Source organism: Streptomyces sp. NPDC050448, from assembly GCF_040655295.1.
Classification (GTDB): Bacteria; Actinomycetota; Actinomycetes; order Streptomycetales; family Streptomycetaceae; genus Streptomyces.
Map to the genome: position 1 here is coordinate 192,656 of NZ_JBFAJR010000001.1, position 51,247 is coordinate 243,902.

The following is a 51,247-nucleotide window of genomic DNA, read 5'->3' on the forward strand; positions in this document are numbered from 1 at the left end:
GAGAACCTCCAGCTCGGCGCCTTCCTGCGCACCGACAAGGACGGCATCGAGAAGGACATCCAGCGCGCCTACGAGATGTTCCCCATCCTGGGCGAGCGCCGCAAGCAGGCCGCCGGAACCCTCTCGGGCGGTGAGCAGCAGATGCTCGCCATGGGCCGGGCCCTCATGTCCCAGCCCAAGCTGCTCATGCTGGACGAGCCCTCCATGGGCCTCTCCCCGCTGATGATGCAGAAGATCATGGCGACCATCGCCGAGCTCAAGGCCACGGGCACCACCATCCTGCTCGTCGAGCAGAACGCCCAGGCCGCCCTCTCGCTGGCCGACCAGGCCCACGTGATGGAGATCGGCAAGATCGTGCTCTCCGGCTCCGGCCAGGAGCTCCTCCACAACGAGGACGTCCGCAAGGCGTACCTCGGCGAGGACTGATCAGATCCGCACACGTGTGAGGCCCGCCACCGTCCCCGGTGGCGGGCCTCACGCGTACGCGCTAGTTCGCGGCGTTCTTCTTCTCCTCGGCGTCCTCGATGACCGCCTCGGCGACCTGCTGCATGGACATGCGACGGTCCATGGAGGTCTTCTGGATCCACCGGAACGCGGCGGGCTCGGACAGCCCGTACTGCGTCTGCAGAATGCTCTTCGCGCGGTCCACGAGCTTGCGGGTCTCCAGCCGCAGGGAGAGGTCCGCGACCTCCTTCTCCAGCGCCCGCAGCTCCGCGAAGCGCGACACCGCCATCTCGATGGCCGGCACGACATCGCTCTTGCTGAACGGCTTCACCAGGTACGCCATGGCCCCGGCGTCCCGCGCCCGCTCGACCAGGTCGCGCTGCGAGAACGCGGTCAGCATCAGGACCGGCGCGATGGACTCCTCCGCGATCTTCTCGGCCGCGGAGATCCCGTCCAGGACGGGCATCTTCACATCGAGGATCACCAGGTCGGGCCGGTGCTCCCGGGCCAGCTCCACGGCGGTCTGGCCGTCCCCGGCTTCGCCGACCACGGCGTAGCCCTCCTCCTCGAGCATCTCTTTCAGGTCGAGACGGATGAGCGCCTCGTCCTCGGCGATGACGACGCGGGTCGTCAGCGGCGGAACGTGCGACTGGTCGGCGTCGGGCGTGGGCGTCGACTCGTGCTCGGCGGTCACGATGGCTCCTCGGTGCGGGGCGGTGCTGCTTGGATGAGCCTACCTAGCGGCGCTTCCCCATGGTCACCCGGTACACTCCGACATGCGACCTAGCCGGGTTGGCGGAATGGCAGACGCTGATGTCTCAAACACATCTGTCCGAAAGGACGTGCGGGTTCGAATCCCGCACCCGGTACTTGTCCGAAAAGCGGACGTTCACCTTCGCCTGAACGTCCGCTTTTCGCTGCTCGCGACCATCGGCGCTCACGCACAGTTGCCTCATGGAGTTCCACAGCCTCGAAACACGGCAAACGGCCCTCTCCCTGCTGCGCGGCGGCGCAAGGAACGCTGAAGTCGCCCGTCGGCTTGACGTCCCACTGGGCACCGTCGGCTACTGGAAGCACATGGACCGCGCCAAGCGCGGCGAGTGCCCTGGCTCACATGATCCGGACTGCCCGCGATGCGATGGCAGCCCCCTCGACGAAGTGGCGTACTCCTACCTCCTGGGCCTCTATCTCGGCGATGGTCATATCAGCCACTACTCGGGCCATCGTGTGCCCAACCTGATGATCACTTGTGGAGACACCTGGCCCGGCCTGATGGACTGCGCCGATCAAGCCATGCGCCGCGTCTTCCCGTACAACCAGGTGTGCCGCGTGCGCAGAGTCGGTTGCCACAACGTCAAGGTGTACTCGAAGCACTTGGAGTGCTTGTTCCCGCAGCACGGGCCCGGCAGGAAGCACGAGCGGCGGATCGTCCTCGAAGGGTGGCAGCAGGAGATCGTCGATGCCCACCCCTGGGAGTTCGTGCGAGGGCTGATCCATTCCGACGGGTGCCGGATCACCAACTGGACCGTGCGGAACGGCAAGCGGTACGAGTACCCGCGGTACCCCTTCACCAACAAGTCCGACGACATCCGGAAGCTGTGTACGGACACCCTGACCAGGGTCGGGGTCCAGTGGACGATCCTGGCCCGTGGCAGCGACCCGTTCAACGTCTCCATCGCCCGCAAGGCCTCCGTGGCCCTCATGGACGCCCACATCGGGCCGAAGTACTAGGTCGGGTCGCGACTATTCCGGTGCCGCGCCGGGCGGGGAGATGACACCGAGCTGTTGGAGGAAGCCGAGCTCGTCCTTGTTCGACCACTTCTCGGCGAGCTTGCCGTCCTCGATGCGGTGAATCACCGTCCCGGTCATCGTGAGCGGCCTGCCGGTGGCGGGGATGCCCGGGAGGTCTCCCTCGTGTACTCCACGGGCCGTCAGCCGGGTCACGACCCTGTCGCCCTCCGCGATCTGGTCTTCGATGTCGTGCGTTCCGGGTGTGGCGTCCCAGAACAGCCGGAACGCCTGCTTGAGTCCCTCGCGACCGGGTGCGAAGCCCGGGAACGGTGGCGGCGAGTGGTCCTTGTAGTCCTCGGCGACGAGATCGTCCATGGCATCCACGTTGCCCTCGTCGATCTCCCGGTAGAAGCGGCGGACCAGCCTCTTGTTCTCCTCGGTGGACATGGGGACCTCTCTGCACGTTCATTCACATCGCCGAGCGGCACGTACGACCCGAATCGTCACCCGCCAACTCCCTTGGCTGCCTCGTCGGCACGCCGGAACCAGGTGGGCGTTCACCCAGGAGCAGCCATCCGGGTGGCTCGGGCCGGCGATGGCGGGGCCGCGTCTTCCTGATGCGGCACCGGCCGGCGAGCGCGGCGCGTAGGGCGCCGATGACCAGGTTGGCGGTTTCGCGGCTCCAGTAGCCGATGGGCTGGGCGACGAGTTGGTCGTGGGGGTAGGTCTTGATCGTCGTCGTGCGCATCACGGTAGGACCTCTAGTTAAGTTGAGGTCGAAGCGTCGTGCCGCGTGGCCGCGTCGGGCGGGACGGGGCCCGACGCGGTGGGTGGTGCGGGCGTTCAGCGTACGGGGTCGCCGATGTGGTGGACGCGGACCAGGTTGGTGGATCCGGTGACTCCGGGGGGCGAGCCGGCGGTGATGACGACGACGTCGCCGGGTACGCAGCGGCCGATGCGCAGGAGTTCTTCTTCGACCTGGGCGACCATGGCGTCGGTGGAGTCGACGTGGGGGCCGAGGAAGGTTTCGACGCCCCAGGTGAGGTTGAGCTGGGAGCGGGTGGCGGGGTCGGGGGTGAAGGCGAGGAGGGGGATGGGTGAGCGGTAGCGGGAGAGCCGGCGGACGGTGTCTCCGCTCTGGGTGAAGGCGACGAGGAATTTGGCGCCGAGGAAGTCACCCATTTCGGCGGCTGCGCGGGCGACGGCTCCGCCTTGGGTGCGGGGCTTGCTGTGTTCGGTGAGCGGGGGGAGGCCCTTGGCGAGGATGTCTTCTTCGGCGGCTTCGACGATGCGGGACATGGTCTTGACGGTTTCGACGGGGTATTTGCCGACGCTGGTTTCGCCGCTGAGCATGACGGCGTCGGTGCCGTCGATGACGGCGTTGGCGACGTCGGAGGCTTCGGCGCGGGTGGGCCGGGAGTTGTCGATCATCGAGTCGAGCATCTGGGTGGCGACGATGACGGGCTTGGCGTTGCGCTTGGCGAGTTTGACGGCGCGCTTTTGGACGATGGGGACTTGTTCGAGGGGCATTTCGACGCCGAGGTCGCCGCGGGCGACCATGATGCCGTCGAAGGCGGCGACGATGTCGTCGATGTTCTCGACGGCCTGGGGCTTTTCGATCTTGGCGATGACGGGGAGGCGGCGGTCTTCTTCGTCCATGATGCGGTGGACGTCTTCGATGTCGCGGCCGCTGCGGACGAAGGAGAGGGCGATGACGTCGGCGCCGGTGCGCAGGGCCCAGCGGAGGTCGTCGATGTCCTTGTCGGAGAGGGCGGGGACGGAGACGGCGACGCCGGGGAGGTTGAGCCCCTTGTGGTCGGAGACCATGCCGCCTTCGATGACGGTGGTGCGGACGTGGGGTCCGTCCACTGCGGTGACCTGGAGGGTGACGCGGCCGTCGTCGACGAGGATGCGTTCGCCGGTGGTGACGTCGGCGGCGAGGCCCTTGTAGGTGGTTCCGCAGGTGTGGCGGTCGCCTTGGATGGTGTCGACGGTGATGGTGAATTCGTCGCCGCGTTCAAGGAGTACGGGGCCTTCGGCGAATCGGCCGAGGCGGATCTTCGGGCCTTGAAGGTCTGCGAGGATGCCGACGCTGCGGCCTGTTTCGTCGGCGGCCTTGCGTACGCGCTGGTAGCGCTCCTCGTGTTCGGCGTAGGTGCCGTGGCTGAGGTTGAGGCGGGCGATGTCCATTCCGGCTTCGACCAGTGCTTTGATCTGGTCGTATGAGTCGGTGGCGGGGCCCAGGGTACATACGATTTTTGCTCGGCGCATGGGGCGAGCGTATGCCCCTACCAGACAGTAGGAAATTGGTTCCGGGTGTCCACTCAACGACCTTTGGGCAAAAGGTTGTTGACAATTATTGAATGTGCGTGGGGGTGCTCTGATGAGCACCCCCGGGGCGGGATTGGTGTGGTCTTCAGAGCTGTGGCGGGGTCATCGTGAAGCGGGCGTTGACCTGGGCGTAGACGGTCTGGCGCTGGGGCTCGAGGTCGAGGGGCGGGGCGGCGGTCTCCTCGTCGGCGCCGTAGCTCATGGAGCGCAGCATTCCGGCGGGGGCGGCGGTGAAGGGGGCGGCGTTTTCGGCGCCGAGGTCGGCGAGTTCGACGAGGGCGCAGAGGTCGGCGCCGAGGGCGCAGGCGTATTCGCGGGCGCGCTGGACGGCTTCGAGTGCGGCTTGGCGGCGGGCTTCGCCGTGGGCGGGTGAGGTGGGGCGCAGGGCCCACCAGGGGCCGTCGACGCTGGTGAGTTCGAGGTCGGCGAGGCGGGTGGTGAGTTCGCCGAGGGCGGTGAAGTCGGCGAGTTCGGCGGTGATGTGGACGCGGCCGCGGTAAGCGCGGATGCGTTCGGCGCGGCCGTGGCGGGTGAGTTCGGGGTTGATGGAGAAGGCGCCGGTTTCGAGTTTTTCGACGGCGTCGCCGTAGCTCTTGACGAGGTCGAGGATGGTGCTGTTGCGGCGGGTGAGGTCTTGGAGGGCGGTGCGTCGGTCGGTGCCGCGGGCGCTGACGGTGATGCCGATGCGGGCGATTTCGGGGTCGACTTCGAGGCGGGCTTCGCCGCGGACGGCGACGCGGGGTACTTCGGGGGTTCCGTAGGGCTGGTGCGCTGCGTCCTGAGTCATGGTTTCACTGTCGCACTTCGTGCTGTCGTGAGAGGTGCGGCGGCGGGGACGGTCCGTGTCCGGTCGGGGGGTCGGAGGCAGGTCCGGACCTGGAGGCGGGTTCCGTCGGCGGAGGCGAGTGCGTGGGGACGCTCGCCCAAGTGTCCTGGTTCACCACTTGCTTGATGGCTGATCAGGGGGCGGTGCGCCGAGACGCCCGCACCCGGCCGTGCGTCTTGGTGGTCATCGGATCGAAACCTGGCGGGGGTGTTGCCGCTTGTTACCGATCGGTCAGAATCTACGCGCGTTGTTCGCGTTTCGAGAGTGGTTCACGCCTCACAAGGGGAGATGGCATGGCGTTCGACCGTAGGACGTTTCTGGGCACTTCGGCCGCCACGGGTGCGGCTGTCGCGTTGACGGGGGCCGCGGGCACCCCGGCCGCCGCGGCCGAGGAGGCCCCCGGGGCCGCCGGGGCCGCCGCGGCGGCGAAGTCGCGGACGTACTCGTTCACGGTGATGGGCACGACCGACCTGCACGGAAATGTCTTCAACTGGGACTACTTCACGGACAAGGAGTTCGACGACAAGGCGCACAACGACGTCGGCCTGGCGAAGATCTCGACGCTCGTGAACCAGGTGCGGGCGGAGAAGGGCCGCTGCAATACGCTGATGATCGACGCGGGTGACACGATCCAGGGCACGCAGCTGTCGTACTACTACGCGAAGGTGGATCCGATCACCGCGCGGCGCGGTCCGGTGCACCCGATGGCGCAAGCGATGAACGCGATCGGCTACGACGCGGCGGCGCTGGGGAACCACGAGTTCAACTACGGCATCCCGGTGCTGCGCAAGTTCGAGGAGCAGTGTCACTTCCCGCTGCTGGGGGCGAACGCGCTGGATGCGAAGACGCTGCGGCCGGCGTTCCCGCCGTACAGCATGCACCGGCTGCGGACTCCGCACGGGCGGGATGTGAAGGTGGCGGTGCTGGGGCTGACGAACCCGGGGATCGCGATCTGGGACAAGGCGAACGTGCAGGGGAAGATGACGTTCCCGGGGCTGGAGGAGCAGGCGGCGAAGTACGTGCCGAAGCTGCGCTCGATGGGTGCGGACGTGGTGATCGTGTCCGCGCACTCCGGTTCGAGCGGTACGTCCTCGTACGGTGACCAGCTGCCGTACATCGAGAACGCGGCGGGCCTGGTGGCCGAGCAGGTGCCGGGGATCGACGCGATCCTGGTGGGCCACGCGCACACGGAGATCCCGGAGTACCGGGTGAAGAACAAGGCGACCGGCAAGGACGTGGTGCTGTCGGAGCCGCTGAAGTGGGGGCAGCGCCTGACGCTGTTCGACTTCGAGCTGACGTGGTCGAAGGGCTGCTGGTCTGTGGCGAAGGTGTCGGCGAAGGTGCTGAACTCGAACACGGCCGTCGAGGACCCGAAGATCGTGCGGCTGCTGTCGGACGAGCACCGCAAGGTCGTGGCGTACGTGAACCAGGTGATCGGTACGTCGGCGCAGGCGATGTCGTCGGCGGAGGGGCCGGTCAAGGACGTCGCGATCATCGATCTGATCAACCATGTGCAGGCGGAGACGGTGAAGGGGGCGCTGGCCGGTACGGAGTGGGCGGCGCTGCCGGTGCTGTCGCAGGCGTCGTGCTTCTCGCGGACGGCGTCGATTCCGGCCGGGCAGGTGACGATCAAGGATGCGGCGGGTCTGTACCCGTTCGAGAACACGATGGAGGCGCGCCTGCTGACGGGTGCGCAGCTGAAGGACTATCTGGAGTACTCGGCGCGGTACTTCGTGCGGACGGCGCCGGGCGATGTGGTGGATCCGGCGAAGCTGACGAACGCCGAGAGCATCCCGGACTACAACTACGACGCCGTGTACGGGCTGGCGTACGACATCGACATCGCGCAGCCGGTGGGTTCGCGGATCTCGGGGCTGTCCTTCCAGGGGAAGGCGGTGGATCCGGCGGCGCAGTTCGTGCTGGCGGTGAACAACTACCGGGCGTCGGGCGGCGGGAACTTCCCGCACGTGCCGCAGGCCAAGCAGCTGTGGGCGAATTCGGACGAAATCCGTAACACGATCATCCAGTGGGTGAAGGCGAAGGGGACGATCGACCCGGCGCAGTTCGCGTCCGTGGACTGGCGGCTGACCCGGGCCGGGGTTCCGGTGTTCTAGTCCGTTCGGTGCTGTCCGGCCGGGTCCTGCTGTGGCGGGTCCCGGCCGTTTGCGTCGCGGGCGCGGGGCGGTCCGGCCCGGGGCGCACGAGCTAGGGGTGGTCGACGAGGGGGCGGAGTTCGACCGTGGGGGCGGGGCGGGTGTGCTCCCGCTGTTCGAGGCCGAAGGTGGTGAAGGCGGTGCGGGTGGGCTGGGGGTAGGGCTCTTCGCCGGTGAGGGTGTTCAGGATGGCGGCGCTGCGCCAGGCGGCGAGGCCGAGGTCGGGGGCTCCGACGCCGTGGGTGTGGCGTTCGCCGTTCTGGACGAAGATGCTGCCGGTGACGGAGGGGTCGAGGATCATGCGGTGGTGTTCGTCGATGCGGGGGCGGTCGGAGGCGTCCTTGCGCAGGTAGGGGTCGAGGCCTGCGAGGAGGCTGGTGAGGGGGCGTTCGCGGTAGCCGGTGGCGAGGACGACGGCGTTGGTGGTGAGGCGGGAGCGGGCGCCTTGCTGGATGTGTTCGAGGTGGAGTTCGACCTTGGTGGTGGCGACGCGGCCGGCGGTGCGGACGCTGACTCCGGGGGTGAGGACGGCGTCGGGCCAGCCTCCCTGGAGGGTGCGGCGGTAGAGCTCGTCGTGGATGGCGGTGATGGTGGCGGCGTCGATGCCTTTGTGGAGTTGCCACTGTGCGGGGACGAGCTGGTCGCGGACGGGTTCGGGGAGGGCGTGGAAGTAGCGGGTGTAGTCGGGGGTGAAGTGTTCGAGGCCGAGCTTGGAGTACTCCATGGGGGCGAAGGACGGGGTACGGGCGAGCCAGGTGAGGCGTTCGCGGCCGGCGGGGCGGGAGCGCAGCAGGTCGAGGAAGACCTCGGCTCCGGACTGGCCTGATCCGATGACGGTGACGTGGTCGGCGCCGAGGATGCGCTGCCGGTTGTCGAGGTAGTCGGCGGAGTGGATGACGGGGACGGTGGGGGCCTCGGCGAGGGGGCGCAGGGGCTCGGGGATGTAGGGGGCGGTGCCGATGCCGAGGGCGAGGTTGCGGGTGTGGGTGCGGCCGAGGGCTTCGGCTTCGCCGCCGGCGTCGAGTTGGGTGTAGTCGACTTCGAAGAGGTCGCGTTCGGGGTTCCAGCGGACGGCGTCGACCTGGTGGCCGAAGTGGAGTCCGGGGAGGCGGCCGGCGACCCAGCGGCAGTAGGCGTCGTACTCGGCGCGCTGGATGTGGAACTGCTCGGCGAAGTAGAAGGGGAAGAGCCGTTCCTTGTGCCTGAGGTAGTTGAGGAAGCTCCAGGGGCTGGTGGGGTCGGCGAGGGTGACGAGGTCGGCGAGGAAGGGGACCTGGAGGGTGGTGCCGTCGATGAGGAGTCCGGGGTGCCAGCGGAAGTCGTCGCGCTGGTCGTAGAAGGCGGTGGCGAGTTCGCCCGCTCCTTGGCGGGGGAGGCCGTGGGCGAGGGCGGCGAGGGACAGGTTGAAGGGGCCGATGCCGATTCCGACGAGGTCGTGGGGTGCATCGAGCTGGGCGGTCATCGGTGGGTGCTGCCTTCCAGGAGGGTGATGAGGGTGTCCAGGTCCCGCGCGGTGGTGTGGGGGTTGAGCAGGGTGGCTTTGAGCCAGAGGCGGCCGTCGGCGGTGGCGCGGCCGAGTACGGCGTGACCGCCGAGGAGGAGGGTGCGGCGCAGGGCGGCGATGTGGGCGTCGTCGGTGTGGGTGGGGCGGAAGAGGACGGTGCTGATGGTGGGCGGCGCGTGGAGTTCGAAGCCGGGGTGTGCTGCGAGGAGGCGGGCGAGGTCGTGGGCGAGCTCGCAGCTCCGGTCGATGAGGTGGGCGAGGCCGTCGCGGCCGAGGGAGCGCAGGGTGGCGGCGATCTTGAGGGCGTCGGGGCGTCGGGTGGTGCGCAGGGAGCGGCCGAGGAGGTCGGGGAGGCCCGCTTCGGTGTCGTCGGTGGCGTTGAGGTAGTCGGCCTGGTGGGCGAGGGGGGCCAGCAGGGCGGTGTCGGGGACGGCGAGGAGCCCTGCGGCGACGGGTTGCCAGCCGAGTTTGTGCAGGTCGATGGTGAGGGAGTGGGCGCGGCCGAGGCCTGCGAGTCGGGCGCGGTGGCGGGGGCTGAGGGCGAGGAGGCCTCCGTACGCGGCGTCGATGTGGAGGTCGGCGCCGTACCGGTCGCAGAGGTCGGCGATGGGGTCGAGGGGGTCGATGAGGCCGGCGTCGGTGGTGCCCGCGGTGGCGGTGACGAGGGTGGGGCCGGGGGTGGCGGCGAGGGCTTCGGCGAGGCGGGCGGGGTCGAGGGTGCCGTCGGGGGTGGGGAGAGAGGTGGCCGGGGGCAGGCCGAGGAGCCAGGCGGCGCGCGGGACGGAGTGGTGGGCGCCCGCTCCGTGGAGGACGGTCAGGCCGGGTCCGTGGCGTTCGCGGGCGAGGAGCAGGGCGAGTTGGTTCGCTTCGGTGCCGCCGGTGGTGACGAGGGCGTCGGGGGCGGGGGTGTCGTAGAACTCTGCGGCGAGGGTGCGGGTGAGGAGGGCTTCGATCGCGGAGGCGGCGGGGGCCTGGTCCCAGGAGTCGAGGGAGGGGTTGAGGGCGGCGGCGGCGAGGTCGGCGGCGGCTGCGACGGCGAGGGGCGGGCCGTGGAGGTGTGCCGCGCACAGGGGGTCGGCGGGGTCGGCGGCGCCTGCGGCGAGGGTGTGGACGAGGGTCCGGAGTGCTTCGTGGTCGCCGGTCCCGTGGTCGGGGAGTACCTCGCCGAGGGCGGCGGCGACGTAGGCGGTGACGGCGTCGGGGCCGCCGGCGGGGAGGGGGCCGCCGCGTTCCCGGGCTCCGGTGTGCAGGGCGTCGAGGACGGTGTCGAGCAGGGGGCGCAGGGCGTCGGCGCCTGCGCGGCCGCCGGCGAGCGGGGGCGGCGAGGGCAGAGGCGGGGTGCCGGGCGGCGCTGTCATGCGGTGTCCTCACGGGAACGGGTCTGCGGCAGGGGCCGGCCCTGTCGTGGGGTGCCTGGCGGCGGGCGCTGCTGCGGTGACAGCCTGGGGGCCCGACCAGTACAACGATCAGACCCGAACGGGGTAACCACCGGGGTTTACCGGTGGTTGTTCTCCCCGGCGGCCGCGGACCCGGGGGCAGGGCCGGGAGCCTGGGGGCCAGTGGCAGGGGGCAGGGCCAGGGACAGCTCGGGGAGGTCACGGGGGCCGGGGACAGCCCGGGGGCCAGGGAGCCGGGGACAACCGGGGCCGGACACGAGACAGGGACAACCGGGGCCGGACACGAGCCGGGGACAACCGGGGCGGGCCAGGAGCCGGGGACAACCGGGGGCGGGCAGGAGCCGGGGGGCCAGGCCCGGGCCGGGCCGGGGAGCCGGGGACAACCGGGGCGGGCCGGGAGCCGGGGACATCCGGGGGCGGGCAGGAGCCGGGGGGCCAGGGCCCGGGCCGGGCAGGAGCCAGGGGGGCCAGGGCCCGGGCCGGGCAGGAGCCAGGGGGGCCAGGGCCCGGGCAGGGCAGGAGCCAGGGGCCAGCCCGGGGGGCGGGGTACGGCCGGCAGAGGGCTGGAGCGGGGGCGGCCGCCGCCCCCGGCCGGTGGTGGCGGGGGCGGCGGCCGGGGGTGGCGTTCGGGCCGGTGGTGGTGTCAGGGGGTGCGGATGCGCAGGGCGCGCGCGAGGTCGTCGAGCTGGTCGACGAGCTTGCGGCGCAGGCCGGGGACGATGGCCGGGTCGGCGAGGCCGCTGTGCCCGGCCTGGAGGTTGTCCTCGTCCACGGCGTGGCCGGGGAAGGCCCAGCGGCCTGCGGCTTCGGCGATGGCGGGGCCGCGGCGGGCGCCGAGGGCGATGGCGTCGGCGTAGTAGCGCGGTACGTAGTCCCGTACGAGGTCGGCCTGTTCGGGCTGCCAGAAGCCCTGGGCGGTGGCGCTGAAGAGGTAGTTGGAGAGGGAGTCGTCGTGGAAGAGGCGTTCCCAGGCTGTGGCCTTGGCCTCGGCGGTCGGGAGTGCGGCGCGGCAGCGGGCGGCGCCTTCCTCGCCGGTGGCGCTGGGGTCGGCGGCGAGGGCGGCGTCGATCTCCCTCTCCCCGGCGGCGCCGAGTACGCAGAGCCGCGCGAGGATGCGCCAGCGCAGCTCGGGGTCGAGTTCGGGGCCGCCGGGCACGGTGTCGTCCTCGAGCCAGGCGGCGAGGGTGTCGGGCTGGGTGGCGGCGTCGATGAGGGCGCGTACGGCGGCGAGCCGCAGCCCGGGGTCGGAGCCGTCCTCGGTGCGCCGCAGCAGGGCGCGGGCGATGGAGGTGAGGGTGGCGAGGGCCTCGGTGCGGTGTTCGGGGGCGAGGTAGCGGTCGGCGATGTGCTGGCGGGCGAAGGCCAGGACCCCTTGGACGATGGCCAGGTCCGCTTCCCCGGGCAGGTGTGCGTCGGCGGTGGACAGGTAGGCGGCGGGTTCCAGTTCGCCGTCGCGGACCATGTCGCGCAGGGAGTTCCAGACGACGGTCCGGGTGAGGGGGTCGGGGATGGCGGACAGGTCGCGCAGGGCGGTCTCGACGGAGGTGTCGTCGAGGCGGACCTTGGCGTAGCTGAGGTCGCCGTCGTTGAGGACGAGGAGGGCCGGGCGGGGGCCGCTGACGGAGACGACCTCGTCGGAGGGGACGTCGACGGTGAGGAGTTCGCGCGGTTCCAGGGTGTTGTCGGAGTCGCGGTCGTAGAGGCCGACGGCGATGTGGTGGGGGCGGGTGCCCTGGTGGTCGACGGTGAGGGTCCAGCCGCCGTGGCTCTCCTCGACGCGGGGGGTGAGGATGTCGATGCCGGTGGTGCGCAGCCAGATGTCGGCCCAGGCGTGGACGTCGCGGTCGGTGTGGGCGGCGAGGGAGTCGACGAAGTCGGCGAGTGAGGCGTTGGCGAACTTGTGGCGGGTGAAGTGGGTGTTGATGCCGGCGAGGAAGTCCTTCTCGCCGAGCCAGGCGACGAGTTGGCGCAGGGCGGAGGCGCCCTTGGCGTAGGAGATGCCGTCGAAGTTGAGGAGGGCGCTCGCGGTGTCGGGGACGGCGTCGGGGTCGGGGGCGACGGGGTGGGTGGTGGGCCGCTGGTCGGCGTCGTAGCCCCAGGACTTGCGGGTGACGCCGAATTCGGTCCAGGTGCCGGTGAAGCGGGTGGCTTCGGTGAGGGTCTGGTAGCCCATGTACTCGGCGAAGGACTCGTTCAGCCAGATGTCGTCCCACCAGCGCAGGGTGACGAGGTCGCCGAACCACATGTGGGCCATCTCGTGCGCGATGACCATGGCGCGGATCTGGCGTTCGGTGTCGGTGACGGCGGAGCGGTAGATGAACTCGTCGCGGAAGGTGACCAGGCCCGGGTTCTCCATGGCGCCGGCGTTGAACTCGGGGACGAAGGCCTGGTCGTAGGAGTCGAAGGGGTAGGGCTCGGAGAACTTCTGGTGGTAGCGGTCGTAGCAGTCGGTGGTGATGGAGAGGATTTCCTCGGCGTCGGCGTCGAGGTGGGGGGCGAGGGACTGCCGGCAGTGGATGCCGAAGGGGAGTCCGGCGTGCTCGGTGCGGATGCTGTGCCAGGGTCCGGCGGCGACGGCGGCGAGGTAGGTGGAGATGACGGGGGTGGGGGCGGACTTCCAGATGCCGGCGCCGTCCGTGTCGCGGTCGCCGACGCGCTCGGTGATGCCGTTGGCGAGGACGGTCCAGGGGGCGGGGGCGGTGACGGTGAACTCGAAGACGGCCTTGAGGTCGGGCTGGTCGAAGGCCGGGAAGACGCGCTGGATGTCGTCCATGAACATCTGGGTGTAGACGTACGCCTCGCCGTCCGCGGGGTCGGTGAAGCGGTGCAGGCCTTCGCCGGTGCGGGAGTAGCGCATGCGGGTGGCGATGCGCAGCTCGTGGGGGCCTTCGCCGAGGCCGGTGAGCGGGAGGCGGTTGTCGGCGAGGGCGGCCGGGTCGAGGGGGCTGCCGTCGAGTTCGGCGGAGTGCAGCTCGTCCGGTTTCAGCTCCACGAAGGTGTCTGCGGCGGTGCGGGTGGTGAACCGGATGACGGTCGTGGACTCGAAGGTCTCGTCGCCGCCGGTGAGGTCGAGGGTGACGGCGTAGTGGTGGACGTCGAGGAGCTGGGCTCGGAGCTGCGCTTCGTTGCGCGTCAGTGCGGACATGGGGCCCATGCTGCCCGAAGGGTGGGCCCCGGCCGTCTACTCTTCGCCTACTCTTCGCCCGCAGCGATCGTCTCGTGGTGGCGGATGACCTCGGCGATGATGAAGTTGAGGAGCTTCTCGGCGAAGGCGGGGTCGAGTTTGGCGTTCTCGGCGAGCTCGCGGAGCCGGGCGATCTGGCTGGCCTCGCGGGTCGGGTCGGCCGGGGGCAGCTGGTGCTTGGCCTTGAGGTGGCCGACTTGCTGGGTGCACTTGAAGCGCTCGGCGAGCATGTGGACCACGGCCGCGTCGATGTTGTCGATGCTGTCGCGCAGGCGGGCCAGCTCGGCGGTGACGTTCTCGTCGATGGCGCCGGTGGTGGCGGTGGCGGCTTCGTCGGGGGCGCTGTTGTTCATGGTTCCCGAGAATACGTGGCGGTCGCGGGTGGTTCCTCGGCCAGTCGGTCCGTGAGACGGGCGCCCGTGCCCGGAGCGGGAGGACTGCGGTGACCAGCCGGCCTCGCTCGGGGGCGGGGCGACGGTGAGGGGGCCGCCGAGGGCTTCGGCGCGTTCGGCGGGGCGTCGGGCCGCCCCGGTGGCGGTGGCCCGGGGGGGCCGTGTCGCGCAGCAGTCGTACGGTGATGGCGGGCGGGTCGGGGGAGTCGCCGGCTGCCGCCGCGCGGAGCGCCTCAACCGGCACGGCCGGGCTGGCGTCTTTGAGGAGGAAGCCGGATGCTCCTCCGTGGAGCGCGGTGGGGACGTACTCGTCGAGGTCGAAGGTCGAAGGTGGTGACGATCACGATGCGTGGGCCGTCCCGGCCGGCGAGTCGCCGGGTGACCTCAGGGCCGTCGGGCCCGGGCCCGCGGATGTCGAGGAAGTCGTCCGGGCGGTGTGCGGCGACGGTCGCGAGGGCGGCTTCGCCGTCGGCGATGTCGGCGATGTCGGCGACGGCCTCGGTGTCCGGCCGGCGTTCGAGGATCATCCGGAATCCGATCCTGCCCGTGTCCTGGTCGTCGGCGATGACCACTCTGATCGCCGTGTGCTGCCCGCCCCGCTGTCGCCCGCTGCCCGTGCGTTCGCAGGGGAGCGGCGGGCGCGTGGGCCCGCCGCCGGGCGGGGCCGGGGCAGCGGTGTTCCGGCGTGGTGCCGCTCCGGCCGGCCTTGGGTGCGTACGGGGCACGGTGCCTCGTCCTTCCGGCCCGGGTGTACCGGGCCGGAAGGACGAGGCGAGGGGGGCGCAGGAGTCGGGGGGGTCAGAGGCCGGCCGCCGCCGTCTTGATCGCGTCGGCGAAGGTGGAGACCTCGGTGTAGACGCCGGGGTAGCCGGCGCGGGCGCAGCCTTCGCCCCAGCTGACTATGCCGACCTGGATCCAGGCATTGGCGTCGTCGCGGCGGAACATGGGGCCGCCGGAGTCGCCCTGGCAGGTGTCGACGCCGCCTTCGTCGAAGCCGGCGCAGATCTCGTCGCCCGGGACGAGGGAGCTGCCGTACGCGCTCTGGCAGTCGGCGTCGGAGACGAAGGGGACGGTGGCCTTGCGCAGGTAGCGCTGCTGGCCGCCGCCTTCGCTGGTGGCGCCCCAGCCGGCGACGGTGAAGGTGCCGTTGTCGAAGTCCTTGGTCCCGGCGATTTTGAGGGTGGGCAGGTTGATGGGCTTGGCGAGCTTGATGAGGGCCCAGTCCTTGCCGGAGCCGTTGTAGCCGGGGGCCTGGAGGACCTTGGTGGACTTGACCTTGACGGCGCCGGAGCTGTTGAGGTCGACGGCTCCGGCGGTGGCGGTGATGGAGGTGTTGTTGCCGGAGCCGTTCACGCAGTGGGCTGCGGTGAGGACGATCTGCTGGGTGTAGAGGGCGCCGCCGCAGCCCATGGAGAGGCGGACCATGAAGGGGAACTCGCCCTGGGCGGCGCGGGTGCCGCCGACGACGGGGGCCTGGGCGGCGCCCGCGACGCCGGGCTGGAGGCTGACGGCGGCGAGGGCCACCGCGCCGACGGCGAGGGTGCGCTTGATGAGTGCGGCAAGGGTGGACACAGTCGACACACTGCCTTTCGTGGGGGGTTGGGCCGTGCGCGTCACCGGGTGAATGACACGTACATGTCACACCCGTGGTCCGCCGGGCATCAAGGACGCGTTTTCGGACACGGTGCGGCGCGGGGGGCGGCATGACGCAGAACGGCAGGCGCGACAGCCCGATCGAGCACGGATTTCCCCATCTCGACACCGTCCGCGCCGCGATCACGGCACTGTTCCGGCGGCTCTCGTACGACGGGATCCGGGCCTACGACACGAGCTTCGCGCCCGCCGACGCCGCCTTCACCTCCAACGACGACCTCCACCTCGGCGCGCACCGCGTGGCCTCGGCGATCGTGCACGCGCTGCGGCTGCCCGATGCCCGGATGGTGGTCTGCTTCCGGACGATGGAACAGGCGGCCACCGTGGAACTGGCCGCGGGACCCGAGTACTTCATCGAGGTCAACGACCGCTTCCGCACCCACCGCCGCGATCTGGCGGCCGCCCTGGCCCACGAGGTCACCCACGTCCTGCTGCACCGGCTGGACCTGCGCTTCCCCACCACCGCCGACAACGAGATCCTCACCGACACCGCCGCCGCCTACCTCGGGACCGGCTGGCTGCTCCTCGACGCCTACCGCGAGGACGCGCTCACCCACCAGAAGCTCGGCTACCTCACCCCCGAGGAGTTCGGCTACGTCCTCGCCCGGCGCGCCCTCCTGCTCGGCGAGGACCTCTCCGCCTGGTTCACCAGCCCCCAGGCGTACGAGGCGTACGTGCGCGGCCGCGCGCTCGCCGGCCGGGAGCTGCGCCGGGCCCCCCTGGCGGCCGCGGACCGGGCGCAGCGCCGCCGCTACGCCCGGGACAGGCGGGCGGGCACCGCCGCGCCGGGGTCCTCGTACCGGTTCGAGCAGCACCCGGCCGGGACGCGGGTGAGCTTCCCGTGCCCGGTGTGCGGGCAGCGGCTGCGGCTGCCGGTCCGCGGGCCGGTGCGCGCCCGCTGCGGGCTGTGCCGGACGGTGCTGGACTGCGACACCTGACCGGGCCGGGGCCCCGCCCGCCCGACCACCCGACCGCCCGCCCGCCCGACCACCCGACCGACCGACCGCCCGCGCAGCCGCCGCGCCCTCGGAGAACATGTTGGGGTCGCTGCGGTTCGGCGCGTGGAACTAGTGGGTAGTGATATCCCATCGCACGAGTGAAGGATCCGGTCCCGACCCCTCGCCAGGGGGCCGGGGCCGTTTTCCTGTGCCGGGCCCGTCCGGGGCCCCGTAGCGCCCCGGTGCCCGCGTACGGAGCGGCGGGGCCGGGGGCTCTGCCGCCCCCGGCCCCGCCGCTCCCCCGGCATCGCTCACGCCGCCACCGGCTCGGCGTCCGAGGGCGCCGGTTCGGGGGACACCGCCGTGCGCGGCAGGGCCAGGCAGAGCACCGCGCTGAGCAGGAATCCGGCGGCCACCCAGGGCATGGCGGTGGTCAGTGCGTGCGTGGGGCTGCCGTCGGCGAGGGCGCCGAAGAAGACACTGCCGATGACGGCCGCGCCCAGGGCGCCGCCGAACTGCTGGGCGGTGGAGAAGATGCCGGAGGCTCCGCCCGCGATGTCGGCGGGGACGGCGGACAGGACGACGTTCACCAGCGGCACGACCAGGAAGCCGAGTCCGGCGCCCGCGACGAGCAGGCCGGGGGCGAGCGGCCAGGCGCCGGTGTGCGCGGCGGTGGATGCGCAGACGGCGTACCAGACCCCGGCGAAGCCGCCCGCCATCAGCAGCGCGCCGGCGGCGAGCACGAGGCGGCCGAAGCGGGCGGCGAGGGAGTCGGCGGCGGGGGCGGTCAGGAAGCTGCCGACGGAGAAGGCGACGGTGAGCACGCCGGCCTGCATCGGGGTGTAGCCCTCGCCGCCCTGGAGCCAGATCGCGAAGATGAGGAAGAAGCCCTGTATGCCGACGGAGAAGAGCAGTTGGACGGCGAGGCCGACGGAGAAGGCGGGGAGCCGGAAGGCGCGGGCGGGCAGCAGCGGTACGGTCGTTCCGCGCCGGCGGGCTTCGAGGACGCCGAGGCCGATGACGGCGAGGACCCCCGCGGCCAGGCACAGCCAGCCCCACAGCGGCCAGCCGCCCGCCTCGCCCTGGACGAGCGGCAGCACGATGGCGATCAGGGCGCCGGCGAGGACGAGGCTGCCGGCCAGGTCGGGGCGGCCGGCGCCGCGCTCGCGGGTGGCGGGGACCAGGACGGCTCCGGCCAGGCAGGCGGCCAGGGCGACCGGTACGTTGACGAGGAAGACGGACCGCCAGCCCCAGCCGAACAGGTCGGCGTCGGTGAGCAGGCCGCCGAGGAGCAGTCCGACGGCGGAGGCGAAGCCGGCGACGGCCCCGTACATCCCGAAGGCGGCGCCGCGCTCCTTGCCCTGGAACAGGGTCCGGAAGGAGCCGAGCACCTGGGGCATCAGCAGGGCGGCCATGACGCCCTGCACGGCGCGGGCGGCGATCAGCTGGCCGGGGGTCTGGGCGATGCCGCAGCCGAGGCTGGCGAGCCCGAAGCAGGCGGTCCCGGCGAGGAAGAGGGTCTTGCGCCCGTACCGGTCGCCGAGGTGCCCGGAGACGATGAGGGTGGCGGCGAAGCCGAGGAGGTAGGCGGAGACGAGCCACTGCAGGGCGCTCTGTGAGGCGTGCAGGTCCCGGCCGATGGAGGGGATGGCGACGTTGACGATGGTCACGTCGAGCAGGTCCATGAGCGCGGCGGCCATCATGACGGCGGCGGCGGCCCAGCGGCGCGGATAGGGGGTCGGGGGCAGGGGCGCGGGCGTGGTCATGGCGGCCTCCAAAGTCTTTCGTTCGGACGAACGAAAGACTGACGCGGAGGCCGCTGCGACCGCAACCCTTTCGTTCGCTCGAACTAAATACTTGGTACGGTGGACGCCATGAGCGACGAGACGGACCCCCGCAGGGACGCGGTACTGGCCGAGCTGAACCGCACGGGCCGGGAGACGAGCGCGGCGACCGTGATGTTCCACGAGGCCGCGGCCGCGAAGCAGGGGCTCAGCGCGACCGAGACGAAGACCCTGGACCTGCTCCAGCGGCGCGGCCCGCTGACGGCGAAGGAGCTGTCCCAGCACTCGGGACTCGCCCCGGCCTCGGTGACGGGCCTGGTCGACCGGCTGGAGCTCAAGGGCTACGTCCGCCGGCTCAAACACCCGACGGACAAGCGGCGGATCCTGGTGGAGGCGCTGCCGGAGCGGCTGTCGGAGCTCCGGCCGGTGTTCGAGGACTGGGCCCGCGAGGTGGCGGAGCTGTGCGACGAGTTCACGACGGCCGAACTGGAAACGGTGATCCGCTTCCTCCAGGGCTCCAACGCCCGCCAACTGCGCGCGGCGGCCCGCCTGTCGGAGTCCTGACCCCGGCCGCCCGCGCCGCCGGGATCCTCGAACGCCACCCGCGGGGCGGGGCGCCCCGGATCCGGACCCCGGCCCGCAGCACCCGGCCTCCGGCCCCTACCCGCAGCCCGCGCAGGCGCGGGAAGGCCCGGCCTACTCGGCTCCGTAGACCGGGTGCGGGGGTTCGGACTCCGCGAGGAGCTTCGTCGCCGCCTCGCCCGCCTCGGCCGGGGTCCAGCGGGCTCCGCGGTCCGCGGTCGGGCCCGGGCGCCAGCCCTCCATCACCGTGATCCGGCCGCCCTCCGCCTCGAAGACCCGGCCCGTGACGCCCGCCGAGGCGTCCGAGCCGAGCCACACCACCAGCGGCGACACGTTCTCCGGGGCCATCGCGTCGAACGCGCCCTCCCCCGGGTCCGCCATCGTCTCCGCGAAGGTCTGCTCCGTCATCCGCGTCCGCGCCGCCGGGGCGATCGCGTTGACCTGGACCCCGTACCGGCCCATCTCCGCCGCCGCGACCAGCGTCATGCCGAGGATGCCGGCCTTGGCCGCGCTGTAGTTGCCCTGCCCGACCGAGCCCAGCAGGCCCGCCCCCGAGGAGGTGTTGACCACCCGTGCCGCCACCGGGCGGCCCGCCTTCGCCTCGGCCCGCCAGTGCGCCGCGGCGTACTTCAGCGGCAGGAAGTGCCCCTTCAGATGCACCCGCATCACCGCGTCCCAGTCCGCCTCCTCCAGGTTCACCAGCATCCGGTCCCGCAGGAACCCGGCGTTGTTGACCAGCGTGTCCAGCCGGCCGAACGCTGTCAGCGCCGCCCTGACCAGGGAGGACGCACCTTCCGGCGAAGCGATGTCCTCGCCGTGCGCCACCGCCTCACCGCCCAGCGCCCGGATTTCCGCGACCACCTGCCCGGCCGGGCTGTCCTCCCCCGGCTGCCCGTCGAGGCCCACGCCCAGGTCGTTGACCACGACCTTCGCCCCCTCCGCCGCGAAGGCCAGCGCGTGGGCCCGGCCCAGCCCCCGCCCCGCGCCCGTCACGATGACCACACGACCCTCGGCAAGTCCCATCTCAGCTCTCCTTGTTGACAGTTGCCGCATCCAGAAATGCCGGGCGCTCCCCGCCCCCGTGAACGAGCAGGCTCGCCCCGCTGACATACCCCGCCCGGCCGGAGGCCAGAAACACCGCCGCCGCCCCGACGTCCGCGGGCTCCGCCAGCCTCCCCAGCGGAACCGTCGCGCCCACGGCCGCGATCCCCGCCTCGTCCCCGTAGTGCAGGTGCGCCAGCTCGGTCCGCACCATGCCCAGCACCAGCGAGTTCACCCGTACCTCGGGGGCCCATTCCACGGCCATGGACCGGGCCAGGTTCTCCAGCCCCGCCTTCGCCGCCCCGTACGCCGCCGTCCCGGGCGAGGGCCGGGTCCCGCTGACGCTGCCGATCATCACCACCGAGCCGTGCGCCTCCCGCAGCCACGGATACGCCGCCAGCGAGGCCGTCATCGGCGCCACCAGGTTCAGCTCGACGACCCGCGCGTGCCGCTGCGCCTCGCCCTCCCCCAGCAGCCGGTACGGGGTCCCGCCCGCGTTGTTCACCAGGCAGTCGAGCCGCCCGTACCGGCGCCCGACCGCCTCGAAGAACTCCTGTACGGCGGCCGGATCGCGCAGGTCCAGCGCGGCGAACGAGGCCGTGCGCCCGTCCGCGCACACCGGTTCCCGCGGCGGGCGGCGGGCGCAGACGACGACCTCCGCGCCCGCCCCGAGGAACGACCGGGCGATGCCGGCGCCGACGCCGCGGGTTCCGCCGGTGACGACGGCAACCCTCCCGTCGAGCTCCATAGGCTGCTACCTTCCTCACCTAACAAATGTTTGGTGGAAAGGTAGCTGATCCTCTGATGGGTGTCTCCACCTCAAGCACCGGCAAGGGCGTCGCACTGGTCACCGTCGACTTCCCGCCCGTCAACGCCCTTCCCGTGCAGGGCTGGTACGACCTCGCCGACGCCCTGCGCGCGGCCGGCCGCGACCCCGGGACCCGGTGTGTCGTCCTGGCTGCCGAGGGCCGCGGCTTCAACGCCGGCGTCGACATCAAGGAGATGCAGCGCGACACCGGCCACGCCTCCCTCATCGGCGCCAACCGCGGCTGCTACGAGGCCTTCGCCGCCGTGTACGAGTGCGAGGTGCCGGTCGTCGCGGCCGTGCACGGATTCTGCCTGGGCGGCGGCATCGGCCTCGTCGGCAACGCCGACGCGATCGTGGCGAGCGAGGACGCGTCCTTCGGGCTCCCCGAGCTCGACCGGGGTGCGCTCGGCGCCGCCACCCACCTGGCCCGCCTGGTCCCGCAGCACCTGATGCGCGTCCTCTACTACACCTCCCGCACCGCCACCGCCGCCGAACTGCACGCGCACGGCTCGGTCTGGAAGGTGGTCCCGCGCGCGGAGCTGCGGGCGGCGGCCCTCGGGCTCGCCGCCGAGATCGCCGAGAAGGACGGCTACCTGATCCGGCTGGCCAAGGCGGCCATCAACGGCATCGACCCCGTCGACGTGCGGCGCAGCTACCGCTTCGAGCAGGGGTTCACCTTCGAGGCCAACCTCAGCGGGGTCGCCGACCGGGTCCGCGACACCTTCGGAGAGCCAGGAGAGAAGGAGCGCTCATGACCGACAAGTCCATGACCCCGGAAGAGGTGGTCGGGCAGCTGCGCAGCGGGATGACCCTCGGCATCGGCGGGTGGGGATCACGGCGCAAGCCCATGGCCCTGGTACGGGCACTGCTCCGTTCCGAGATCACCGATCTCACCGTGATCTCGTACGGCGGCCCCGACGTCGGCCTGCTCGCGGCCGCCGGCCGGATCCGCAGGCTCGTCGCGCCCTTCGCCACCCTCGACTCCATCCCGCTGGAGCCGCATTTCCGGGCCGCCCGCGAGAGCGGCGCCTTCACCCTCACGGAGCTCGACGAGGCCATGTTCATGTGGGGCCTGCATGCCGCCGCGAACCGGCTCCCCTTCCTCCCCGTCCGCGCCGGCCTCGGCTCCGATGTCATGCGGGTCAACCCGGAGCTGCGGACCGTCACCTCCCCCTACGCCGACGGCGAGGAGCTCGTCGCCGTCCCCGCCCTGCGCATGGACGCCGCGCTGGTCCACCTGGGCCGGGCCGACCGCCTCGGCAACGGCCAGTACCTGGGCCCGGACCCGTACTTCGACGACCTGTTCTGCGAGGCCGCCGACGCCGCGTACGTCTCCTGCGAGCAGCTCGTGGAGACCGCCGAGCTCTCCAAGGCCGGGCCCCCGCAGTCCCTGCTGGTCAGCCGGCACTCCGTCACCGGCGTCGTCGAGACCCCGAACGGGGCGCACTTCACTTCCTGCGTCCCCGACCACGGGCGCGACGAGGCCTTCCAGAAGCTGTACGCGACCACCCCCTGGCCCGAGTTCTCCGCCCGCTTCCTCTCCGGCGGCAGCGAGCACGCCTACCAGTCGGCCGTCCGGGCCTGGCACGAGGAGCAGCAGTGAGCACAGCGACGGCCGCGTCCCGCGCGGAGTACTGCGTGATCGCCTGCGCCGAGGCCTGGCGCGACAACGGCGAGGTGCTCGCCAGCCCGATGGGCCTGATCCCGTCCTTCGGGGCCCGGCTGGCGAAGCGGACCTTCTCCCCCGACCTCCTCCTGACCGACGGCGAGGCCATGCTCGTCGGCCCGGGCGGCGAGGCCGAGGGCTGGCTCCCGTACCGGCGCCACCTCACGATGGTCACCGGCGGGCGCCGGCACGTGATGATGGGCGCCAGCCAGATCGACCGGTTCGGCAACCAGAACATCTCCTGCATCGGCGACTGGGCCCGGCCGGCCCGCCAGCTCCTCGGGGTGCGCGGCGCGCCCGTCAACACCCTGAACAACCCGGTGAGTTATTGGGTTCCGAGGCATTCCCCGCGGGTGTTCGTCGAGCGGGTCGACATGGTGAGCGGGGTCGGCTACGACCGGGCCGAGGCGGCCGGGGTGACCCGCTTCCACCGGCTCCCGCGGGTGGTCAGCGATCTCGGCGTCTTCGATTTCACCGGCCCGGACCACTCGATGCGCCTGGCCTCCCGCCACCCCGGCGTCACCGTCGAACAGGTCCGGGCGGCCACCGGGTTCGCCCTGGCGGCCGCCGACGAGGTCCCGTACACGCGGGAGCCGACCGCCGAGGAGCTGCGGCTGATCCGCGAGGTGATCGACCCGAAGGGGCTGCGCGACCGGGAAGTGCGGGTCTGACGCGATGGAGACGGCATTCACCAGGCTGGTCGGTGTCGAGCACCCGATCGTGCAGACGGGCATGGGCTGGGTGGCCGGCCCCCGGCTGGTCTCGGGCGCCGCCAACGCGGGCGCCCTGGGCATCCTGGCCTCGGCGACGATGACGGTGGACCAGCTGCGGGCGGCGGTCCGCGAGGTCAGGTCCCGTACGGACGCCCCGTTCGGGGTCAATCTGCGCGCGGACGCGGGGGACGCAGGCGAGCGCGTCCGGCTGATCATCGACGAGGGTGTACGGGTCGCCTCGTTCGCGCTGGCGCCCTCCCGGGAGCTGATCGCCCGGCTGAGGGACGCGGGTGTGGTGGTGATCCCGTCGATCGGGGCCCGGCGGCACGCCGAGAAGGTCGCGGCCTGGGGGGCCGACGCGGTGATCGTGCAGGGGGGCGAGGGCGGCGGGCACACCGGGGACGTGGCCACGACGGTGCTGCTGCCGCAGGTGGTCGACGCGGTGGACATCCCGGTGGTCGCGGCGGGCGGCTTCCACGACGGGCGCGGTCTGGTCGCCGCGCTGGCGTACGGGGCGGCGGGCATCGCCATGGGCACCCGCTTCCTGCTGACCTCCGACTCCACCGTGCCGGACGCGGTCAAGGCCCGGTACCTGGCGGCCGGCGTCAAGGACGTCACCGTCACGACGGCCGTGGACGGGATGGCGCACCGGATGCTCCGTACCGAGCTCGTCGCGTCCCTGGAGCGGGCGGGCCGCACCCGGGCCCTGGCCCGGGCGGTCCGGCACGCGGCCGCCTTCCGCAGGCTCTCCGGGCTGTCCTGGCCGCAGATGGTGCGCGACGGCCTCGCGATGAGACACGGCAAGGACCTGTCCTGGAGCCAGGTCCTGCTCGCCGCGAACACCCCGATGCTCCTCAAGGCGTCCATGGTCGAGGGCCGTACGGACCTCGGCGTCATGGCATCGGGCCAGGTCGCGGGGGTGATCGAGGATCTGCCGTCCTGTGCGGAGCTCGTCGCCCGCGTCATGGCCGAGGCACACACCGTGCTGGCACGACTGGAACGCCTGCACTCGCTCGACGCCCTGCCACCACCAGGGTGATCCCCCTTCTCCTCCACAGGAGTCGCCACCGATGAGCCGTGCACGAATCCGCCTGGTGACCGCGGTGCTCGCTTCCGCTCTCGTCATCGCCGCCCTGCCCGCAGCCGCCGCGCACGCCGCGCCGGCGGCGGGCGCCACCGCCTCCCGCCGGTACCACCCACTGACAGAAACGATTCGTCAGATCCCCCTCCAAGGCGCGGTCAACGTCCGCGACCTGGGCGGCTACCGGACCTGGACCGGCGGGCAGGTCCGCCAGGGGCTGGTCTACCGCTCCGACGCACTGAGCAAGCTGACCCAGGCGGACATCACCGCCGTCTCCGGTCTCGGCCTCACGAAGGTCGTCGATTTCCGCATCCCGACGGAGCTCCGGTACGACGGCGCCGACCGGCTGCCCGCGGGGCTCACCTCCACCTCCCGTCCGGTCAGCGACCTCGGCCTGTACGGGACCCTCCTCGGCGCGATCTCCAGCGGCGACCCCGCCACGCAGGAGCAGATGCTCGGAGGCGGCCGCGCCGAGGCCTACATGCGCGACATCTACCGCACCTTCGTGACCGGTCCCGAGAACCGGGCGCAGTTCGCGGCGACCCTGCGGGAGATCGCGGACGGCGGCCAGGGCCCTCTCCTGTACCACTGCACCTCGGGCAAGGACCGGACGGGCTGGATGAGCTATGTCCTGCTGCGCGCCCTTGCCGTCCCCGAGGACACGGCCACGCGCGACTACCTCGCGTCGAACACGTTCCGCGCCGCGTACGACGCCCAGGTGCGGGCGGGCCTGAAGCAGTCGGGGCGGATGCAGAATCCGGACCTGCTGATCCCGCTCCAGGAGGTCCGGCAGGACTACCTGAACGCGGCGACCGCGCAACTCGCCGCGGACTACGGCGGCTTCTACGCCTACCTCACGGACGGCCTCGGCCTGGACGTGCGGACGCTCGCGAAGCTCCAGACCAAACTGGTCCGGTAGCAGAACGCCGGGCAGCGCACTCGCGCTGCCCGGCGTACCGGAATGCCTGTCAGAACCTCAGGGCCTCAGAGCCTCAGGGCCTCAGGGCCTCAGGAGCTCGTACGCCCCGCCGCGGGACGCCCGCCACCCGAGCGGCGGCGCGCACCGGCCGGAGCACCGCCGGAGCGGGAACCGCCCTGGCCGCCGCCCTGGCCGCGGGTGCCGCCCTGGGCGCCGCCCTGGCCGCGGGCGCCGGTCTGGCCGCCGCCCTGGCCTGCGCCGGAGCGGGCCCGACGCGGACGGCCCTCGCCCGCACCGGTCGGCGTACCGCCGCCCTGCGCGGCGGAGGAGCCGCCGGAGCGACGGCGCGGGTTCGCGGAACGGCCACTGCCGCCGCCCTGGCCGCCGGAACGCCGGGCCGCCGGGGCCGGCTGCGGCACCTCCAGCACCACGGGGATGCCCGAGGGCTCCTTGGCGCCGGTGAGCCGGGACAGCTCCTCGTCGGAGGACTTGATCTGCGCGGTGCGCGGGGAGATCCCGGCGTCCGACATCAGGCGGGACATCTCCCGCCTCTGGTCGGGCAGCACCAGGGTGACCACGCTGCCGGACTCGCCGGCGCGGGCGGTACGGCCGCCGCGGTGCAGGTAGTCCTTGTGGTCGGTCGGCGGGTCGATGTTGACGACCAGGTCGAGGTCGTCGATGTGGATGCCTCGCGCGGCCACGTTGGTGGCGATCAGCGCGGTGACCTCGCCCGTCTTGAACCAGTCCAGGGTCCGGTTGCGCTGCGGCTGGGAACGGCCGCCGTGCAGGCCGGAGGCGCGGACGCCGTCCGCGAGGAGCTTCTTGACCATGCGGTCGACACCGCGCTTGGTGTCCACGAACATGATCACCCGGCCGTCGCGTGCGGCTATGCGCGTCGCCACGGCCTTCTTGTCGGTCTCGTCCATGACGTACAGGACGTGGTGCTCCATGGTGGTGACCGCACCGGCCGACGGGTCGACGGAGTGGCCGACCGGGTCGTGCAGGAACATCTTGACGAGCTTGTCGATGTTCTTGTCGAGGGTCGCCGAGAACAGCATGGTCTGACCCTCGGGCTCGACCTGCTTGAGCAGGGCGGTGACCTGCGGCATGAAGCCCATGTCGGTCATCTGGTCGGCCTCGTCGAGGACGGTGATGGCGACCTGCGAGAGGTCGGCGTCACCGCGGTCGATGAGGTCCTTCAGACGGCCGGGGGTGGCGACGAGCACCTCGGCGCCGCGGCGCAGGGCGCCCGACTGCCGGTTGATCGACATGCCGCCGACGACGGTCGCGATGCGCAGGTTGACGGCCGTGGCGTACGGGGCCAGGGCGTCGGTCACCTGCTGCGCGAGCTCACGCGTCGGTACGAGCACCAGCGCGAGCGGCTGCTTCGGCTGTGCGCGGCGGCCGGCGGTGCGGGCCAGCAGCGCCAGGCCGAAGGCCAGCGTCTTGCCGGAGCCGGTGCGGCCGCGGCCGAGCAGGTCACGGCCGGCGAGCGAGTTCGGCAGCGTCGCGGCCTGGATCGGGAACGGCTCGGTGACGCCCTGGGCGGCGAGGGTCTTCAGCAGCGCCTCGGGCATGCCCATGTCCTCGAACGCGGCCACCGGCGGCAGGGCCGGGGTCAGCGGTTCGGGCATGGTGAATTCTTGGGGCCTGGCGACGGGGGCGGACTTCTGCCGTCCCGCGCCAGCCTTCGGACGCCCCTGGGCCGCACCTCGACCCCGGGTGGGGCGGCGGCTGGGTCGTGCGGAGCTGGAGCTGGTCATGCGAGAAAGCCCTCCTGAAACCGACAGGTAAAACAAAGTGCGAGACAGCAGACAAGCCGGGGCCCGCACCTCGCGGTGCGGACCCCGGCATGCTGAAGTACTTAGTTGGCGGGGAGGATGTTCTCCGCCTGCGGGCCCTTCTGGCCCTGGGTCACGTCGAAGGACACGCGCTGGCCCTCCTGGAGCTCACGGAAGCCCTGGGTGGCGATGTTCGAGTAGTGGGCGAACACGTCCGGACCGCCACCGTCCTGCTCGATGAAGCCGAAGCCCTTTTCCGAGTTGAACCACTTCACGGTGCCAAGTGCCATTTTAAATCTCCTGAATAGGCGGCAAAGGGCCCCATCCGGAGATTCCGGCAAAACAATAAAAGCGCCTGCGGAGCATTCCCGTCAGGCGCACATAAAGTTCATGGGTACCACAACTGCAACGCTCCTAAAGCTAGCACACCTCGGCCGGGGAGTGTCACGGGTGGCGCGCGATCTCCTTCCCGCGTGGTACGCGGATACCCCTCCGGGGTGATTCGCTCGTCCGCTGGCAGCCGGGTACGGCTCGGGGCGGTGATCCACATCGAGGACGCCGACCCCGAGTCGATGCGCGGCCACGGCCCCGGCCGGCGCCCACGGCACTAGGGGGTGTCCGGCGGATCATGGCCGGGCCCGGGCCGCCGGACACCCCCTAGAGGCGCTCGATGATCGTCACGTTGGCCTGGCCGCCGCCCTCGCACATGGTCTGGAGACCGAACCGGCCGCCCGTTCGCTCCAGTTCGTGGAGCAGCGTGGTCATCAGCTTCACCCCGGTGGCACCCAGCGGATGGCCCAGCGCGATGGCCCCGCCGTTGACGTTCACCCGTTCGGGGTCGGCGCCGGTCTCCTTCAGCCAGGCCAGGACGACCGGGGCGAACGCCTCGTTGATCTCCACCAGGTCGATGTCGTCCAGCGACATGCCCGTCTTCTTCAGGGCGTACGCCGTCGCCGGGATCGGCGCCGACAGCATCCGGATCGGGTCTTCGCCCCGCACGGACAGATGGTGGATGCGGGCCCGCGGCCGCAGGCCGTGTTCCGCCACCGCCCGCTCGGAGGCGATCAGCATCGCCGCCGCGCCGTCCGAGACCTGCGAGGAGACGGCCGCGGTGATGGTGCCGCCCTCGACCACCGGCCGCAGGCCCGCCATCTTCTCCAGGGTGGTGTCGCGGCGGGGGCCCTCGTCGACGCGGACGTCCCCGTACGCGACGGTCTCGCGGCCGAAGCGGCCCTCGTCGATCGCGCACAGGGCCCGCTGATGGGACCGCAGGGCGAACTCCTCCATGTCGCGGCGCGAGATCCCCCACTTCTGTGCGATCAGCTGCGCGCCGTGGAACTGGTTCACCGGCGCGTCGCCGTACCGGGCCCGCCAGCCCTCGCTGCCCGCGTACGGGCCCTCGGTGAGGCCCAGCGGTTCCGCCGCCCGCCGGGACGCGAAGGCGATCGGGATCATCGACATGTTCTGGGTCCCGCCCGCGACGACCAGGTCCTGGGTCCCGGAGAGCACGCCCTGCGCCGCGAAGTGGACGGCCTGCTGCGAGGAGCCGCACTGGCGGTCCACCGTGACCCCCGGCACCTCCTCCGGCAGCCCCGCCGCCAGCCACGCCGTGCGCGCGATGTCCCCGGCCTGCGGGCCCACCGCGTCCAGGCAGCCGAAGACCACGTCCTCCACGGCGGCCGGGTCCACCCCGGAACGTTCGACCAGCGCCTTCAGGACGTGCGCGCCCAGGTCGGCCGGGTGGACCGCGGACAGGCCGCCGCCCCGCCGCCCCACGGGGGTGCGTACCGCTTCGACTATGTAGGCCTCGGGCATCGGGACTCCTCGGATCGGGTTACGTACGCAGGGCGATCCCGTCCAGGACCATGGACAGGTACTGGCGGGCGATCTCCTCGGGACTGTGCTGTCCTCCCGGCCGGTACCAGGAGGCCGCCACCCACACCGTGTCGCGGACGAAGCGGTAGGTGAGGCGGACGTCGAGGTCGGCGCGGAAGACCTGGGCGGCGACCCCGCGTTCCAGCGTCCCCAGCCAGGCCTTCTCGAACTTCTGCTGCGAGTCGGACAGGTAGTGGAAGCGGGGCTGCGCGGACAGGTGCCGCGATTCCTTCTGGTAGATCGCGACGGCGGCGCGGTGCCGGTCGATCTCCCGGAAGGACTCGGTGACGAGGGCCTCGATGGTCTCCCGGGGGCCGAGGCCGGCGGCGAGGACGGTGTCGTAGCCGTCCCACAGCTCGGTGAGGAAGGCGGAGAGGATCTCGTCGAGCATCGATTCCTTGGAATCGAAGTGGTAGTAGAGGCTGCCGGCGAGCATGCCGGCGGCGTCGGCGATCTTGCGGACGGTGGTGGCGTTGTAGCCCTGGGCGGCGAAGACCTCGGCGGCGGTGTCGAGGAGCTCTTTGCGCCGCTCGGGAGACGCGGTCACCTGCGGCTTCTTCTTGTTCGTTGGCACGCGCCCATTCTCGGCCTAGGCGCGCTGGCTGCTGACCGGGACGGTCTCGCCGGTCATGTACGACGCGTAGCCGCTGGCCAGGAACACGATGACGTTGGCGATCTCCCACGGTTCGGCGTACCGGCCGAAGGCCTCGCGGGCCGTCAGTTCGCGCAGCAGTTCCTCGCTGGTGACCTTCGCCAGGTGCGGGTGCATGGCCAGGCTCGGGGCGACCGCGTTGACGCGTACGCCGAACTCGGCCGCCTCCAGTGCCGCGCAGCGGGTCAGCGCCATCACCCCGGCCTTGGCGGCGGCGTAGTGGGCCTGGCCGCTCTGGGCGCGCCAGCCGACGACGGAGGCGTTGTTGACGATGACCCCGCGCCCGGTGCCGGCCGCCTTGAAGGAGCGCAGGGCGGCGCGGGTGCAGCGGAAGGTGCCGTTCAGGGTGACGTCGAGGACCTTGCCCCACTGTTCGTCGGTCATGTCGACGAGGGCGGCGGTGCCGCCGAGGCCGGCGTTGTTGACGACGACGTCCAGGCCGCCGTGGGTCTGCTCGGCGAGCGCGAAGAGGGCCCGGACCTGGTCCTCGTCGGTGACGTCGCACGGCAGGGAGGCGACGCGGCCGGCGCCGAACTCGGCGGCGAGGGCCTCCTCGGTCTCCTTCAGGCGGCGGGCGTGCGCGTCGCCGATGACGATGCGGGCGCCCTCCTCCAGGAAGCGGCGGGCGGTGGCTCCGCCGATCCCGGCCCCGGCGGCGGCGGTGACGACGGCGGTGCGGCCGTCCAGCAGGTGGTGGCCGGCCACGTAGCGGGGCTCGTTCATGCGCACTCCTCGACGCTGCTCATGGCCGTACGGTAACCTACCAAACACTTGTTAGGGAAGCGTGAACGGGGGCGGGCACCTGATGGATCTGACCCAGACGGCGGAGGTGGCGGCCTTCCGGGCCGAGGCCCGGGCCTGGCTGGCCCGGCACGTGCCCGCCTCCCCCCTCCCCTCCCTGGAGACGGCGCGGGGCTTCGCGGCGCACCGGGAGTGGGAGGCGCGGCTGCACGCGGACCGCTGGTCGGCCGTGTCCTGGCCCGAGGAGTACGGGGGCCGGGGCGTGGACATCGAGCGGTGGCTGGTCTTCGAGGAGGAGTACTGGGCGGCGGGCGCGCCCGGCCGGGTCTCCCAGAACGGCATCAGCCTCCTCGCGCCGACCCTCTTCGACCACGGCACCCCCGAGCAGCGGGCCCGGGTACTGCCGCCGATGGCGAGCGGCGAGGTGATCTGGGCGCAGGCCTGGTCGGAGCCGGAGTCGGGCTCCGACCTGGCCTCGCTGACGTCGCGGGCGGTGCGCGCCGAGGGCGGCTGGCTGCTGTCCGGGCAGAAGACCTGGTCCTCGCGGGCGGCGTTCGCGGACCGGGCGTTCGGCATCTTCCGTACGGACCCCGGGGCCGCGAGGCCGCACCAGGGGCTGACGTACCTGATGTTCGACCTGCGGGCGCCGGGGGTGACGGTGCGGCCCATCGGGCGGCTGGACGGCAAGCCCGCCTTCGCGGAGCTCTTCCTCGACGAGGTCTTCGTACCGGACGCGGACGTGATCGGGGAGCCGGGGCAGGGCTGGCGGATCGCCATGTCGACGACGGGCAACGAGCGCGGGCTGACGCTGCGCTCGCCGGGGCGCTTCCTGGCGGCGGCCGACCGGCTGGTCGCGCTGTGGCGGGCGGCCGGGGATCCGGGGGACACGGCGCTGCGGGACCGGGTGGCGGACGCGGTGGTCGGGGCGCGGGCGTACGAGCTGTTCACCTGGGCGGGCGCCTCGCGGTTCGCGGCGGGCGAGCGCATCGGCGCCGAGTCCAGCCTGAACAAGGTGTTCTGGTCGGAGTACGACATCGCCCTGCACGAGACGGCACTGGACCTGCTGGGCGCGGACGCGGAGCTGGCGGAGGGCGCGTGGGCGGAGCCCTGGGTCTTCTCGCTGGCCGGGCCGATCTACGCGGGCACCAACGAGATCCAGCGCGACATCATCGCCGAGCGCCTGCTCGGCCTGCCGAAGGGCCGCCGCTGATGCGCTTCCTGCCGACCGCTCAGCAGTCGGACTTCGCCCGTACGCTCCGCGGCCTGCTCGGCGCCTCGGACGTCCCGGCGGCCGTACGGGCCTGGGGCGCCGGGGACCAGGGACCGGGGCGGGCGGTGTGGTCCCGGCTCGCGGGGACGGGTCTGTTCGCGCTGGCGGCGGACGAGGCGTACGGCGACCTGGGAGGGCTGGGGCTGCTGCCGGTGGAACTGGCCGTCGGCTTCGTGGAGCTGGGTCGGGCCGGGATGCCGGGTCCGGTGGTGGAGACGGCCGCGGCGGCCGTGCTCCTGTCGGCGCTCGGGGAGGAGGAGCCGGCGAAGCGCTTCCTGCCGGGGCTGGTGGCGGGCGAGGCCCTGGCCACGCTGACGCTGCCGGGCGGGAGTCCGTACGCCCTGGACGCGGACGCGGCGGCGTACTGCTTCACGGTGTCGGCGGCCGGCGAGCTCCGCCTGGCGGGTGGCCCCGCCGGCGGCGAGGGCGGGCTGCTGCGGTCCACGGACCCGGCCCGCCGGCTGCTGCGGCCCGCGGCGGAGGGCGAACTGCTGGCCTCCGGTCCCCCGGTCCTGGCGGCGGCGGGGACGGCCCTGGGCTGGGCGCGGCTGCTGACGGCGGCCCAGTGCCTGGGCGTGGGCGAGGCCCTGCTGGCCCGCACGGTGGAGTACGCGAAGCAGCGCACGCAGTTCGGCACGCCGATCGGCGGCTTCCAGGCGGTGAAGCACCGGCTGGCGGACACGCTGCTGGCCCTCGAGTTCGCGCGCCCGCTGGTGTGGGCGGCGGCGCTGGGCCTGGCGCCGTGGGAGGTCGCGGCGGCGAAGCTGGCCGCGGGCGAGGCGGCGTACGCGGCGGCCATGACGGCGCTGCAGATCCACGGGGCGGTCGGCTACACGGAGGAGCTCGACCTCTCCCTGTGGCTGCGCAAGGCGCGGCCACTGCGCGACGCGTGGGGGGCGCCGTCGGCGTGCCGGGCGGTGGTGCTTCAGGAACGAGAGCGGTAGTACGTCGCGAGAGCGGTGTTCACGAGGACGATCCCGGCGAACCAGAGGCCGACGGCCCGGTGCCCGAGCGCGAGGAGCGCGAGGGCGGCGGCGCCGAACACCAGCACCTTCACCGCGAGCTGCGCGGCGAGCGGGACGGCGAACCGGGCCTTGGGCGCGGCGAACGCCCCCCACAGGACGGCGGCGGCGAGCGGAGCGGCCACGGCGAGCCAGAGGCCGACGGTGGAGCCCCACCAGGCGAGGACGCCGAGGGCCACGACCTCCAGCACGAAGGCGAGGCCCTCGTTGGCGAGGAAGAAGGGCCGCGCTCCAGGACGTCTCGCAGGACTGGTACGGCTCATGCGACGGCCACGCTGAGGGTGACGACGTAGCGCTCCTCGACCGTCCCGTCGGGGAACAGGGCGGTCAGCCGCGCCCGCTCCGCGTCGAGGAACTCCCGCGTGCCGTCCGGGCCGAGCATCAGGAAGGCCGAGTGGCTGGCGTGGTTGGCGAGGTGGACGTCGAGCGGGATCCGGCGCGACCAGCGCACTTCGCGGGTGGTGAACGCCAACTCGGCCGGCAGGCCGCGGAAGGTGCTCCCGTCGGCGTCGAACAGGCCCCGGATCCGCTCGTCCTGCTCGGCGATCCAGGGGACGGCGGAGTCCATGTCGTTCCACCAGAGCGCGAGCGCGCCGCCGGGGCGCAGTACGCGGCGGGCCTCGGGGACGGACCGGGCGGGGTCGGTCCAGTGCCAGGCCTGGGCGTACGTGAGGAAGTCGAACCCGGCGGTGGCGAGCGGCAGCCGGTCGCCGTCCCCGCGCACGAGCGGGATCCCGGGGTTCGCGCGCCGGAACTCGGCGGCCATGCCCTCGCCCGGCTCGACGGCGACGACGTCCGCACCGCGGGCTTGCAGGAGCCTGGTGGCGATCCCGGTCCCGGCCCCCACGTCGGCCACCCTGGCCCCTCGCAGCCCCCGCCCGGCCAGCACCTCGAGGGCGTCGAACAGCTCCTCGGGATACCCGGGCCGGTTGGCCGAGTACAGCGGGGCGGCGGCATCGAAGGACCGGCCGCGGATGCGGTGCGTTGTGGCCATGCGGCCATTGTTTTCGATCCCCGCCCCCAGCGCCAGGCCTTTGCACTCGGCCGCAGGTTTCGGTTCAGCCGCGGCGGCGCAGGGAGTAGCGGACCAGGGTCAGCGTCTGGACGGCCAGCAGGATCGCGGCCCCGGTTCCGGCCGTCGGGAGGGCGTCCGGCGAGGCCCAGGCCCGGCCGCCCAGTTCAGCGACGCCGACCGCGGCCAGCGCGACCAGGAAGCGGGGCACGAACTCGGCCTCGGTGCCGTGCAGTACGCCCGAGCCGACGACGAAGACGGCCAGCAGGACCGGGATCCAGGGGGCGTCGGGCTCGCGCAGCAGCAGCGCGGCGCCGAACTCCACGGCCAGGACAAGGAAGTTGCGGAGCAACATCGACATGAGCACATCATGCCGGGGATATCCGCGCGCACCCCCGCCGGACCTCCGGCTGAGACCCACCGCAAGGACGGGGCCGCACACAGAGGCAGTGCGCCTCCACGACATGGAGGAGGACGCCGGTTCGAATCCGGCCGCCCCGCCCCCTACCTCGCTTCGTGCCCCGTGGTCCCGAGCCAGGCCGCGGCGGCCGCCAGGGCCGCCCCTCCGGCCGGCAGCGGCAGGCCCAGGAACCCGTGGAAGACTCCCGGGTACAGGTGGACCGTGCAGTCCACCCCCGCCGCGCCCAGCCGGCGCGCGTACGCCAGGCCCTCGTCCCGCAGCAGATCGCAGTCCGCCAGCACCAGCAGCGTGCGCGGGAGTCCCGACAGGTCGCGGGCCCGCAGCGGCGAGACGTGCGGGTGCGCGGGGTCGCCGCCGTACTGTTCCCAGTACCAGGCCATGTGGGCCGCGGTGTGGAAGTGGCCCTGCCCGTACGGCGACACCGACGCGGATTCCATCGCCGCATCCAGCGGCGGATAGACCAGCAGCTGGCCCGCCACCAGCTCGGGCGCCCGCAGCGCGGTCACCGCCGCCAGGTTGCCCCCGCTGGAGTCCCCCGCCACCACCACCCGGCCCGGATCGCAGCCCAGCGCGACCGCCCGGGACCTCGCCCACAGCAGTACCGTCAGCGCGTCGTCCGGCGCCGCCGGCCAGGGGTGTTCGGGGGCGAGCCGGTAGCCGGCGGAGACCACCACCGCGCCCGAGCCCGCGGCCAGCGACCGGCACACCGCGTCGTGCGTGTCGAGGCCGCACATCACCCAGCCCCCGCCGTGGAAGTAGACCACCAGAGGGCGGCCCGCCGAGCCCGGCGCGGGGTCGTGGATCCGGACCGGGACACCCGAGGCGTCGCCGTCCCGGACCGCGGCCACCTCCGGGCCCGCCGACCGGCCGCCCACGGCCGCCGCCCGCAGGGCCGTCACGTCCCCCGGCCCCGGGAACGCCGCCGTCATCGCCTCGCACAGCCCCCGGGCCGCGGGAGAAAGGGAGTCGCCCGTCGCGCCGCCGCTCATCGCGCCGTCATCCCCCCGTCCACCGCGAACTCCGCGCCCGTCACGTACGAGGACGCGTCCGAGCAGAGGAAGAGCACCAGCTCCCCCACCTCCTCCGGCCGCCCCATCCGCCCCAGCGGCACGTGCGTCCAGTCCTGCCCGGAGACCGCGGAGATCATCGGCGTGTCGATCGCCCCCGGATGCACCGAGTTGACCCGGATCCGGTCCCCCGCCAGGTCCAGCGCCGCCGACCGGGTCAGCCCGCGCAGCCCGAACTTGGTGGACCCGTACGCCGCGTGGCCCGGGATGCCGACCAGCCCGGCCGTGGAGGAGATGTTCACGATCGAGCCGCCCCCGCCCGCCCGCAGCACCGGAGCCACCGCCCGGATCCCCAGGAACGGCCCCAGCAGGTTCACCCGCAGCAGCGCCTCGAACTCCTCGGGCCGCTGCCGCTCCACGTGGGCCGTGCGCCACACCGCCGCATTGTTGACCAGCGCCGAGACCGTGCCGAAGGCGCGCACGGCCTCCCGTACGACCTCCGCCCAGCTGTCCGCCTCGGCCACGTCGTGCCGTACGTACAGCCCCTGGTCCCCCAGCGAGGACGCGACCGCCCGGCCCTCCTCCTCCCGTACGTCCGTGACGACCACCCGCGCGCCGGCCTCCGCGCACAGCCGGGCCTCCGCCGCGCCCTGCCCGCGTCCGGCGCCCGTGACGACGACGACCTTCCCGTCCAGCGAGACCACCCGTCAGCCCTCCAGTTCGCCTAGTTATTTCTCATAGGCATACTCCTAACAGGCATATCGTGAGGGAGGAAGGGTTGCCGCGGAGACCGGTCGTAGACTGCGGTGCGTGGCAGACGAGACGACCAAGCGCACCCTCCCGGCGACCAGCTGGGCGGTGCTCGGGCTGCTCTCCTTCGGAGAGGAACTCTCCGGCTACGACCTGAAGAAGTGGTCGGACCGGTCGCTGCGCTTCTTCTACTGGAGCCCGTCCTTCAGCCAGATCTACAGCGAGCTCAAGCGCCTGGAGAAGGCCGGCTACGCATCGTCCCGACTCGTCGCGCAGGAGACCGGAACCCGCGAGAAGCGGGTGTACCGGATCACCGACGAGGGCACGGCAGCCGTACGGGCATGGGCCCGCGAGACCCCGGTCGACCCGCCCGTCCTCAAGCACGGGCCGATGCTGCGGCTGTGGCTGGGCCACCTCCTGGAGCCCGGACAGATGCGTGAAGTCCTGCTCCGGCACCAGGAGTTCGCGGAGAAGATGCGCCTGCGGGCGATGGCCGACGCGGAGAGCGCGAAGGACGAGGCCGCCTGGGCGTACCCGGCGCTCACTCTCAAGTGGGCCGAGCGGTACTACGCCTCCGAGCGCGACCTCGCGGCCGCCACGCTCGACGACGTCGCGGCGCTGGAGGGCAGGCGCCCGTAGGTGCGCCCGTCGGTGCGCCGGAAGCGGAGCAGCGGCGCGCACTCCGCGCACCGGGAGCGCCTTGGCGCACGCCCGGGGTTCACCGCCTCAGGCTGACGTACCCTCGGGCCATGACGGGCAGCGCGATCGACCTCCGTAAGATGGAAGCGACCGCTCCGGCGCTCGTGAGCCTCTACAAGAGCGCCGGGCTCTCGCTCCGCAAGCACGGCCTGGAGGGCGGGCGCGCCTCGGTGTACCTGGTCCTGGACTACTCGGGGTCGATGCGCCCGTACTACCAGGACGGCACCGTGCAGGCGCTCGCCGACCGGGTGCTGGGCCTGTCCGCGCACCTCGACGACGACGGCCGCGTGCCGGTGGTGTTCTTCTCCACCGAGGTCGACGCGGTGGAGGAGATCCCGCTCGCCGGACACCAGGGGCGGATCGCGGAAATCGCCTCCCGCCTGGGCCACATGGGCAAGACGGCGTACCACGCGGCGATGGACGCGGTGATCGACCACTATCTTGATTCGGGATCGGCGAAACCCGCTCTCGTCGTCTTCCAGACGGACGGCGGCCCGGTCAACAAGCTGGCGGCGGAGAAGTACCTGTGCAAGGCGGCCCGGCTCCCGCTGTTCTGGCAGTTCGTCGGCTTCGGGCAGACGCGCAGCACCCAGTTCGACTTCCTGCGCCGGCTGGACGAACTGCCCGTGCCGGCCCGGCGGGTGGTGGACAACGCAGGGTATTTCCACGCGGGGCCGGATCCGCGCGAGATGCCGGACTCGGTGCTGTTCGACCGGCTGGTCATGGAGTTCCCGTCCTGGCTGGCGGCGGCCCGCGCGGCGGGCATCGTGCGCACCTGAGCGGCGGGCATCGTGCGCGCCTGAACGGCGACGGCCGGTGCCAGGCGCTTTGATGGGCGTATGACGACGAACAACTGGGCAGCGTTCGAGAAACAGGAACCGGAATTCGCGGCGGCCGTCCAGGCCCGCTTCGCGCAGTACCCGCACCACGTCCTCGGCACCCTCCGCAAGGACGGCTCCCCGCGGCTGGCCGGACTCAATGTCGACATCCGCGGCGGCGAGCTGTGGCTCGGCATGATGCCGGGCTCGATGAAGGCCAAGGACCTGCAGCGCGACCCGCGCTTCGCGCTGCACACCAATCCCGGCGCGGGCGAGACGATGCCGGACGGGGACGTACGGATCTCCGGGCGCGCGATCGAGCTCGTGGACCCGCCCGAGCTGCACCGGTACGCGGAGGAGACGGACACCCCGCACCCCTTCCACCTCTTCCACGCGGACCTGACGGAGGTGGTGCACATCGGCGTCGAGGGCGAGGACCTGGTGGTGCGCTCGTGGACCCCGGCGCACGGGCTGCGCACCATCCGCCGGGGCACCGACGACGAGCCGCCGCGCGAGGAGCCCCACGAGGAGCCGGCCGGCTGACTGCCTGACTGACTGACGAGCCGACTAGCCGACTAGCCGACTAGCCGAAGGCCGGCTCGGCCCGCGCGGGACTGAGAAGAACGGCGGGGTCGATGTCGATCCAGCTGCGGTCGATGTTGATCGTGACCCCGCCGTACGTGTCGTCGTGGCCGCCTCGGTACTGGTGGGCGCGGCGCCGGCCGGCCCACTGGTGCGTACCGGCGGGCAGGCCCATGTCGGCGTCGGAGACCGAGGCCTCGGCGTTCCAGGAGGCGGCCCACAGCACGTCGGGCATGGCCCACGGGGCCTGGTCGTGGTGGGCGCTGAGCGCCTTGGCCCCGGAGCTCGCCGCGACGTAGGCGGCCGCTCGGTAGCCGAGCTCGTGCAGCCGGACCGTCCAGGCGGTGAGGTAGGCGACGACCGGGGGGTCCCAGGTGGTGCGGTCCGTGTAGTTCTCGAGGTCGTTGTAGAGCACCGTGCCCTCGGCCAGACCCAGCGCCCCGGCCGCCTGGGCGGCGCCGTCGGCGGCTTCCTTGCCCTGCTCGTTGGCCTCGGAGGGGTCGGTGGACAGGCCGGTGACGGCGTTGTGCCAGGGCTGCGGGCCGACCCAGAGCGGCATCAGGTGCCAGCCCGCCTCGGCCTGCTGCCGGACCCAGCCGGCGGTGAGCTGCGGCTGGGCGCAGGCCCGGGCCCGGCCGCCGATGTAGATGCCGACGGCGCCGAAGGGGGATGCGGCCCGCCAGCTGTCCATGGCGCCCTGGGCCGGGGCGGTGCAGGCGTCGAAGCCGGCTCCGGTGAAGGGCTCCTGGCCGGCGACGGGCTTCGGGCCGGCGACGGCCGACGCGGGGTCGGCGGGGGCGCCGCCCGCCCCCGCCGCGGCGCCGCCCGCGGTTCGGGCCCGCGCCAGGAGGTCGCGTACGGCGTCGGGCGCGGTCCCGTACGAGACGGTGGCCATCACCCCGGACCGGCGCAGGGCGTACCGGACCTCGTTGCTGTGGCCCTGCGGCTCCGGGATCCCGCCGGGGCCCTCGGCCCGCAGGGTCGGGATGTCGGCGCGCGGCGGGGCCCCGTCGAGCGGCTCCAGGTGCAGGGTGTCGGCGCGGGTGCGGACGGCCCGGCCGGTGCATTCGGCCTGTGTGCCGGCGTGCCCGAGGTACAGGGTGGGCAGGTCCAGGCGCAGGCAGGTGTCGGGGTTTCGCTCGAGGTCGACGACCCGCCAGTGGCCGGGGACGGTGAGGCGCAGCCCGTGGTAGTCGATGGTTGCCGGGGCCGGCCCGTCGGCGACGGCGGGCAAGGCGGGCGCGAGCAGAGCGGCGCCGAGCAGGCAGGACAACATCGATTTGGAGGGCATGCGCCCCACAGTTACCAGACGCAGCCGCCCCGAACTGCCGCGCTTCCACTGCCCACTTGGCCCGTCCGGCCTACACGCCGCCGGCCTCGCTCCGCCCAGCCGGGGCCCGAAGTCCCCGGTACCGCCGGGCCGGCCGGCGCCGCAGCACGGCGGCGCTCCCGGCAGCACCCTGCCGGGGGTCACCCGCACGAGCGACCGGTGTCGGCCCCGTCACGTGACGCCCCGGAAGGCGTACCCGCACACCACTCTTCTTCTGGCTCGCGAGTTGGTGACGCAGGCGGCTTGGTGCGCGCGCGAGAGCCGTGCATATGATCGAACTCTTGCCGACGGGGAGGCCGAACATGGCGGGAAATTTCGATCAGGAGTGGGGTTCGGGCGCAGGCGTCGCGGACCAGCACGTGGGCATGCGGCTGAACCATGTGCCGACGGAGCCCTCGGGTCCGGGGCCGTCGGCTCCGCCCGTGTACGGGCCGTTCGCTCCGGGCAAGGGGCCTGGCGACTTCGCCTCGACGCCGGCGGACAAGCAGGCGGCGGCGGGCACGATCGAGAACGAGCTGCAGCCGAACACGAAGAAGGCCGCGGAGCACGCGGACGACGCCACCAACGCCGCCCACAAGGGCTTCGACGGGTGGGACACCGCCGCCGGTCTGAAGAAGGTGTCGGACACCTGGGACCAGCAGGTGAAGAACCTGATGGCCCGTCTGGACGCGGAGAAGACCGCACTGCGCGGGGCCTCGGGTCTCTTCGTACGCAATGACACCGCTGTGTACAACCAGTTCGGCACGCAGTCGAAGCTGAACGGTTTCTAGGGGGCTGCGGTGCTGAACTACCACGAGGTCATGACCACGGATCTGGGCCTGCTGACGACGGCCGCAGGCAAGTGGGAGGCGATGGCGGGCGAACTGCAGAAGGTCGAGACCCGCTACGGCGACTCCGTCCAGAAGATCACCATGGGCGACAGCTGGGCCGGTGTCAGCGCCGGTTCCGCCAAGTCGGGTTTCGCGGGGACCCGCTACGAATACTCGGCCGCGCAGATCCAGGCCAAGGCGATCGGAAGCCTGCTGCGGGACGCGCACGAGAAGTTCACCGACCTCAAGCAGAAGCTCGAAAGCGCGCGCGACGACGCGATAGCCGCCGGCATGACCGTCTCGGAGCAGGGATACGTCGCCTTCGACTGGAGCAGGCTCACTGCCTCCGAGCGCAGCGCCTACCACCACGACCCCGACGGCGAGGCCTCCATACGCACGGCCGTCACCAAGTGGCAGCAGCACGTCGACGACCGGGTGAAGGCCGTCGCCGAGCTCGACCAGAACGTCAAGCTGGCCCTCGACGCCGTCGTCGTGGACAGCAACAAGGACGCTCTGGGCAAGGGCGCCGACATGTCGCTCAGCGGGTTCAACGCGGGCGCCGAGGGCGACCTGACGAAGGCCGTGAAGGCCGCACAGGCCGCGAAGGCCGACGCGTCCGACGTCAAGCCGCGCGAAGACCCCCTCAAGGTGACCGGACCCGATGTGGGCTTCTCGATCAGCGGCGTCAAGAACGGCAAGGAGGGCGGGGTCAAGGCCTACGCCGACCTCTTCCACCTGAACGCGGAGGGGAAGTCGACCAAGGGCGGGATCGACTTCTCCGGGGTCTACGACGTCTACGGCGGAGCCAGGTCCACCGCGAACTACGGTTTCACCAACAAGGGCCTCACCGGCAAGGCCGAGGTGTCTGCGGGAATCCGGGAATTGGTGGGGGGCAAGGCCGAGTACGGGTACCTCGGCGCCTACGAGCGGACCGAGGTCTTCGCCGGTGGCGAGGCAGCGGTCAGTGCCGGGGCGGGCCAGGACGGCCTCAACGCCGGCGCGAAGGCGTTCGCCGGCGCGAAGGCCAGCGTCGCCGGAGGCGGCGAGCTCGCCGGCATCGGCGCCGGCGGCACGGCCGAGGGCTGGGCCGGCGCGGGAGCGGAGGCCAAGGTGACCTTCGGCAAGGAAGACGACGGCAAGTGGCACGTCGGCGGCAAGGTGGGTCTCGCCCTCGGGCTGGGCGGCTCCGTGGGAGGGGAGTTCACGATCGACCCCCACAAGGTGAGCGATGCCTTCGGCGATGCCGCCGACGCGGTCGGCAGTTGGTTCGACTGATGTACGTTTCCCGTCTCCACGGAAGGAAGGCCCCAGATGCCCACGACACTGCCCGTGCCGATCGAATTCAGCCTGCCGGAGGGCTGGCAGGCGGCGCCGCCGGACGAGGTCGGCGCTCCGGAAGTGGCCTTCATCGCCCTGCATCCCCAGCCGGATGACGGGTTCACCGCCAACATCACCGTCGACGGCGACTTCCTGCCGGACGAGACGACGCTGGAGGAGCTCGCCGACGCTTCGGTGGCGCGTGTGCGCGGGGCCGCCGAGTCCGTGACGGTGGTCGCCCGCCGCGAGATCGGCTCCGCGGCCTCGCCGGGCCTGACGCAGCGCCTGGCCCTGACGGCCGTCGTCGCCGGCGTGCGCCGCGACCTCGTCCAGTCCCAGGTCTACATGGCCATCACGGATCTCACGGACCCGCACAAGCGCGCGCTGATCCGGTTGATCCTGACCGCCACCGCCGCACAGCACGACAGCGTCCTGGCGGACTTCCAGGGGTTCCTGCGCACCGTACGCCCGGACACCGGAACGGAGACCTGACGATGGGTCTGTTGGACAGGTTCACCGGCACCCAGTACCCGGACGGCGGCGCCGCACCGCTGTCCGCCCCGGAGGTCCGGGAGGCGCTGCTCGCGATCAACAGCCCGGACAAACCGTACGTCGTGCGCACCGCCCGGCCCGCGGAGAAGGCCGACCTGGTGGCGGAGTGGCGGGTCCTGGAGCCCGCCTGGCGCACCTTCTTCCTCACGTCCCGGCTGGACCGGACCCTCAAGACCAGGATGCGCCTGGTCCCCGGCAAGCACGAGGTGCGGGCCCTCGACGAGCAGCTGGAGGTCACCTGGGTCGGGGACACCCCCAGGCTGGCCACGTCGGCCGAGTACAGCAGAGGGCAGGTGACCACGGTGTCCAAGCGGTGGACGATCGAGCGGGGACCCGACGGCCGCCGGCACATGGTCGAGGATTTCAGCTTCGACACGCAGGAGATGAAGGTCCCCCTGCAGAAGGCGGTCCTCGGCGCGGGATGGACCTGGCGCGGAGTGCTGTTCAGGCTGTGAACCGGCGCGGCCCGGGCCCGCAGGGCCGCCCGGCACCGGGAGCCGGACCCGTCGGCGGCCGAGCGTCTCACCCCGCCGCCGTGCGCGACCCCGGCCCGCAACACGCCACAGCGCCCGTCATCCCTGGTCGGGGACATGACGGGCGCCGTGTCAGAGTTCCGCACGCCGTTGTACGGACCGTATGAGGGGTCCTCCCCGAGGGGAGGGGCCTTGCTGGGGCGCCGGCCACGCACCGCCGGCCGGAGGGCGGCGCAGCCGGGCGATGCCCGGGAGGCCGCCTGCGGCCGAGCGGTGCGAGCGTGGCGTGGGGGTCAGACCATCAGGGAGCGGTCCGTCGGCTTGACCGGGTACGGGAGGGTGCTGCTGCCGGTCAGGAAGCGGTCCACGCCGCGGGCGGCCGAGCGGCCCTCCGCGATCGCCCAGACGATCAGGGACTGGCCGCGGCCCGCGTCGCCGGCGACGAAGACGCCGTCCACGTTGGTCGCGTACGACGCGTCGCGGGCGACGTTGCCGCGCTCGTCGAGGTCCAGGCCGAACTGCTCGACCAGGCCGTTGGACCGGTCGGTGCCCGTGAAGCCCATGGCCAGGGTGACGAGCTGGGCCGGGAGGACCCGCTCGGTGCCGGGCTTCTGGGTCAGCTTGCCGTCCACGAACTCGACCTCGACCAGGTGCAGGGCCTGGACGTTGCCGTCCTCGTCGCCCTCGAAGTGGGTGGTGGAGACGGAGTAGACCCGCTCGCCGCCCTCCTCGTGCGCCGAGGTGACCTTGTACAGCATCGGGAACGTCGGCCAGGGCTGGTTCGCGTTCCGCTCCTCGCCGGGCTTCGGCATGATCTCCAGCTGCGTGACCGAGGCCGCGCCCTGGCGGTGGGCGGTGCCCACGCAGTCCGCGCCCGTGTCGCCGCCGCCGATGACGACCACGTGCTTGCCCTCGGCCGTGATGGGGGGCGCCACGAAGTCGCCCTCCTGGACCTTGTTGGCCAGCGGCAGGTACTCCATCGCGAAGTGGATCCCGCGCAGGTCGCGGCCCGGGACCGGCAGGTCGCGGGAGACCGTGGCGCCGGCCGCGATGACGACCGCGTCGAACCGCTTGCGCAGGTCGGTCGCGGACAGGTCGCGGCCGATCTCGATGCCGGTGCGGAACTTGGTGCCCTCCGCGCGCATCTGCTCGATGCGGCGGTTGATGTGCACCTTCTCCATCTTGAACTCGGGGATGCCGTAGCGGAGCAGGCCGCCGATGCGGTCCGCGCGCTCGTACACCACCACGGTGTGGCCGGCCCGGGTCAGCTGCTGGGCCGCGGCCAGACCCGCGGGGCCCGAGCCGATGACGGCCGCCGTCTTGCCGGACAGCCGCTCGGGCGCCTGCGGGGTGACGCTGCCGTTGTCCCACGCCGTGTCGATGATCGAGACTTCGACGTTCTTGATCGTGACGGCCGGCTGGTTGATGCCGAGCACACACGCCGACTCGCACGGGGCGGGGCACAGGCGGCCCGTGAACTCCGGGAAGTTGTTCGTGGCGTGCAGGCGCTCGGAAGCCGCCGACCAGTCCTCGCGGTACGCGAAGTCGTTCCACTCCGGGATCAGGTTCCCGAGCGGGCACCCGTTGTGGCAGAACGGGATGCCGCAGTCCATGCAGCGCCCGGCCTGCTTGCTGATGATCGGGAGCAGCGAGCCCGGGACGTAGACCTCGTTCCAGTCCTTCAGCCGGTCGGCGACCGGACGGGTACAGGCGGTCTCGCGCTGGGTGGTGAGGAAGCCCTTCGGGTCAGCCATGGGTCGCCGCCTCCATCATCTTCTCCGTGGTCTCGGACTCCGAGAGTCCGGCCAGCTCAGCGGCGTCCTTGGCGGCGAGCACTGCCTTGTACGTGGTCGGGATGATCTTGCTGAAGCGTTCCGCCGAGACGGACCAGTCAGCCAGGAGCTTCGCGGCCACGGTCGAGCCGGTCTCCTGCTCGTGGCGGCGCACCACATCGTGCAGCCACTGCTTGTCGGCGTCGGACAGGGCCTCTATGGCGCCCACGTTGCCGACGTTGACGTTGTTGACGTCGAGGTCGACGACGTACGCGACGCCGCCCGACATGCCGGCCGCGAAGTTGCGGCCCGTCTCGCCGAGTACGACGGCGCTGCCGCCGGTCATGTACTCGCAGCCGTGGTCGCCCACGCCCTCCGAGACGACCAGGGCACCGGAGTTGCGGACGCAGAAGCGCTCGCCGGTGCGGCCGCGCAGGAACATCTCGCCGCCGGTGGCGCCGTAGCCGATGGTGTTGCCGGCGATGGTCGAGTACTCGGCGAGGTGGTCGGCGCCGCGGTCCGGGCGGACCACGAGCCGGCCGCCCGACAGGCCCTTGCCGACGTAGTCGTTGGCGTCGCCCTCCAGGCGGAGGGTGATGCCCTTCGGCAGGAAGGCGCCGAAGGACTGGCCGGCCGAGCCGGTGAAGGTCAGGTCGATGGTGTTGTCGGGCAGGCCCGCACCGCCGAACTTCTTGGTGACCTCGTGGCCGAGCATGGTGCCGACGGTCCGGTTGATGTTCCGGATGGCGACCTGGGCGCGGACCGGCTGGGCCGCCTCGGCGGAGTCGGCGTTCAGCGCGTCGGCCGCGAGCTCGATCAGCTCGTTGTCGAGGGCCTTCTCCAGGCCGTGGTCCTGCTCGATCAGGGCGTGGCGGACCGCGCCCTCGGGCAGCTCCGGCACGTAGAAGAGGGGCTCGAGATCGAGGCCCTGCGCCTTCCAGTGCGTGACGGCCTTGCTGGTGTCGAGGAGCTCGGCGTGGCCGACGGCCTCCTCGATCGTACGGAAGCCCAGCTCGGCGAGGAGCTCGCGCACCTCCTCCGCGATGAACTCGAAGAAGTTGACGACGAACTCGGCCTTGCCGGAGAAGCGCTCGCGCAGGACCGGGTTCTGCGTGGCGATGCCGACCGGGCAGGTGTCCAGGTGGCAGACGCGCATCATGACGCAGCCGGAGACGACGAGCGGCGCGGTCGCGAAACCGAACTCCTCGGCGCCGAGCAGCGCGGCGATGACGACGTCGCGGCCGGTCTTGAGCTGGCCGTCCGTCTGGACCACGATGCGGTCGCGCAGCCCGTTGAGCAGCAGGGTCTGCTGGGTCTCGGCGAGGCCGAGCTCCCAGGGGCCGCCCGCGTGCTTGAGCGAGGTGAGCGGGGAGGCGCCCGTACCGCCGTCGTGGCCGGAGATCAGGACGACGTCCGCGTGGGCCTTGGAGACGCCCGCGGCGACGGTGCCGACGCCGACCTCCGACACCAGCTTCACGTGGATGCGTGCGGCCGGGTTGGCGTTCTTGAGGTCGTGGATCAGCTGAGCCAGGTCCTCGATGGAGTAGATGTCGTGGTGCGGCGGCGGGGAGATCAGGCCGACACCCGGGGTGGAGTGCCGGGTCTTGGCGACCCACGGGTAGACCTTGTGGCCGGGCAGCTGGCCGCCCTCGCCGGGCTTGGCGCCCTGGGCCATCTTGATCTGGATGTCGTCCGCGTTGACCAGGTACTCGCTCGTGACGCCGAAGCGGCCGGAGGCGACCTGCTTGATCGACGAGCGGCGCGCCGGGTCGTACAGGCGGTCCGGGTCCTCGCCGCCCTCACCGGTGTTGGACTTGCCGCCCAGCTGGTTCATGGCGATGGCGAGGGTCTCGTGGGCCTCGCGCGAGATGGAGCCGTACGACATGGCGCCGGTGGAGAAGCGCTTGACGATCTCGGAGACCGACTCGACCTCGTCGATGGAGATCGACGGGCGGTCCTCGCTCTTGAAGCCGAAGAGCCCGCGGAGCGTCATCAGCCGCTCGGACTGCTCGTTCACCCGGTCCGTGTACTTCTTGAAGATGTCGTACCGGCGGTTGCGGGTGGCGTGCTGGAGGCGGAAGACCGTCTCCGGGTCGAACAGGTGCGGCTCGCCCTCGCGGCGCCACTGGTACTCGCCGCCGATCTCCAGCGCGCGGTGCGTGGCCGCGATGCCGGAGACCGGGTACGCCTTGGCGTGGCGGGCGGCCACCTCCTTGGCGATGACGTCCAGGCCGGCGCCGCCGATCTTGGTGGCGGTGCCCTGGAAGTACGCCGCGACGAACTCCTCGTTCAGGCCGACGGCCTCGAAGACCTGGGCGCCGCGGTAGGAGGCGACGGTGGAGATGCCCATCTTGGACATGACCTTCAGGACGCCCTTGCCGAGCGCGTAGATCAGGTTCTTGATGGCCTGCTCCGGCTCCAGTCCGGACAGGAACGTACCGGCGCGCAGCAGGTCCTCGACGGACTCCATGGCGAGGTACGGGTTCACGGCCGCGGCGCCGTAGCCGATGAGCAGCGCGACGTGGTGGACCTCGCGGACGTCACCGGCCTCGACCAGCAGGCCCACCTGGGTGCGCTGCTTGGTGGCGATGAGGTGGTGGTGCACGGCGGAGGTGAGCAGCAGCGACGGGATCGGCGCGTGCTCGGCGTCCGAGTGGCGGTCCGAGAGGACGATCAGGTGGGCGCCGTTCGCGATGGCCGCGTCGACCTCGCCGCGGATCTCCTCCAGGCGGGCTGCCAGTGCCTCGCCGCCGCCGGAGACCCGGTAGAGGCCCGAGAGGGTGGCGGCCTTCATGCCCGGCATGTCGCCGTCGGCGTTGACGTGGATGAGCTTGGCCAGCTCGTCGTTGTCGATCACCGGGAAGGGCAGGGTGACGCTGCGGCAGGACGCGGCGTTCGGCTCCAGCAGGTTGCCCTGCGGGCCCAGCGAGGACAGCAGCGAGGTGACGAGCTCCTCGCGGATGGCGTCCAGCGGCGGGTTCGTGACCTGCGCGAAGAGCTGCGTGAAGTAGTCGAAGAGCAGCCGGGGGCGCTCGGACAGCGCCGCGATCGGGGAGTCCGTGCCCATGGAGCCGAGCGGCTCGCCGCCGGTACGGGCCATCGGCGCGAGGATGACGCGCAGCTCTTCCTCGGTGTAGCCGAAGGTCTGCTGGCGGCGGGTGACCGAGGCGTGGGTGTGCACGATGTGCTCGCGCTCGGGCAGGTCCGTCAGCTCGATCTCGCCGGTCTCGAGCCATTCGGCGTACGGGGCGGCGCCGGCCAGCTCGGCCTTGATCTCGTCGTCCTCGATGATCCGCTTCTGGGCGGTGTCGACGAGGAACATCTTGCCGGGCTGGAGGCGGCCCTTGCGGACGACCTTGGCCGGGTCGATGTCGAGCACGCCGACCTCGGAGCCGAGGACGACGAGGCCGTCGTCGGTGACCCAGTAGCGGCCGGGGCGCAGACCGTTGCGGTCGAGGACCGCGCCGACCTGGGTGCCGTCGGTGAAGGTGACGCAGGCCGGGCCGTCCCAGGGCTCCATCAGCGTGGAGTGGTACTGGTAGAACGCGCGGCGGGCCGGGTCCATGGAGGTGTGGTTCTCCCACGCCTCCGGGATCATCATCAGCACGCTGTGCGGCAGCGAGCGGCCGCCGAGGTGCAGGAGCTCCAGGACCTCGTCGAAGGAGGCCGAGTCGGAGGCGTCGGGGGTGCAGATCGGGAAGATCCGCTCCAGCGCGCCGTCGCCGAAGACGCCGGAGGCCAGCTGGGACTCGCGGGCCTTCATCCAGTTGCGGTTGCCCTTGACCGTGTTGATCTCGCCGTTGTGCGCGACGAAGCGGTACGGGTGGGCCAGCGGCCAGGACGGGAAGGTGTTCGTCGAGAACCGCGAGTGGACCAGGGCCAGCGTCGAGGCGAAGCGGCGGTCGGAGAGGTCCGGGAAGAAGGGCTCGAGCTGGCCGGTGGTCAGCATGCCCTTGTAGACGATGGTGCGGGCGGAGAGCGAGGGGAAGTAGACCCCGGCCTCGCGCTCGGCGCGCTTGCGCAGCACGAACGCCTTGCGGTCCAGCTCGATGCCCGTGCTGCCTCCCCCGGACTCCGTCCGGGAGGTGCCCCCACTCACGAAGAGCTGCGAGAAGGCCGGCATGGTGGCGCGGGCGCCGTTGCCGAGCAGGTCAGGGGTGACCGGGACCTCGCGCCAGCCGAGAACCGTCAGGTTCTCCTCGGCGGCGATGGCCTCGATCTGCTCCACGGCGACGGCCTGTGCGGTGCCGTCGGCGGGGAGGAAGGCGATGCCGACGGCGTACGCGCCGGCCTCGGGGAGCTCGAAGCCGGCCACCTCGCGCAGGAACGCGTCGGGGACCTGGGAGAGGATTCCGGCGCCGTCGCCCGAGTCGGGCTCGGAGCCGGTGGCGCCGCGGTGCTCGAGGTTCCGCAATACGGTCAGGGCCTGCTCAACGAGGGTGTGGGTGGCCTCGCCGGTGAGGTTCGCCACGAATCCGACGCCGCAGGCGTCCTTCTCGTTGCGCGGGTCGTACATGCCCTGCTGGGCGGGGCGACCGTCCATGGGCGACCAGGCGGTGGTGCTGAGGCCGGTCGCGGAGTGCGTGGATGCGGAACGCATCGGCTCTCCCGTCGTCGTCGTGGCATATGTGCATAGCCGAGGGACGACGTTGGCCCTCTGCGAAATTTCGTGCAGGTTACATGATGACGTCTATCCCGAGAAGCGGATACGGCGTTTCACCATGCGGACACTGCGCGCAGCGAAATAAGCAGAAAAAAGGGGGACTTAGCGGAGACCCGAGGATTCAAAGGACGGAAGTGCTCAGCACCCAAGAACTCAAGGATTCACGACATATCAGGGGTCGCCCGGTGAAGGTCCCGGCACCGGAGGCATCGTTGCCTCTGAGCGCCCTGGTCTGATGCCCGGCGGACACGGAGTCGAAACCGCCGGGTAACGAACTACTTATGCAGCACGCCGCATAGTGTGCCACTGCCTGCGGCGTCAGCCTACGGCTCCGCCGATCCAGGTTCCCAGGACGTACGTCACACCGGCGGCCGCGCCGCCGAGCAGCAGCTGCCGCAGGCCGCTGTACCACCAGGTCCGCGCGGTGACCCGGGAGACGACCGCGCCGCAGGCGAAGAGCCCGGCCAGCGCGAGCAGCACCGCGGGCCACAGGGACGTGGCGCCGAGCAGGTACGGCAGTACGGGCAGCAGCGCGCCCAGCGCGAAGGAGCCGAAGGACGAGACCGCGGCGACCATCGGCGACGGCAGGTCGTCGGGGTCGATCCCGAGCTCCTCGCGGGCGTGGATCTCCAGCGCCTGCTCGGGGTCGCGGGACAGCTGCATGGCGACCTCGCGGGCGAGGGCCGGCTCGACGCCGCGCGATACGTACAGCTCGGCCAGCTCCTCCATCTCGTCGACGGGGTGCTTGCGCAACTGCTGGCGCTCTATGTCGAGTTCGGCGAGGACCAGCTCGCGCTGCGAGGCGACGGAGGTGTACTCGCCGGCCGCCATCGAGAAGGCTCCGGCCGCGAGGCCCGCCAGCCCGGTGATCACGATGGTCTGCGGGGCGACGGCGCCGCCGGCCACGCCGGTCATCAGGGCGAGGTTGGAGACGAGCCCGTCCATGGCACCGAAGACGGCCGGCCGCAGCCATCCGCCGTTGACGTCGCGGTGGGTGTGGTTGTCGCGGTGGGCGGTGTGCAGCGGTGCTTCGATGTCGATGATGGACATGCGGCGTATCTCCCCTTTTCGTACGAGTGGGTACGCGAAGGCGACGCGCAGGCATCCACTCCCCCTGAACACCTCGAAACTACGCACGATTTCTGCCGCCCGCCAGCAAGGAAGGCCGTACTTACCTGGGGTTTCACGGGTCGGCGACCGGGTGACGGGGGTATGGGCGGGGTGTTTCGCGGCGAGCGACAAACCACATGCCATGGCACAAATCCCCCATGGGCTCAAGATGGGTCCCATCAAATGGAGAGGCGCGTCATGGAGCTGATTGCATCCCATCCGCAGGTCCTCCTCGAACGGGCCAGGGGCGCTCTTCTGGGCCTCGCGGCGGGTGACGCGCTGGGGGCCCCCGCCGAGAACATGAAGCCCTCGGAGATCCGGGCGAAATGGGGCCGCATCGAGGGCTTCGTGTCGGAGGATCCGGCGGGCACCGACGACACCGAGTACGCGATCTTCTCGGGGCTGCTGCTGGCCCGCCACGGGTCGGCGCTGACCGTCTCGCACGTCGAGCGGGCCTGGCACCACTGGATCGCCGACCTCGACGAGGGGCCGTTCCGCGGGGCGGGCTTCAGCGAGCGCGGCACCCTGGAGAACCTCCGCCGGGGGCTCGCGGCCCCCATCTCCGCACAGCACCGCCACGCCTGGTCGGACGGCCTGGCGATGCGGGCGGCCCCCTTCGGGGTGTTCGCCGCGGGCCGCCCCGCCGAGGCCGCCCGGCTGGTCGCGATCGACGGCAGCGTGAGCCACGACGGCGAGGGCATCTACGGCGGCCAGGCGGTGGCGGCCGGCGTCGCCGCGGCGATGGCCGGCGGCAGCCCCGCGTCCGTGGTCTCCGCCGCGCTGTCCGTCATCCCGTCGGACTCCTGGACCGCCCGCTCGCTGCGCCGGGCCGTCACGGCGGCCCCGCGCGGCGAACGGGCGGTGCGCTCCGCGGTGGTGATCGGCGGCTACCCGTGGACGGACCTGGCCCCGGAGGCGGTGGGCCTGGCCTTCGGGGCCTTCGCGGCCTGCGGCGGCGACTTCACCGCTTCGGTGCTGACGGCGGTGAACATGGGCCGCGACGCGGACACCACGGCGGCGGTGGCGGGCGCCCTCTCCGGCGCCCTGTCGGGAGTCGCCGCGATCCCGGCGGCCTGGGCGGCGGCGATCGGCCCGGTCCGGGGCAGCTGCCTCCCCTCGATGCGGGGCTACCACGTCCTGGACATCGCGGACCTCCTCACCCCGGAAACCGAGCCGGCCCGATGACCCCAGACCCAGAAACCCCGCCCCCGGGCGAAGCCCACAACCAGCACCCGACTCCGCCGGCCCCGGCCCCGTGGGCGGATCCGGGTCCGCCCACGGCTCCGGCCCAGCCACTGGCATCCGCCCCAGGCGGCACCCCGGCCCCCGCATCGACACCCGGCACGTCCCAGCCACTGGCATCCGCCCCAGGCGGCACCCCGGCCCCCGCATCGACACCCGGCACGTCCCAGCCACTGGCATCCGCCCCAGGCGGCACCCCGGC

At 72.1% G+C, this 51,247-nt stretch carries 46 protein-coding genes, 2 tRNA genes and 1 pseudogene (1 of these 49 only partly in view); 22 read left to right on the forward strand and 27 right to left on the reverse strand.

Going from position 1 to position 51,247, the window contains the following annotated elements:
* On the forward strand, positions 1-426 hold the 3' portion of the coding sequence (locus tag AB0I68_RS00910) for an ABC transporter ATP-binding protein (RefSeq protein WP_363175006.1). The gene continues 291 nt to the left of window position 1, outside the view; 426 of the gene's 717 nt are visible here — the last part of the coding sequence; its start codon lies beyond the left edge, outside the window; it ends in the stop codon at positions 424-426.
* A gap of 61 nt (positions 427-487) precedes the next feature.
* On the opposite strand, the gene AB0I68_RS00915 is transcribed toward AB0I68_RS00910, so the two are convergent.
* The gene (locus AB0I68_RS00915; RefSeq protein ID WP_363175007.1) at positions 488-1,138 is read right to left on the reverse strand and encodes a response regulator; all 651 of its coding nucleotides are present in this window, start codon (positions 1,136-1,138) and stop codon (positions 488-490) included.
* A gap of 92 nt (positions 1,139-1,230) precedes the next feature.
* Between AB0I68_RS00915 and AB0I68_RS00920 the strand changes: the two genes are divergently transcribed.
* Together AB0I68_RS00920 and AB0I68_RS00925 are read left to right on the forward strand one after the other, a co-directional pair.
* Positions 1,231-1,313 (forward strand) — tRNA-Leu (locus AB0I68_RS00920).
* A gap of 85 nt (positions 1,314-1,398) precedes the next feature.
* Positions 1,399-2,175 (forward strand): helix-turn-helix domain-containing protein, encoded by a 777-nt coding sequence (locus AB0I68_RS00925; RefSeq protein WP_363175008.1) that lies wholly within the window; start codon positions 1,399-1,401, stop codon positions 2,173-2,175.
* 12 nt (positions 2,176-2,187) lie between these two features.
* Here the strand turns inward: AB0I68_RS00925 and AB0I68_RS00930 are convergent, their stop codons facing one another.
* The 3 genes from AB0I68_RS00930 to AB0I68_RS00940 form a co-directional block, all read right to left on the reverse strand.
* A complete protein-coding gene (locus tag AB0I68_RS00930) occupies positions 2,188-2,622 on the reverse strand; it encodes an ester cyclase (protein ID WP_363175009.1) in 435 nt (144 codons plus the stop codon).
* A gap of 396 nt (positions 2,623-3,018) precedes the next feature.
* Positions 3,019-4,446: a pyruvate kinase gene (gene pyk, locus AB0I68_RS00935; RefSeq protein WP_363175010.1), complete on the reverse strand. Its 1,428-nt coding sequence runs from the start codon at positions 4,444-4,446 to the stop codon at positions 3,019-3,021.
* Between the two features lie 145 nt (positions 4,447-4,591).
* The gene (locus AB0I68_RS00940) at positions 4,592-5,293 is read right to left on the reverse strand and encodes an SIMPL domain-containing protein (RefSeq protein WP_363175011.1); all 702 of its coding nucleotides are present in this window, start codon (positions 5,291-5,293) and stop codon (positions 4,592-4,594) included.
* 332 nt (positions 5,294-5,625) lie between these two features.
* Here AB0I68_RS00940 and AB0I68_RS00945 point away from each other — a divergent pair, with 332 nt between their 5' ends.
* Positions 5,626-7,446: a 5'-nucleotidase C-terminal domain-containing protein gene (locus AB0I68_RS00945; RefSeq protein ID WP_363175012.1), complete on the forward strand. Its 1,821-nt coding sequence runs from the start codon at positions 5,626-5,628 to the stop codon at positions 7,444-7,446.
* Between the two features lie 91 nt (positions 7,447-7,537).
* Here the strand turns inward: AB0I68_RS00945 and AB0I68_RS00950 are convergent, their stop codons facing one another.
* From AB0I68_RS00950 to AB0I68_RS00975, 6 genes and pseudogenes are all read right to left on the reverse strand, one after another.
* Complete coding sequence (locus AB0I68_RS00950; RefSeq protein ID WP_363175013.1) at positions 7,538-8,947, reverse strand: SidA/IucD/PvdA family monooxygenase; 1,410 nt, start codon at positions 8,945-8,947, stop codon at positions 7,538-7,540.
* Positions 8,944-10,347 (reverse strand): aminotransferase class V-fold PLP-dependent enzyme, encoded by a 1,404-nt coding sequence (locus AB0I68_RS00955; protein ID WP_363175014.1) that lies wholly within the window; start codon positions 10,345-10,347, stop codon positions 8,944-8,946. Before AB0I68_RS00955 ends, AB0I68_RS00950 begins: the two co-directional genes overlap by 4 nt.
* A gap of 682 nt (positions 10,348-11,029) precedes the next feature.
* Complete coding sequence (pepN, locus tag AB0I68_RS00960; RefSeq protein WP_363175015.1) at positions 11,030-13,531, reverse strand: aminopeptidase N; 2,502 nt, start codon at positions 13,529-13,531, stop codon at positions 11,030-11,032.
* A gap of 47 nt (positions 13,532-13,578) precedes the next feature.
* A complete protein-coding gene (locus AB0I68_RS00965) occupies positions 13,579-13,923 on the reverse strand; it encodes a chorismate mutase (RefSeq protein ID WP_363175016.1) in 345 nt (114 codons plus the stop codon).
* 193 nt (positions 13,924-14,116) lie between these two features.
* Positions 14,117-14,489: pseudogene (locus AB0I68_RS00970) on the reverse strand (response regulator transcription factor); the annotation flags it as partial.
* 271 nt (positions 14,490-14,760) lie between these two features.
* Positions 14,761-15,543, reverse strand: coding sequence for a serine protease (locus AB0I68_RS00975; protein WP_363175017.1), 783 nt, complete (start codon positions 15,541-15,543; stop codon positions 14,761-14,763).
* A 122-nt stretch (positions 15,544-15,665) separates the two neighbouring features.
* Between AB0I68_RS00975 and AB0I68_RS00980 the strand changes: the two genes are divergently transcribed.
* On the forward strand, positions 15,666-16,553 hold the full coding sequence (locus AB0I68_RS00980; RefSeq protein WP_363175018.1) for a hypothetical protein: 888 nt from the start codon (positions 15,666-15,668) through the stop codon (positions 16,551-16,553).
* Positions 16,554-16,864: 311 nt separating this feature from the next.
* Here the strand turns inward: AB0I68_RS00980 and AB0I68_RS00985 are convergent, their stop codons facing one another.
* Positions 16,865-18,319 carry an MFS transporter gene (locus AB0I68_RS00985; RefSeq protein ID WP_363175019.1) on the reverse strand — a complete coding sequence of 485 codons (1,455 nt, stop codon included), beginning with the start codon at positions 18,317-18,319 and terminating at the stop codon, positions 16,865-16,867.
* Positions 18,320-18,427: 108 nt separating this feature from the next.
* Here AB0I68_RS00985 and AB0I68_RS00990 point away from each other — a divergent pair, with 108 nt between their 5' ends.
* Positions 18,428-18,901, forward strand: a complete 474-nt coding sequence (locus AB0I68_RS00990) for a MarR family transcriptional regulator (RefSeq protein WP_363175020.1) — start codon at positions 18,428-18,430, stop codon at positions 18,899-18,901.
* A 132-nt stretch (positions 18,902-19,033) separates the two neighbouring features.
* Here the strand turns inward: AB0I68_RS00990 and AB0I68_RS00995 are convergent, their stop codons facing one another.
* The gene (locus AB0I68_RS00995) at positions 19,034-19,942 is read right to left on the reverse strand and encodes an SDR family oxidoreductase (protein WP_363175021.1); all 909 of its coding nucleotides are present in this window, start codon (positions 19,940-19,942) and stop codon (positions 19,034-19,036) included.
* Position 19,943: 1 nt separating this feature from the next.
* Positions 19,944-20,708: an SDR family oxidoreductase gene (locus tag AB0I68_RS01000; RefSeq protein WP_363175022.1), complete on the reverse strand. Its 765-nt coding sequence runs from the start codon at positions 20,706-20,708 to the stop codon at positions 19,944-19,946.
* Between the two features lie 56 nt (positions 20,709-20,764).
* On the opposite strand from AB0I68_RS01000, the gene AB0I68_RS01005 reads away from it, so the two are divergent.
* The 5 genes from AB0I68_RS01005 to AB0I68_RS01025 are packed head-to-tail and all read left to right on the forward strand — an operon-like array spanning position 20,765 to position 25,147.
* Entirely contained in the window at positions 20,765-21,523 is a 759-nt protein-coding gene (locus tag AB0I68_RS01005; protein ID WP_363175024.1) for an enoyl-CoA hydratase family protein, read from the forward strand.
* Positions 21,520-22,371, forward strand: coding sequence for a CoA-transferase (locus AB0I68_RS01010; RefSeq protein WP_363175025.1), 852 nt, complete (start codon positions 21,520-21,522; stop codon positions 22,369-22,371). The genes AB0I68_RS01005 and AB0I68_RS01010 overlap by 4 nt, the downstream gene beginning before the upstream one ends.
* Positions 22,368-23,105, forward strand: coding sequence for a CoA-transferase (locus AB0I68_RS01015; protein ID WP_363175026.1), 738 nt, complete (start codon positions 22,368-22,370; stop codon positions 23,103-23,105). The genes AB0I68_RS01010 and AB0I68_RS01015 overlap by 4 nt, the downstream gene beginning before the upstream one ends.
* Positions 23,106-23,109: 4 nt before the next feature.
* Positions 23,110-24,186 carry a nitronate monooxygenase gene (locus tag AB0I68_RS01020; protein ID WP_363175027.1) on the forward strand — a complete coding sequence of 359 codons (1,077 nt, stop codon included), beginning with the start codon at positions 23,110-23,112 and terminating at the stop codon, positions 24,184-24,186.
* 31 nt (positions 24,187-24,217) lie between these two features.
* Complete coding sequence (locus tag AB0I68_RS01025) at positions 24,218-25,147, forward strand: tyrosine-protein phosphatase (RefSeq protein WP_363175028.1); 930 nt, start codon at positions 24,218-24,220, stop codon at positions 25,145-25,147.
* Between the two features lie 89 nt (positions 25,148-25,236).
* Here the strand turns inward: AB0I68_RS01025 and AB0I68_RS01030 are convergent, their stop codons facing one another.
* The 5 genes from AB0I68_RS01030 to AB0I68_RS01050 form a co-directional block, all read right to left on the reverse strand.
* Positions 25,237-26,910 (reverse strand): DEAD/DEAH box helicase, encoded by a 1,674-nt coding sequence (locus AB0I68_RS01030; protein WP_363175029.1) that lies wholly within the window; start codon positions 26,908-26,910, stop codon positions 25,237-25,239.
* 101 nt (positions 26,911-27,011) lie between these two features.
* A complete protein-coding gene (locus tag AB0I68_RS01035) occupies positions 27,012-27,218 on the reverse strand; it encodes a cold-shock protein (RefSeq protein WP_030707191.1) in 207 nt (68 codons plus the stop codon).
* Between the two features lie 367 nt (positions 27,219-27,585).
* Positions 27,586-28,743, reverse strand: coding sequence for an acetyl-CoA C-acetyltransferase (locus tag AB0I68_RS01040; RefSeq protein WP_363175030.1), 1,158 nt, complete (start codon positions 28,741-28,743; stop codon positions 27,586-27,588).
* A gap of 19 nt (positions 28,744-28,762) precedes the next feature.
* Positions 28,763-29,377, reverse strand: coding sequence for a TetR/AcrR family transcriptional regulator (locus AB0I68_RS01045; RefSeq protein WP_363175031.1), 615 nt, complete (start codon positions 29,375-29,377; stop codon positions 28,763-28,765).
* Positions 29,378-29,392: 15 nt separating this feature from the next.
* A complete protein-coding gene (locus AB0I68_RS01050) occupies positions 29,393-30,178 on the reverse strand; it encodes an SDR family oxidoreductase (protein ID WP_363175032.1) in 786 nt (261 codons plus the stop codon).
* An 82-nt stretch (positions 30,179-30,260) separates the two neighbouring features.
* Here AB0I68_RS01050 and AB0I68_RS01055 point away from each other — a divergent pair, with 82 nt between their 5' ends.
* Both AB0I68_RS01055 and AB0I68_RS01060 read left to right on the forward strand, forming a co-directional pair.
* On the forward strand, positions 30,261-31,406 hold the full coding sequence (locus AB0I68_RS01055) for an acyl-CoA dehydrogenase family protein (protein WP_363175033.1): 1,146 nt from the start codon (positions 30,261-30,263) through the stop codon (positions 31,404-31,406).
* Positions 31,406-32,410 carry an acyl-CoA dehydrogenase gene (locus tag AB0I68_RS01060; protein ID WP_363175034.1) on the forward strand — a complete coding sequence of 335 codons (1,005 nt, stop codon included), beginning with the start codon at positions 31,406-31,408 and terminating at the stop codon, positions 32,408-32,410. Before AB0I68_RS01055 ends, AB0I68_RS01060 begins: the two co-directional genes overlap by 1 nt.
* Here AB0I68_RS01060 and AB0I68_RS01065 read toward each other — a convergent pair.
* The 3 genes from AB0I68_RS01065 to AB0I68_RS01075 all read right to left on the reverse strand — a co-directional run bounded on the left by AB0I68_RS01065 (position 32,392) and on the right by AB0I68_RS01075 (position 33,861).
* Positions 32,392-32,751: a YrdB family protein gene (locus tag AB0I68_RS01065; RefSeq protein WP_363175035.1), complete on the reverse strand. Its 360-nt coding sequence runs from the start codon at positions 32,749-32,751 to the stop codon at positions 32,392-32,394. The genes AB0I68_RS01060 and AB0I68_RS01065 overlap by 19 nt on opposite strands.
* Positions 32,748-33,482 carry a class I SAM-dependent methyltransferase gene (locus tag AB0I68_RS01070; protein WP_363175036.1) on the reverse strand — a complete coding sequence of 245 codons (735 nt, stop codon included), beginning with the start codon at positions 33,480-33,482 and terminating at the stop codon, positions 32,748-32,750. Before AB0I68_RS01070 ends, AB0I68_RS01065 begins: the two co-directional genes overlap by 4 nt.
* Positions 33,483-33,546: 64 nt before the next feature.
* Positions 33,547-33,861 (reverse strand): hypothetical protein, encoded by a 315-nt coding sequence (locus tag AB0I68_RS01075; RefSeq protein ID WP_363175037.1) that lies wholly within the window; start codon positions 33,859-33,861, stop codon positions 33,547-33,549.
* 69 nt (positions 33,862-33,930) lie between these two features.
* Here AB0I68_RS01075 and AB0I68_RS01080 point away from each other — a divergent pair.
* Positions 33,931-34,000: transfer RNA gene (locus AB0I68_RS01080), tRNA-Val, on the forward strand.
* Between the two features lie 4 nt (positions 34,001-34,004).
* On the opposite strand, the gene AB0I68_RS01085 is transcribed toward AB0I68_RS01080, so the two are convergent.
* The gene (locus tag AB0I68_RS01085) at positions 34,005-34,910 is read right to left on the reverse strand and encodes an alpha/beta hydrolase (RefSeq protein WP_363175038.1); all 906 of its coding nucleotides are present in this window, start codon (positions 34,908-34,910) and stop codon (positions 34,005-34,007) included.
* Positions 34,907-35,632, reverse strand: coding sequence for a glucose 1-dehydrogenase (locus AB0I68_RS01090; RefSeq protein ID WP_363175039.1), 726 nt, complete (start codon positions 35,630-35,632; stop codon positions 34,907-34,909). The genes AB0I68_RS01085 and AB0I68_RS01090 overlap by 4 nt, the downstream gene beginning before the upstream one ends.
* Before the next feature lie 106 nt (positions 35,633-35,738).
* Between AB0I68_RS01090 and AB0I68_RS01095 the strand changes: the two genes are divergently transcribed.
* The 3 genes from AB0I68_RS01095 to AB0I68_RS01105 all read left to right on the forward strand — a co-directional run bounded on the left by AB0I68_RS01095 (position 35,739) and on the right by AB0I68_RS01105 (position 37,738).
* Positions 35,739-36,317, forward strand: a complete 579-nt coding sequence (locus tag AB0I68_RS01095) for a PadR family transcriptional regulator (RefSeq protein WP_363175040.1) — start codon at positions 35,739-35,741, stop codon at positions 36,315-36,317.
* A 110-nt stretch (positions 36,318-36,427) separates the two neighbouring features.
* Positions 36,428-37,156, forward strand: a complete 729-nt coding sequence (locus AB0I68_RS01100; RefSeq protein ID WP_363175041.1) for a VWA domain-containing protein — start codon at positions 36,428-36,430, stop codon at positions 37,154-37,156.
* Positions 37,157-37,216: 60 nt separating this feature from the next.
* Complete coding sequence (locus tag AB0I68_RS01105) at positions 37,217-37,738, forward strand: pyridoxamine 5'-phosphate oxidase family protein (RefSeq protein WP_363175043.1); 522 nt, start codon at positions 37,217-37,219, stop codon at positions 37,736-37,738.
* Between the two features lie 40 nt (positions 37,739-37,778).
* Here AB0I68_RS01105 and AB0I68_RS01110 read toward each other — a convergent pair whose 3' ends face one another.
* The gene (locus AB0I68_RS01110) at positions 37,779-39,068 is read right to left on the reverse strand and encodes a DUF1906 domain-containing protein (protein ID WP_363175044.1); all 1,290 of its coding nucleotides are present in this window, start codon (positions 39,066-39,068) and stop codon (positions 37,779-37,781) included.
* A 341-nt stretch (positions 39,069-39,409) separates the two neighbouring features.
* Here AB0I68_RS01110 and AB0I68_RS01115 point away from each other — a divergent pair, with 341 nt between their 5' ends.
* The 4 genes from AB0I68_RS01115 to AB0I68_RS01130 are packed head-to-tail and all read left to right on the forward strand — an operon-like array spanning position 39,410 to position 42,240.
* A complete protein-coding gene (locus AB0I68_RS01115; protein ID WP_363175045.1) occupies positions 39,410-39,877 on the forward strand; it encodes a hypothetical protein in 468 nt (155 codons plus the stop codon).
* Between the two features lie 30 nt (positions 39,878-39,907).
* Positions 39,908-41,191 carry a hypothetical protein gene (locus AB0I68_RS01120; protein WP_363175046.1) on the forward strand — a complete coding sequence of 428 codons (1,284 nt, stop codon included), beginning with the start codon at positions 39,908-39,910 and terminating at the stop codon, positions 41,189-41,191.
* A gap of 36 nt (positions 41,192-41,227) precedes the next feature.
* A complete protein-coding gene (locus AB0I68_RS01125) occupies positions 41,228-41,725 on the forward strand; it encodes a hypothetical protein (protein ID WP_363175047.1) in 498 nt (165 codons plus the stop codon).
* A gap of 2 nt (positions 41,726-41,727) precedes the next feature.
* Positions 41,728-42,240: a hypothetical protein gene (locus AB0I68_RS01130; protein WP_363175048.1), complete on the forward strand. Its 513-nt coding sequence runs from the start codon at positions 41,728-41,730 to the stop codon at positions 42,238-42,240.
* 311 nt (positions 42,241-42,551) lie between these two features.
* Here AB0I68_RS01130 and AB0I68_RS01135 read toward each other — a convergent pair whose 3' ends face one another.
* The 3 genes from AB0I68_RS01135 to AB0I68_RS01145 form a co-directional block, all read right to left on the reverse strand.
* Positions 42,552-44,012 (reverse strand): glutamate synthase subunit beta, encoded by a 1,461-nt coding sequence (locus AB0I68_RS01135; RefSeq protein WP_363175049.1) that lies wholly within the window; start codon positions 44,010-44,012, stop codon positions 42,552-42,554.
* Positions 44,005-48,573, reverse strand: a complete 4,569-nt coding sequence (gene gltB, locus AB0I68_RS01140; protein ID WP_363175364.1) for a glutamate synthase large subunit — start codon at positions 48,571-48,573, stop codon at positions 44,005-44,007. Before gltB ends, AB0I68_RS01135 begins: the two co-directional genes overlap by 8 nt.
* 438 nt (positions 48,574-49,011) lie before the next feature.
* On the reverse strand, positions 49,012-49,743 hold the full coding sequence (locus AB0I68_RS01145; RefSeq protein ID WP_363175050.1) for a VIT1/CCC1 transporter family protein: 732 nt from the start codon (positions 49,741-49,743) through the stop codon (positions 49,012-49,014).
* Positions 49,744-50,001: 258 nt separating this feature from the next.
* Here AB0I68_RS01145 and AB0I68_RS01150 point away from each other — a divergent pair, with 258 nt between their 5' ends.
* On the forward strand, positions 50,002-50,988 hold the full coding sequence (locus AB0I68_RS01150) for an ADP-ribosylglycohydrolase family protein (RefSeq protein WP_363175051.1): 987 nt from the start codon (positions 50,002-50,004) through the stop codon (positions 50,986-50,988).
* Positions 50,989-51,247: the final 259 nt, after the last annotated feature.

Coding starts and splice junctions, on each gene's coding strand:
- AB0I68_RS00930 (WP_363175009.1), bottom strand. CDS start 2,622: ATGTCCACCGAGGAGAACAAGAGGCTGGTCCGCCGCTTCTACCGGGAG.
- AB0I68_RS01130 (WP_363175048.1), top strand. CDS start 41,728: ATGGGTCTGTTGGACAGGTTCACCGGCACCCAGTACCCGGACGGCGGC.
- AB0I68_RS01150 (WP_363175051.1), top strand. CDS start 50,002: ATGGAGCTGATTGCATCCCATCCGCAGGTCCTCCTCGAACGGGCCAGG.
- AB0I68_RS00955 (WP_363175014.1), bottom strand. CDS start 10,347: ATGACAGCGCCGCCCGGCACCCCGCCTCTGCCCTCGCCGCCCCCGCTC.
- AB0I68_RS01035 (WP_030707191.1), bottom strand. CDS start 27,218: ATGGCACTTGGCACCGTGAAGTGGTTCAACTCGGAAAAGGGCTTCGGC.
- AB0I68_RS00950 (WP_363175013.1), bottom strand. CDS start 8,947: ATGACCGCCCAGCTCGATGCACCCCACGACCTCGTCGGAATCGGCATC.
- AB0I68_RS01120 (WP_363175046.1), top strand. CDS start 39,908: ATGACCACGGATCTGGGCCTGCTGACGACGGCCGCAGGCAAGTGGGAG.
- AB0I68_RS01010 (WP_363175025.1), top strand. CDS start 21,520: ATGACCGACAAGTCCATGACCCCGGAAGAGGTGGTCGGGCAGCTGCGC.
- AB0I68_RS01000 (WP_363175022.1), bottom strand. CDS start 20,708: ATGGAGCTCGACGGGAGGGTTGCCGTCGTCACCGGCGGAACCCGCGGC.
- AB0I68_RS00945 (WP_363175012.1), top strand. CDS start 5,626: ATGGCGTTCGACCGTAGGACGTTTCTGGGCACTTCGGCCGCCACGGGT.
- AB0I68_RS01085 (WP_363175038.1), bottom strand. CDS start 34,910: ATGAGCGGCGGCGCGACGGGCGACTCCCTTTCTCCCGCGGCCCGGGGG.
- AB0I68_RS01030 (WP_363175029.1), bottom strand. CDS start 26,910: ATGACCAGCTCCAGCTCCGCACGACCCAGCCGCCGCCCCACCCGGGGT.
- AB0I68_RS01100 (WP_363175041.1), top strand. CDS start 36,428: ATGACGGGCAGCGCGATCGACCTCCGTAAGATGGAAGCGACCGCTCCG.
- AB0I68_RS01055 (WP_363175033.1), top strand. CDS start 30,261: ATGGATCTGACCCAGACGGCGGAGGTGGCGGCCTTCCGGGCCGAGGCC.
- AB0I68_RS01070 (WP_363175036.1), bottom strand. CDS start 33,482: ATGGCCACAACGCACCGCATCCGCGGCCGGTCCTTCGATGCCGCCGCC.
- AB0I68_RS00940 (WP_363175011.1), bottom strand. CDS start 5,293: ATGACTCAGGACGCAGCGCACCAGCCCTACGGAACCCCCGAAGTACCC.
- AB0I68_RS01075 (WP_363175037.1), bottom strand. CDS start 33,861: ATGTCGATGTTGCTCCGCAACTTCCTTGTCCTGGCCGTGGAGTTCGGC.
- AB0I68_RS01125 (WP_363175047.1), top strand. CDS start 41,228: ATGCCCACGACACTGCCCGTGCCGATCGAATTCAGCCTGCCGGAGGGC.
- AB0I68_RS01060 (WP_363175034.1), top strand. CDS start 31,406: ATGCGCTTCCTGCCGACCGCTCAGCAGTCGGACTTCGCCCGTACGCTC.
- AB0I68_RS01115 (WP_363175045.1), top strand. CDS start 39,410: ATGGCGGGAAATTTCGATCAGGAGTGGGGTTCGGGCGCAGGCGTCGCG.
- AB0I68_RS00985 (WP_363175019.1), bottom strand. CDS start 18,319: ATGACCACGCCCGCGCCCCTGCCCCCGACCCCCTATCCGCGCCGCTGG.
- pyk (WP_363175010.1), bottom strand. CDS start 4,446: ATGCGCCGAGCAAAAATCGTATGTACCCTGGGCCCCGCCACCGACTCA.
- gltB (WP_363175364.1), bottom strand. CDS start 48,573: ATGGACGGTCGCCCCGCCCAGCAGGGCATGTACGACCCGCGCAACGAG.
- AB0I68_RS00990 (WP_363175020.1), top strand. CDS start 18,428: ATGAGCGACGAGACGGACCCCCGCAGGGACGCGGTACTGGCCGAGCTG.
- AB0I68_RS01050 (WP_363175032.1), bottom strand. CDS start 30,178: ATGAACGAGCCCCGCTACGTGGCCGGCCACCACCTGCTGGACGGCCGC.
- AB0I68_RS00995 (WP_363175021.1), bottom strand. CDS start 19,942: ATGGGACTTGCCGAGGGTCGTGTGGTCATCGTGACGGGCGCGGGGCGG.
- AB0I68_RS01135 (WP_363175049.1), bottom strand. CDS start 44,012: ATGGCTGACCCGAAGGGCTTCCTCACCACCCAGCGCGAGACCGCCTGT.
- AB0I68_RS00925 (WP_363175008.1), top strand. CDS start 1,399: ATGGAGTTCCACAGCCTCGAAACACGGCAAACGGCCCTCTCCCTGCTG.
- AB0I68_RS00980 (WP_363175018.1), top strand. CDS start 15,666: ATGACGCAGAACGGCAGGCGCGACAGCCCGATCGAGCACGGATTTCCC.
- AB0I68_RS01105 (WP_363175043.1), top strand. CDS start 37,217: ATGACGACGAACAACTGGGCAGCGTTCGAGAAACAGGAACCGGAATTC.
- AB0I68_RS00965 (WP_363175016.1), bottom strand. CDS start 13,923: ATGAACAACAGCGCCCCCGACGAAGCCGCCACCGCCACCACCGGCGCC.
- AB0I68_RS01065 (WP_363175035.1), bottom strand. CDS start 32,751: ATGAGCCGTACCAGTCCTGCGAGACGTCCTGGAGCGCGGCCCTTCTTC.
- AB0I68_RS01110 (WP_363175044.1), bottom strand. CDS start 39,068: ATGCCCTCCAAATCGATGTTGTCCTGCCTGCTCGGCGCCGCTCTGCTC.
- AB0I68_RS01040 (WP_363175030.1), bottom strand. CDS start 28,743: ATGCCCGAGGCCTACATAGTCGAAGCGGTACGCACCCCCGTGGGGCGG.
- AB0I68_RS01020 (WP_363175027.1), top strand. CDS start 23,110: ATGGAGACGGCATTCACCAGGCTGGTCGGTGTCGAGCACCCGATCGTG.
- AB0I68_RS01145 (WP_363175050.1), bottom strand. CDS start 49,743: ATGTCCATCATCGACATCGAAGCACCGCTGCACACCGCCCACCGCGAC.
- AB0I68_RS01005 (WP_363175024.1), top strand. CDS start 20,765: ATGGGTGTCTCCACCTCAAGCACCGGCAAGGGCGTCGCACTGGTCACC.
- AB0I68_RS01025 (WP_363175028.1), top strand. CDS start 24,218: ATGAGCCGTGCACGAATCCGCCTGGTGACCGCGGTGCTCGCTTCCGCT.
- pepN (WP_363175015.1), bottom strand. CDS start 13,531: ATGTCCGCACTGACGCGCAACGAAGCGCAGCTCCGAGCCCAGCTCCTC.